At 68.5% G+C, this 54959-nt stretch carries 55 protein-coding genes, 1 tRNA gene and 4 pseudogenes (1 of these 60 running past the window's edge); 41 read left to right on the top strand and 19 right to left on the bottom strand.

The genetic code is table 11. From position 1 onward, the window contains the following. The 3 genes and pseudogenes from ABTX78_RS10250 to ABTX78_RS10240 form a co-directional block, all read right to left on the bottom strand. Window positions 1-68, bottom strand: the 5' portion of a protein-coding gene (locus ABTX78_RS10250; protein WP_352206362.1) for a GNAT family N-acetyltransferase. The gene continues 460 nt to the left of window position 1, outside the view; only the first 68 of its 528 coding nucleotides appear in the window; the start codon lies at window positions 66-68; its stop codon lies beyond the left edge, outside the window. 28 nt (window positions 69-96) lie between these two features. Then, a pseudogene (locus tag ABTX78_RS10245) lies at window positions 97-976 on the bottom strand (IS5 family transposase). A 95-nt stretch (window positions 977-1071) separates the two neighbouring features. Beyond that, on the bottom strand, window positions 1072-1827 hold the full coding sequence (locus ABTX78_RS10240) for a GntR family transcriptional regulator (protein WP_352206361.1): 756 nt from the start codon (window positions 1825-1827) through the stop codon (window positions 1072-1074). Between the two features lie 79 nt (window positions 1828-1906). Here ABTX78_RS10240 and ABTX78_RS10235 point away from each other — a divergent pair, with 79 nt between their 5' ends. The 5 genes from ABTX78_RS10235 (at window position 1907) to ABTX78_RS10215 (ending at window position 4589) form a co-directional block, all read left to right on the top strand. After that, window positions 1907-2185, top strand: coding sequence for a hypothetical protein (locus ABTX78_RS10235; RefSeq protein WP_352206360.1), 279 nt, complete (start codon window positions 1907-1909; stop codon window positions 2183-2185). 505 nt (window positions 2186-2690) lie between these two features. After that, window positions 2691-2954: a hypothetical protein gene (locus ABTX78_RS10230; RefSeq protein WP_352206359.1), complete on the top strand. Its 264-nt coding sequence runs from the start codon at window positions 2691-2693 to the stop codon at window positions 2952-2954. After that, window positions 2911-3654 (top strand): GntR family transcriptional regulator, encoded by a 744-nt coding sequence (locus ABTX78_RS10225; protein ID WP_502993840.1) that lies wholly within the window; start codon window positions 2911-2913, stop codon window positions 3652-3654. The genes ABTX78_RS10230 and ABTX78_RS10225 overlap by 44 nt, the downstream gene beginning before the upstream one ends. Further along, window positions 3651-3998, top strand: coding sequence for a hypothetical protein (locus tag ABTX78_RS10220; protein WP_352206357.1), 348 nt, complete (start codon window positions 3651-3653; stop codon window positions 3996-3998). Before ABTX78_RS10225 ends, ABTX78_RS10220 begins: the two co-directional genes overlap by 4 nt. 354 nt (window positions 3999-4352) lie before the next feature. After that, the gene (locus ABTX78_RS10215; protein WP_352206356.1) at window positions 4353-4589 is read left to right on the top strand and encodes a hypothetical protein; all 237 of its coding nucleotides are present in this window, start codon (window positions 4353-4355) and stop codon (window positions 4587-4589) included. Between the two features lie 855 nt (window positions 4590-5444). Here the strand turns inward: ABTX78_RS10215 and ABTX78_RS10210 are convergent. Together ABTX78_RS10210 and ABTX78_RS10205 are read right to left on the bottom strand one after the other, a co-directional pair. Continuing rightward, the gene (locus tag ABTX78_RS10210; RefSeq protein ID WP_352206355.1) at window positions 5445-5891 is read right to left on the bottom strand and encodes a hypothetical protein; all 447 of its coding nucleotides are present in this window, start codon (window positions 5889-5891) and stop codon (window positions 5445-5447) included. Window positions 5892-6089: 198 nt separating this feature from the next. Next, a complete protein-coding gene (locus ABTX78_RS10205; protein ID WP_352206354.1) occupies window positions 6090-6260 on the bottom strand; it encodes a hypothetical protein in 171 nt (56 codons plus the stop codon). Window positions 6261-6881: 621 nt separating this feature from the next. Here ABTX78_RS10205 and ABTX78_RS10200 point away from each other — a divergent pair. The 3 genes and pseudogenes from ABTX78_RS10200 (at window position 6882) to ABTX78_RS10190 (ending at window position 10895) form a co-directional block, all read left to right on the top strand. Next, window positions 6882-8735, top strand: coding sequence for a DUF262 domain-containing protein (locus tag ABTX78_RS10200; RefSeq protein WP_352206353.1), 1854 nt, complete (start codon window positions 6882-6884; stop codon window positions 8733-8735). Between the two features lie 213 nt (window positions 8736-8948). Further along, a pseudogene (locus tag ABTX78_RS36130) lies at window positions 8949-9276 on the top strand (transposase); the annotation flags it as partial. A 560-nt stretch (window positions 9277-9836) separates the two neighbouring features. Then, on the top strand, window positions 9837-10895 hold the full coding sequence (locus ABTX78_RS10190; RefSeq protein WP_352206351.1) for a hypothetical protein: 1059 nt from the start codon (window positions 9837-9839) through the stop codon (window positions 10893-10895). 883 nt (window positions 10896-11778) lie between these two features. Here ABTX78_RS10190 and ABTX78_RS10185 read toward each other — a convergent pair. Further along, complete coding sequence (locus ABTX78_RS10185; protein WP_352206350.1) at window positions 11779-11970, bottom strand: hypothetical protein; 192 nt, start codon at window positions 11968-11970, stop codon at window positions 11779-11781. 176 nt (window positions 11971-12146) lie between these two features. Further along, complete coding sequence (locus ABTX78_RS10180; RefSeq protein WP_352206349.1) at window positions 12147-12617, bottom strand: NUDIX hydrolase; 471 nt, start codon at window positions 12615-12617, stop codon at window positions 12147-12149. A gap of 18 nt (window positions 12618-12635) precedes the next feature. Here ABTX78_RS10180 and ABTX78_RS10175 point away from each other — a divergent pair, with 18 nt between their 5' ends. The 7 genes from ABTX78_RS10175 to ABTX78_RS10145 all read left to right on the top strand — a co-directional run bounded on the left by ABTX78_RS10175 (window position 12636) and on the right by ABTX78_RS10145 (window position 16548). Then, the gene (locus ABTX78_RS10175; RefSeq protein ID WP_352206348.1) at window positions 12636-13415 is read left to right on the top strand and encodes a GntR family transcriptional regulator; all 780 of its coding nucleotides are present in this window, start codon (window positions 12636-12638) and stop codon (window positions 13413-13415) included. A 138-nt stretch (window positions 13416-13553) separates the two neighbouring features. Then, on the top strand, window positions 13554-13886 hold the full coding sequence (locus tag ABTX78_RS10170) for an SCO3933 family regulatory protein (protein WP_352206347.1): 333 nt from the start codon (window positions 13554-13556) through the stop codon (window positions 13884-13886). A gap of 3 nt (window positions 13887-13889) precedes the next feature. Then, window positions 13890-15236, top strand: a complete 1347-nt coding sequence (locus tag ABTX78_RS10165) for an FtsK/SpoIIIE domain-containing protein (protein WP_352206346.1) — start codon at window positions 13890-13892, stop codon at window positions 15234-15236. Between the two features lie 4 nt (window positions 15237-15240). Beyond that, complete coding sequence (locus ABTX78_RS10160) at window positions 15241-15864, top strand: DUF2637 domain-containing protein (RefSeq protein WP_352206345.1); 624 nt, start codon at window positions 15241-15243, stop codon at window positions 15862-15864. Between the two features lie 14 nt (window positions 15865-15878). Beyond that, window positions 15879-16067, top strand: a complete 189-nt coding sequence (locus tag ABTX78_RS10155) for a mobile element transfer protein (RefSeq protein WP_352206344.1) — start codon at window positions 15879-15881, stop codon at window positions 16065-16067. A gap of 20 nt (window positions 16068-16087) precedes the next feature. Beyond that, window positions 16088-16243, top strand: a complete 156-nt coding sequence (locus ABTX78_RS10150) for a hypothetical protein (RefSeq protein WP_175263675.1) — start codon at window positions 16088-16090, stop codon at window positions 16241-16243. Between the two features lie 23 nt (window positions 16244-16266). Next, window positions 16267-16548 carry a SpdD protein gene (locus tag ABTX78_RS10145; RefSeq protein ID WP_352206343.1) on the top strand — a complete coding sequence of 94 codons (282 nt, stop codon included), beginning with the start codon at window positions 16267-16269 and terminating at the stop codon, window positions 16546-16548. 110 nt (window positions 16549-16658) lie between these two features. Here ABTX78_RS10145 and ABTX78_RS10140 read toward each other — a convergent pair whose 3' ends face one another. Next, window positions 16659-17201, bottom strand: coding sequence for an SMI1/KNR4 family protein (locus ABTX78_RS10140; protein ID WP_352206342.1), 543 nt, complete (start codon window positions 17199-17201; stop codon window positions 16659-16661). A 208-nt stretch (window positions 17202-17409) separates the two neighbouring features. On the opposite strand from ABTX78_RS10140, the gene ABTX78_RS10135 reads away from it, so the two are divergent. The 4 genes from ABTX78_RS10135 to ABTX78_RS10120 are packed head-to-tail and all read left to right on the top strand — an operon-like array spanning window position 17410 to window position 20367. Beyond that, window positions 17410-17604: a hypothetical protein gene (locus ABTX78_RS10135; RefSeq protein WP_352206341.1), complete on the top strand. Its 195-nt coding sequence runs from the start codon at window positions 17410-17412 to the stop codon at window positions 17602-17604. After that, the gene (gene repSA / locus ABTX78_RS10130) at window positions 17601-18992 is read left to right on the top strand and encodes a replication initiator protein RepSA (protein WP_352206340.1); all 1392 of its coding nucleotides are present in this window, start codon (window positions 17601-17603) and stop codon (window positions 18990-18992) included. Before ABTX78_RS10135 ends, repSA begins: the two co-directional genes overlap by 4 nt. Beyond that, window positions 18989-19201: an excisionase family DNA-binding protein gene (locus ABTX78_RS10125; RefSeq protein ID WP_352206339.1), complete on the top strand. Its 213-nt coding sequence runs from the start codon at window positions 18989-18991 to the stop codon at window positions 19199-19201. The genes repSA and ABTX78_RS10125 overlap by 4 nt, the downstream gene beginning before the upstream one ends. Further along, a complete protein-coding gene (locus ABTX78_RS10120; RefSeq protein ID WP_352206338.1) occupies window positions 19201-20367 on the top strand; it encodes a site-specific integrase in 1167 nt (388 codons plus the stop codon). Before ABTX78_RS10125 ends, ABTX78_RS10120 begins: the two co-directional genes overlap by 1 nt. Window positions 20368-20418: 51 nt before the next feature. Here ABTX78_RS10120 and ABTX78_RS10115 read toward each other — a convergent pair. Further along, window positions 20419-20492 (bottom strand) — tRNA-Gly (locus tag ABTX78_RS10115). 521 nt (window positions 20493-21013) lie between these two features. Here ABTX78_RS10115 and dcd point away from each other — a divergent pair. Together dcd and ABTX78_RS10105 are read left to right on the top strand one after the other, a co-directional pair. Beyond that, window positions 21014-21589: a dCTP deaminase gene (gene dcd, locus ABTX78_RS10110; RefSeq protein ID WP_313945125.1), complete on the top strand. Its 576-nt coding sequence runs from the start codon at window positions 21014-21016 to the stop codon at window positions 21587-21589. Between the two features lie 3 nt (window positions 21590-21592). Then, on the top strand, window positions 21593-22090 hold the full coding sequence (locus ABTX78_RS10105) for a phosphoribosyltransferase (protein ID WP_352206337.1): 498 nt from the start codon (window positions 21593-21595) through the stop codon (window positions 22088-22090). A 91-nt stretch (window positions 22091-22181) separates the two neighbouring features. On the opposite strand, the gene ABTX78_RS10100 is transcribed toward ABTX78_RS10105, so the two are convergent. The 3 genes from ABTX78_RS10100 to ABTX78_RS10090 form a co-directional block, all read right to left on the bottom strand. Then, window positions 22182-23066: a Yip1 family protein gene (locus ABTX78_RS10100; protein WP_352206336.1), complete on the bottom strand. Its 885-nt coding sequence runs from the start codon at window positions 23064-23066 to the stop codon at window positions 22182-22184. Window positions 23067-23582: 516 nt separating this feature from the next. Beyond that, window positions 23583-25850 carry a heterodisulfide reductase-related iron-sulfur binding cluster gene (locus ABTX78_RS10095; protein WP_352206335.1) on the bottom strand — a complete coding sequence of 756 codons (2268 nt, stop codon included), beginning with the start codon at window positions 25848-25850 and terminating at the stop codon, window positions 23583-23585. 130 nt (window positions 25851-25980) lie between these two features. Next, complete coding sequence (locus ABTX78_RS10090; RefSeq protein ID WP_352206334.1) at window positions 25981-26508, bottom strand: sugar transferase; 528 nt, start codon at window positions 26506-26508, stop codon at window positions 25981-25983. 308 nt (window positions 26509-26816) lie between these two features. Here ABTX78_RS10090 and dnaK point away from each other — a divergent pair, with 308 nt between their 5' ends. From dnaK to ABTX78_RS10070, 4 genes are read left to right on the top strand one after another with little or no spacing between them, the layout of a single operon-like run. Continuing rightward, on the top strand, window positions 26817-28688 hold the full coding sequence (gene dnaK, locus ABTX78_RS10085) for a molecular chaperone DnaK (RefSeq protein WP_352206333.1): 1872 nt from the start codon (window positions 26817-26819) through the stop codon (window positions 28686-28688). Next, window positions 28685-29335: a nucleotide exchange factor GrpE gene (gene grpE / locus ABTX78_RS10080; RefSeq protein WP_352206332.1), complete on the top strand. Its 651-nt coding sequence runs from the start codon at window positions 28685-28687 to the stop codon at window positions 29333-29335. Before dnaK ends, grpE begins: the two co-directional genes overlap by 4 nt. A gap of 30 nt (window positions 29336-29365) precedes the next feature. Further along, window positions 29366-30556, top strand: coding sequence for a molecular chaperone DnaJ (dnaJ, locus tag ABTX78_RS10075; protein WP_352206331.1), 1191 nt, complete (start codon window positions 29366-29368; stop codon window positions 30554-30556). A 1-nt stretch (window position 30557) separates the two neighbouring features. Beyond that, complete coding sequence (locus ABTX78_RS10070; protein ID WP_313945117.1) at window positions 30558-31013, top strand: heat shock protein transcriptional repressor HspR; 456 nt, start codon at window positions 30558-30560, stop codon at window positions 31011-31013. A 233-nt stretch (window positions 31014-31246) separates the two neighbouring features. Here ABTX78_RS10070 and ABTX78_RS10065 read toward each other — a convergent pair whose 3' ends face one another. Then, window positions 31247-31765 carry a hypothetical protein gene (locus ABTX78_RS10065; RefSeq protein ID WP_352206330.1) on the bottom strand — a complete coding sequence of 173 codons (519 nt, stop codon included), beginning with the start codon at window positions 31763-31765 and terminating at the stop codon, window positions 31247-31249. A gap of 65 nt (window positions 31766-31830) precedes the next feature. Further along, window positions 31831-32229, bottom strand: coding sequence for an ATP-binding cassette domain-containing protein (locus ABTX78_RS10060; RefSeq protein ID WP_352206329.1), 399 nt, complete (start codon window positions 32227-32229; stop codon window positions 31831-31833). A gap of 44 nt (window positions 32230-32273) precedes the next feature. Between ABTX78_RS10060 and lxmJ the strand changes: the two are divergent. Next, window positions 32274-33084 (top strand): annotated as a pseudogene (lxmJ, locus tag ABTX78_RS10055) (F420-dependent peptide dehydroalanine reductase LxmJ); the annotation flags it as partial. A 287-nt stretch (window positions 33085-33371) separates the two neighbouring features. Here the strand turns inward: lxmJ and ABTX78_RS10050 are convergent. Then, window positions 33372-34376 carry a helix-turn-helix transcriptional regulator gene (locus ABTX78_RS10050; RefSeq protein ID WP_352206328.1) on the bottom strand — a complete coding sequence of 335 codons (1005 nt, stop codon included), beginning with the start codon at window positions 34374-34376 and terminating at the stop codon, window positions 33372-33374. 380 nt (window positions 34377-34756) lie between these two features. Between ABTX78_RS10050 and ABTX78_RS10045 the strand changes: the two genes are divergently transcribed. Further along, window positions 34757-35077 carry a Rieske (2Fe-2S) protein gene (locus ABTX78_RS10045; RefSeq protein ID WP_190120959.1) on the top strand — a complete coding sequence of 107 codons (321 nt, stop codon included), beginning with the start codon at window positions 34757-34759 and terminating at the stop codon, window positions 35075-35077. A 215-nt stretch (window positions 35078-35292) separates the two neighbouring features. Here ABTX78_RS10045 and ABTX78_RS10040 read toward each other — a convergent pair whose 3' ends face one another. Next, window positions 35293-35733, bottom strand: coding sequence for a pyridoxamine 5'-phosphate oxidase family protein (locus tag ABTX78_RS10040; protein WP_352206327.1), 441 nt, complete (start codon window positions 35731-35733; stop codon window positions 35293-35295). A gap of 154 nt (window positions 35734-35887) precedes the next feature. On the opposite strand from ABTX78_RS10040, the gene clpB reads away from it, so the two are divergent. Then, a complete protein-coding gene (gene clpB, locus ABTX78_RS10035) occupies window positions 35888-38485 on the top strand; it encodes an ATP-dependent chaperone ClpB (RefSeq protein ID WP_352206326.1) in 2598 nt (865 codons plus the stop codon). 127 nt (window positions 38486-38612) lie between these two features. Beyond that, entirely contained in the window at window positions 38613-39143 is a 531-nt protein-coding gene (locus ABTX78_RS10030; protein WP_313945099.1) for a type III secretion system chaperone family protein, read from the top strand. Between the two features lie 28 nt (window positions 39144-39171). On the opposite strand, the gene ABTX78_RS10025 is transcribed toward ABTX78_RS10030, so the two are convergent. Beyond that, window positions 39172-40377, bottom strand: a complete 1206-nt coding sequence (locus tag ABTX78_RS10025) for a glycosyltransferase family 39 protein (protein ID WP_352206325.1) — start codon at window positions 40375-40377, stop codon at window positions 39172-39174. 119 nt (window positions 40378-40496) lie between these two features. Continuing rightward, window positions 40497-41687, bottom strand: coding sequence for a pyridoxal phosphate-dependent aminotransferase (locus ABTX78_RS10020; RefSeq protein ID WP_352206324.1), 1191 nt, complete (start codon window positions 41685-41687; stop codon window positions 40497-40499). A 937-nt stretch (window positions 41688-42624) separates the two neighbouring features. Between ABTX78_RS10020 and ABTX78_RS10015 the strand changes: the two are divergent. From ABTX78_RS10015 to ABTX78_RS09980, 8 genes and pseudogenes are all read left to right on the top strand, one after another. Then, window positions 42625-43134: pseudogene (locus tag ABTX78_RS10015) on the top strand (DUF2617 family protein); the annotation flags it as partial. Between the two features lie 114 nt (window positions 43135-43248). Then, window positions 43249-44847: a polyamine aminopropyltransferase gene (locus tag ABTX78_RS10010; protein WP_352206323.1), complete on the top strand. Its 1599-nt coding sequence runs from the start codon at window positions 43249-43251 to the stop codon at window positions 44845-44847. A gap of 41 nt (window positions 44848-44888) precedes the next feature. Then, complete coding sequence (locus ABTX78_RS10005; RefSeq protein WP_352206322.1) at window positions 44889-45872, top strand: SRPBCC domain-containing protein; 984 nt, start codon at window positions 44889-44891, stop codon at window positions 45870-45872. Between the two features lie 115 nt (window positions 45873-45987). Then, window positions 45988-46782 carry an aldose epimerase family protein gene (locus ABTX78_RS10000; protein ID WP_352206321.1) on the top strand — a complete coding sequence of 265 codons (795 nt, stop codon included), beginning with the start codon at window positions 45988-45990 and terminating at the stop codon, window positions 46780-46782. Between the two features lie 29 nt (window positions 46783-46811). Beyond that, the gene (gene pyrE, locus ABTX78_RS09995) at window positions 46812-47360 is read left to right on the top strand and encodes an orotate phosphoribosyltransferase (RefSeq protein ID WP_352206320.1); all 549 of its coding nucleotides are present in this window, start codon (window positions 46812-46814) and stop codon (window positions 47358-47360) included. 194 nt (window positions 47361-47554) lie between these two features. Beyond that, complete coding sequence (gene fbaA / locus ABTX78_RS09990; protein ID WP_352206319.1) at window positions 47555-48577, top strand: class II fructose-bisphosphate aldolase; 1023 nt, start codon at window positions 47555-47557, stop codon at window positions 48575-48577. Window positions 48578-48667: 90 nt separating this feature from the next. Beyond that, window positions 48668-49828, top strand: a complete 1161-nt coding sequence (locus tag ABTX78_RS09985) for a MalY/PatB family protein (protein ID WP_352206318.1) — start codon at window positions 48668-48670, stop codon at window positions 49826-49828. 27 nt (window positions 49829-49855) lie between these two features. Beyond that, a complete protein-coding gene (locus ABTX78_RS09980; protein WP_352206317.1) occupies window positions 49856-51352 on the top strand; it encodes an MFS transporter in 1497 nt (498 codons plus the stop codon). Between the two features lie 22 nt (window positions 51353-51374). Here ABTX78_RS09980 and ABTX78_RS09975 read toward each other — a convergent pair whose 3' ends face one another. After that, window positions 51375-51647 (bottom strand): hypothetical protein, encoded by a 273-nt coding sequence (locus ABTX78_RS09975; protein WP_352206316.1) that lies wholly within the window; start codon window positions 51645-51647, stop codon window positions 51375-51377. 289 nt (window positions 51648-51936) lie between these two features. Here ABTX78_RS09975 and ABTX78_RS09970 point away from each other — a divergent pair, with 289 nt between their 5' ends. The 4 genes from ABTX78_RS09970 to kynU all read left to right on the top strand — a co-directional run bounded on the left by ABTX78_RS09970 (window position 51937) and on the right by kynU (window position 54865). Beyond that, window positions 51937-52230 (top strand): hypothetical protein, encoded by a 294-nt coding sequence (locus ABTX78_RS09970; RefSeq protein ID WP_352206315.1) that lies wholly within the window; start codon window positions 51937-51939, stop codon window positions 52228-52230. A gap of 11 nt (window positions 52231-52241) precedes the next feature. After that, window positions 52242-52655 carry a DUF3151 domain-containing protein gene (locus tag ABTX78_RS09965; protein ID WP_352206314.1) on the top strand — a complete coding sequence of 138 codons (414 nt, stop codon included), beginning with the start codon at window positions 52242-52244 and terminating at the stop codon, window positions 52653-52655. 193 nt (window positions 52656-52848) lie between these two features. After that, entirely contained in the window at window positions 52849-53679 is an 831-nt protein-coding gene (locus ABTX78_RS09960; RefSeq protein WP_352206313.1) for a tryptophan 2,3-dioxygenase family protein, read from the top strand. Then, window positions 53672-54865, top strand: a complete 1194-nt coding sequence (kynU, locus tag ABTX78_RS09955) for a kynureninase (protein ID WP_352206312.1) — start codon at window positions 53672-53674, stop codon at window positions 54863-54865. Before ABTX78_RS09960 ends, kynU begins: the two co-directional genes overlap by 8 nt. The last annotated feature ends 94 nt before the right edge of the window (window positions 54866-54959 follow it).

Below are 54959 nucleotides of genomic sequence, written 5' to 3'. Positions count from 1 at the left end.
ATGTCCAGAATGACTGGTGCGTCGGCCAGGCTGCCTGGTCTGATCCGTATGCCATGGGTGTCGTTCACGGCGGAAGCTTACGACCTGTCTTGCGGGTCACGAGCGGAGCCATAGTCGGATCGCTGCCACGGTAACGGTGCCGTGGAAAACGTAGGCCCGCTTGTCGAACCTCGACGCGACGGCCCGGAAGTTCTTGAGCGCGTTGATCGTCCGCTCGACTTCGTTCCTCCTTTTGTAGATCGTCTTGTCAAAGCCGGTGGGCCGACCGCCCTTACTGCCTCGCCGTTGTCGGTTGGCCCGCTGGCTTTTCGGCTCGGGGATGGTGTGCTTGATCTGGCGTCTGCGCAGGTAGCGGCGGTTACGGCGGGAGCTGTAGGCCTTGTCGCCGCCGAGGTGGCCGGGGCGGGTGCGGGGCCGACCGCCATCGACTCGGCCCACCCGGATCCGTTCCATGACGGGGACGAACTGCGGGGCATCTCCCCACTGGCCCGGCGTGATCAGAAACGCGAGCGGACGGCGCCCACCCTCCCCGGCAAGGTGGATCTTGCAGGTGAGGCCGCCCCGGGAGCGTCCGAGCCCTTCGTCGGGGCGGTGCTGCCGGGGCGTCGTTCTTTTCCCGGAATCCGCGGGCGTCTCTTGCGGGCTCCGGCGGCGTGCTGGTGGCCCGGCAGGAGGTGGAGTCCACGCTCACCATCGACCAGTCGATGCGGCCCTCGGCGTCGGCATCGGCCAGGACCGCCGCGAAGAGCCTGTCCCACGTGCCGTCCGCCGACCAGCGTCTGTGTCGCTCGTACGCGGTCTTCCACTTCCCGAAACGCGCAGGCAGATCCCGCCACGGCGCTCCCGTGCGATTCCGGTACAGAATCCCGTTAATGATCCTGCGGTGACTCGCCCAACGACCGCCCCGCTTACCGGACTTCGGCAGATGTGGCTTCAGCCGGGCCCATTCCTCGTTCGTGAGATCTCCCCGCCCCATGGACATGCCAACGAGACGAGAGCGAGGAAGTCACATGATCCGCCGGACAGGCCCTAGCTCGGCATTGCTCCCTGTCGGTTCGGGCATCGCTCCCGCTATCGGCTGAGGGGGATCTCGTAGACGATCTCGCACAGGGCAGCGGGCACGACAATGTCCGCTGTCTCAACGGGCTGTCCCTCGTCGCTGTAGTAGGTCCGTCTGATGTGTGTGACCAGGGCGGCCTTCTGGATGCCGAGGAGTGATGCCTCCTCGGCATCGGCTTGCCGCGGCTCCGGCTGTTCCACAGCGTGACTGACCCTGATGCCGATTTCGGCCATCCGTTCCACAACACCTGCCCCGGCGAGCGGCCCTCCTTCGGGGAGGACGACGAGCGTGCCGGCAGTAAGGTCGTACGGCTCCCAGCTCGTCGACAACTGCACTGGCCTGCCGTCGGCGAGGAACTCGTAGACGGTGCGGACGCAGTTATCCCCCTCGGCGATACCGAGGCGCGCCGCGATCTCCGCCGGCGCCGGGACCTTGGCCTCCGTCCGGCTTTCCCAATCCCCCTGCTTGCCCGCGGACTTCATGTCCGCGCGGAACGGGGAACCGCCGCGCTGCTCGCGCGCCGTAGAGCGGACCACTCGTACCCGCCGACGAGGTTCGGCGACGTACGTGCCGGAACCTGCGCGGCCTTCCAGTACTCCCTGGGAGATCAGTAGCTCCTGTGCCCTGCGGACCACGTTCTCACCGACGCCGCATTCCTGAGCGATCTGGGCACGCGAGGGGAGGCGATCTCCCGGCGTCCACTCGTGCTCCGCGATCCGCCGCCGCAGTACGTCGGCGATGCGGAGATAGGGCGGCTGCTCAGACATATGGAAAATCTAGTCCACTAGCTCTAATCTAGTTAACTAGCTTCACGCAAAGTGATCGCCTGGCGACGGAGGCTCCCCTGTGTCCGATTCGGAAGTAAGGGCCGAGTCCATCGCCGCCCGGTTATCCGCCGTCGGCCTCGCCGTTCGCGTGGAAGCGCACGCCCGGCACACATCGATCGAGGCGGAGGTGCCGGAAACGCTCGCCGCAGAGACATGGCGGGAGGTCTTGGAAGTCGTGGCGGGGGCCGATCGATTCGGGCTCCTCGCCAGCAGTTTGAACGGCCGCACCCTATGGGCCGCCATACACGAAGCGGTCCCCGCGACGGGCGATGTCCGGGGACCTGGCCATCAGCGATAGGAGCTGATCAGCGTGCTCAACCGTATCCGCCGTGCCGTCTCGCGAACCAGAGTGCGGTACTTCCCGGAGGGCCGGCACCGCCGCCCCTTAACTCCCACCCAACCGACCGCCGTTCACCTCGTGCTCTCCAATCGGCCGACACTCCTCATGGGCCAGCGCCGAGACCGTGAGGACGTCCTTGCAGGCGAGGAGACCGCACTCGTCCGCCCGTACGTGCTGGCCAGCGAGGAGGAAGCCAGGCGGCGCTCGACGGCACCTCACGATCGCTTCGCCCACGCATGCTTCGTGCCAGCGGGGGCTCTCTGATGCCCCCTCGTCAGCGGACTGGCTTGACGCATGGGTCGGCCGTCCCCTACCGGTCGAGCTCGTGCCGGATCGGTACGCACCGCGAGTGCGCACAGTCCTCCCCCGCCACGGCACCGGTCGGGGTCCCCGTCGTCTACGAAGCCTGCGATTGCTCATGCCATACGGCAGTCGACCGGGGCGCACCCACGGAGGTGACTCCGTGAGGGGATGGGCACCCAGCGGCGCGCTGGCCGCCAACGTCGAGATCACCTCGGCCAGCGTGCAGCGTGGCGACGTTCTCCAGATCGGTGGCCAGCCGTGCCGCGTGGCCGATCTCTTCCAACTGCCCGGCGGGGCAAAGCGGCTTCGATTCGAGTCGGGTGAACTCCTGACCATGCACTCCCGAACCCGCCTCGTTGCCCTGCGGATGCTGAGAGGCGGTGATTCCATCCGTGCCTTCTCGCCGCCACGTCATCGCCGATGACCTTCGCAAGCAGATCTCGACCGGCCGGATCAAGGCCGGCGAACGTCTCCCTTCCGAAGCGCAGCTCGCCTCCCAGTACATGGTCAGCACGCCGACGCTGCGAAGCGCTCTCGCCGTCCTTCAGGGCGAAGGGCTCGTCGAGAAGATTCACGGCAAGGGCAACTTCGTCCGCCACGCCCTCCGCAGAATCACCTACGTCGGCAGTGGTCGAATGCTAGACGCGCAGACGACGGCCGATGCGGCTCTGCGCGTCAGCGTCCGCACCACCAATGTCCGAGCACGCGGGCATCTGCCTGCTCTGCTGAGGGTGCCAGCAAGCAGCCCCCTGACCGAATTCCTCTGCCTCAGTCACGAGGGGAAGTCGCCGCACAGCCTCGCCCGCATCTACGTCCCACGCGACCTGGCGCCGGCCGGCATGCTCGGCGAGTCGCCCTGGTACGAAGGGGTTGAGGCAAGGCTGGCAGAGCTCCGCCCGCCGCTGGCCGAGATACAGGAGACGGTGAGCGCTCGCCTCCCGACACCCGAGGAAGCGGCGACCCTTCGGATCAGCTCGACCCTGGCCGTTCTCGCGATCACACGCGTAGCGGCCAACACCACTGGGCGCGTGGTCGAGGCGGCGTTCCTGGTGCTCCCCGGCGACCGCGCCGACGCGGTCTTCACCATCCACCACACGATCGAAGAGAGGGGGACGGAAGGATGACGGCCCACAATGAGCTGAGGCTCCTCCCGTGGTCGGGGCCGGAGGGCAAGCCCTGTTTCCTGAGCACCGACGACAGCGGCGGTCACATGTCCCGCCTGGCTGACAACACCGAAGCGGTGCAACTCGGCCTGGCGGCCGGGCTGCTGGAGCACGCCTCGGCAGTACTCGTCGACGAGGAGGCGGGGGCGGATGAGCTGCGGCTCCTGACGACTGACCTGGCCAGAGTGCTGAGGGACGCGCTCCGCGTGGCGGAGAGCCGCGGTCGCCGCCTGCCGGTCCCGGACCGCTCCACTGGAGGAGGAGACGACGAGGGCCCTCGGCTGCCAGCGGCGGCCTTCAGCTAGGAGTCGCTCAACGAGCACCACAGAAGCCCCGGGCCCAGTCCGGGGCTTCTGTGCTCGGATCGGGCTCAGCCTGTGGGCGTTGGAGCGCACGCTTTCCAACTGTGGTGGTGGGGGCTGGGGCGTCGATCGAGGGCATTCGCCTGGATTCATGAGCGGTTCGGTGTCACCGGGGGAGGGGCTTGTGTCTCGCCTGAACGACAGTGAACGGGCCTGAATGAGACGGAAACCGAGACGCACGGAAGCAAGGTGCCCCGACTGGGTGACGCTCAGCCGGTTCGACCTCGGTGACCAGCTGGGCTCCCCTATGGTGCGTCTCGCCCTTGCATACTTCAATCACCGAGGAGTCGACGCAGCATGGCGACACCGCAGGATCAGCAGCCCGCCCAGGCGTACGGACAGCCGCCGACGATCATCATCAACAACAGCAGTTCCGCGGCGGCGTCTGCCGCGGGGGTAATCGGCGGGGTGGGGCTGAGGCGTCGGCGTCAGTCGCTGTGGGTCCACTTCTGGCTGCTCATGTTCACTGCCGGCATCGGCAACGTCTTCTACGCGATGCACTTGAGTCGCTGGAACCGAGACCGAGGTCTCTGACGACCAATAGAGGGGCCCTCCCCGCGGGACACCTCCGGGAAGGACCTCTGTCATGCCTCCACACACACCTGGCCGGCGAAGCGACTAGGTGCCGGCTTCCGGAGGAATCAGCTTGGGAATCGCAGGCAATGCTATACCTGCTCGCCATCTGACCAGCAGCGATATACCCGTTGGACTGCCCGGGGACTGTTGCGAGCGCCGCCGTTGCCCGCTGTTGGCGATGCCAACTGATGCGCATCTGATGCGAGCCTTCGGTGGTTACCGAACCGCGGGGCGGGTGTCATCGTGCCGTGATCGACCGACTCGGTTCTATTGGAGCGGTGTTGAGGGCACCGACAATCACTCTCGTGAGAGCAGAGAGCTTCCCGTGTGGCTGGGACAGGCGCTTAGAAGGCGCTAGGTTCTTCCCCACGCTCACCAGCCTGAGCTGCCAGAATACCCAGCGGTGAGTGGCTGATCGGGGAACTTCGACAGGCATTCGGCATGCAGCAGAAACTGCACGTGCCGTAAACGACTGCCCTCGGCGGTCGCAACCTGATAGCCACGTACCACCTGTTGGCGTCGGTCTACGCGAGCTTCGACTGCCCCCGCCCTCAGGTCATTCCCGCCGTCCTGATTCAGGCGGGCACGGCCCAGTGGATCGGGGGCCGCTCCGGCGGGAGGCCCGGCACATGCCACTCGGGAGTCAGGGCTGACTCACTCGCACCGTGTCAAGAATTTCGATTCCTCCACCGAGAGTTGGCGGGGCAGGTGTGCTGCTGGGGCAGCGGCGGGTCAGGGTTGGTGGTATGCATGTCGATGCCCAGCTCCCGAAGGGCCTGATGGCGCCGTACTGAGGTGGAGGCGAACGCCGCTTCAAGGGACGCGCGTCACCCGCAAGGTGTCCAACACAATGGACCCGGAGGGAAGGGCTTTCAGGCCCTCGTTCTTGACCTTGCGGAACTCGACGTCGATCACGTGGTCCTTGATCTGCGCTGCACCCTCGGCATCGACCAGCACGGCGTGCAAGTCAGATTGCTTGTCCAGGGTGTCCTTGGTCCCGACTCGAAGTTGGGCGCAGTCCCACTTGTCGTCCTGCAGGTTGCAGGGACTGTACTTGGGGTAGAAGAGGCCTCCATTCACGTCTCTGACAAAGGCCCACACTGCGTACCCCGCCGGCCGGTGCAGAACGTGACCGGAGAACTCGACGCGCTCACCAACGGCAGGATTCCGAGGTTGCTCAATGGAACCAGTCGGCTTCTTCGTTGGTGCTTCCTCGTTCTGAAGCCATGGCCCTGCGAAGAAGGCTGCTGTCAACACCATGAGTGCCGTCACCAGGTTGCTGACGGCGATGACGAGGCCATTGTGTCTCTCCGCCCATGAGGGGCTGACAGGTGAGGCTGGCGCCCCAGCCGGGGGAGCCGCAGAGGCGGCCGATGGCGACGGAACGGGTGGTGGCAGGGGCGGCTGAACGGACATGAATCACCCGATTCGACGTACGAGATTGGTCGCCGCCAGTATCTACCTTGTCACCTGACGTGGTTGGCTGTTTGGTCGGATCACGAAGTCCGCCTCGCCATACACCTCGAGCGCCCTCAGTTCCTCCTGGTCGACGGGGGCGCTCCAGCGGAGCTTGGTGCCGACCCACTCGCCGATGTACCGGTAGTGCTGGTCGGATGCGGGTGGATTCACTCAACGGGGTCCTGGTCGGCCTTGCTGCGGTTGGCGCGCGCGGTCACGGCTCCGGAGGGCCCGTGTGCTGCTGACATCGATGCTGGTCGAGGCGCTGCGCGTGGCGGGAGCAGCTGCCCCGGTCCACAGATAGTCCACGCCTCCCCTCATGCGCCGGTGCGCGCAGTCATGCGGCGCAGGCGTGTTCTCACAGCGGCCGCTGGTTGCCATGCGAGGTGGCCCGCACTCAACGGGCAACCGCTACTTGACCGGCCAGTCGCCAAGGGGGATGCAGCGCACCATCATGGCCAAGCGCGCGGTCGCCGTCCCGCATGACCTGATCACCACCGTTCCGCGGGGCTTACGCCAACTCCCATACCGGCACGACGTTCTCGGCGGCCGCCGCGCTGGTACCGGACTGATGCCCGCCACCATGACGACATCACGCATTGAACGTCAGTAGCAGTCTCCGCATGCCCTCGGTCTCTAACCGGCGTTGGGCACGCGCCGTGCCAGCGACAGCTGGACGATGACCTTCGGCAAGGTGTCACGCAAGGATTGTGTCGAACGCCCGCGACAACAACAGCAGCGTGTGGCAGTGTTGATCACCTAATCGCCTTTAACTCGGAGATAGGGCAAGCTGTGGCGTTCGGAGCTTCGTCTGTAACCCCCCGGAGCGTTGCTGTCGGTACACTCCTCGAAGAGCATCACCCGTTCTTCATCCCCCGATACCAGCGGTCATACGCCTGGGATAGTCAGGTGGCTGCATTCACCGACGATGTTAGCGACCTCGCCAATGCTGACCCCCAAGAAGTAAGCCACTTCCTAGGGGGTATTGTCTGCATTGAGGAAACTGATCATGCGCAAAGTCGGCCTCACAAGTATGAGATCGTTGACGGCCAACAGCGTATGGCCACAGTTGTTCTGGCGCTTGCGGAGATCGAGCGTGCGGCAAACGATATCGCGACGCGCTCGACAAAATCTGGCGACCACGCTGCTGCAGCCTCCGCTGAAACCCTGGCTTCGGATACGCATGACAGGTTTCTTTTCTGGCGCAACGCAATTGTGAGCGAAGGGCGAAAAGAAACTCTCCCGCGGCTGGTTCTCTCGGATGCCGATAACCAGTTCTTTCGCGACTTGATTGACGACGATGGGGCCAAGCCGGAAAGGGAAAGTCACCAACTTCTAGCTGCCGCGCAGGCGCAGATTCGAACTGCTTTGATTAAGCCGGCTGTCAATAAGGTCGGCCATCAGGAGGCAATCGCCCACTTGGATCGGCTGCGGACGGCGATCATTTCCCAGTGTCACGTAATCCAAATCGTTTCGGTTGACCGCGAGCGAGCCTACCAGCTCTTTAGTGTGCTCAATGATCGCGGGCGGTCCTTGGAGGACGCTGATCTGCTCCGAAGCTATACGCTCGAAGTCGTTCAAAAATTTCCGGAGCAGCAGGAGAAGATCGCCAAACTGTGGGACGAGATTCTAAAGGCCCCCGCCAAGGAGGTTAGTGACTTTTTTAGGGCCTACTATCCGTCAACGACAGGGGTCCGAGCGACCCTACCGCTCTTCAAAAAGCTGAGAGAAGAGTACTTCCCTCTCTCTTCGGCCACCACGATCGAAGAGGCAAACACTGTTCTGAGACAAGTGAATACTTTTCGAGATGAGCAGAATGTATTCTCGAAAATCCAAGAGGGAAACTGGCCGTACCCTGCGGCTTCGGAAGCCGGCAAGGGTCCGGCGGTGACGGATTGGCAGAAGGATCGCCTGAAGAGGTTGGTGCTATCCCTCAAGCACGAGCTCGCAATGCCCTTGCTCTTGGCTACAGCGAGCACGTCAGATGAGAAGAAGTTCTTTAGTCTAGTGCAAATGATTGAGCTTTTTGCATTCCGCTACAAGAACGTCTGTGGTGGTCACGCAACCGCACCCGGGAAAGTTTACTATGCGATGGCCAAGGAAATCCGGAAGCTTGCTTCTGAAGGGAAGCCGATCGACTGGAATTCGTTGCGCTCGTCTCTTCGAGAGCTAATCGCCAAGGTTGCTCCCGATGACCAGTTCCGAAACAGCCTAGAGAACCGACTTCGGTATGACTTTGGGGCTGCACAGCGAGTAAATATCTGTGAGCTCCTAACAACAATTGAAGATCACGCAGCTTGGTTGGGCAAGGGGGGAGCTGGAATCCCGAAGCCTAACATGGTCAAGGTGATTGATCTTGGTCAGGTTACCCTTGAGCATATCTACCCCCAAAACCCGGAGTCTTCTGATGTAGACGACGAATTGTATGAGGTTCGCGATCGAATTGGGAACCTGACATTCTTCGGTCCGGGTGAGAACTCCAAAGCTGGCAATAAGCCCTTCAGCGTCAAGCGCCAAGGCTGCTACCCTGAGAGTACTGTCCGGATGACGCAAAAGCTGGCGGAACTGCAGAATTGGGATCTCGCGGCCTATATTGCCCGCCGTGATCAGTTGCTTGATGACGCTTGCAAGGTGTTCAAAATCTGATTTTCGGGGTACTTGAGAAGTTTCCATCCTCACCTAGTAATCCAGCAGCAGTACGATGTTTTTCCCTGCTCAGGGGCGGTCTGGGTGAGTGAGTGGGCTGGTTGCCGGCACTAGCCCTCTTTCCTCATGCCACCCCTCGATCGTGGGCAGCCGCGCTGACGGCGGCAGCAGTCCGGGCAGACTCCGGGCGTGATTGACGAGCATGCAGTTGAGATCTGGAATGACCAGCTTGAGCAGTTGTTCTTGCGTATCGGCCACCGCTTCAGGCGTTTCGAGCCGTGTCGCAGGATGCGTGACTACATCCATGGAGTGCTGAGCCCGACCGGTCGCAAGAACGCCTGGCAACTGGCCGAATACGTCTGACACCGCAGGCGCGACTGCCTACAGCAGCTCCCTCGGCGCCCGCTGGGACGCGCACGAGCTCTGAGGCGACCTGCAAACCTACGTAGTCGAACGCCCGGAGAACCCGACGGAATCCTCATCCTCGATCACACCGGCTTCCTCAAGAAGGGCACCAGCTCGACCCGGCGTGCAGCGCCAGTAGGCCGGCGGTGCCGGAACCATGAGCCACATGGGCCGGCTGCTGCGAAAGGTAGATGTCAAAGGGCCCGGACCACGATCGGGTCCGGGGCCTTTGCGCTGGTGCCCCGGCAGGATTCAAACCTGCGACACCCGCCTTAGGAGCGAGGTTGGGCGACTTGGGGGCTGACCTGCAGAAGAAGCATTCCGGCGGACGTGGGGTACAGGCCCTGCCAGTGCCTGCCGTTCCCCGTGGCTCCCTGCTTGTTCTGGCACGGTTGTGGCACGGGGAACATCTGATATCCGTAGCCCTATGTGGATCAGCCGTCAGCGGTCGTACAGGCCCCGCTACGCCCTGTCGAGGGCTTTGAGCGACGGATGTGGTTGCTGCGCTTCGCTGCTGTACCGCGTCTAGGACTTGGGCTGGATCGTGGTCACCTTCGGCGTCGCGATCTCGGCGAGCATCTGCTTCAGGTGGACGCTCGGTGCCACCATGTCGGCGAGCATCCGGTTCAGGTTCACCTACGCCGCACAAGATCGCTTATGCCGACTGCACTCATGCAGTGATCGCCATTCACGATCTTGAAGGATTCACCGCCGCAGTGCTTGAACGTCGCGGCCTTTACGGCCTGGCTCGCTTCTGCCAAAATATTCCTACTTTTCGGCGTGGAAGCGGGGGCATGGATGGGTTTGTCTGAACTGATAAACGACGGTTACTCGTTCTACAAAAGGACCTCATTCGAGCAATACGAGAGTAATGAGCTGCGGGATCTTGAGAACCATCTCTGGTATATGGCGCAGATGGTCACCGATCTCAATTGTGCCGCGTTAGGCTACTTCATCCCTAGCAGTGCAGGGCGGCCTGACGTAGATCGCATAATCCAATGGCTGGAGATGGCGGCATCGTTGCGGATGGCGCATATTGACATGTCCGATCATGCGCCGGGGCCTTACCTGTGCAAGGGGATGTCGGAGTACTACGCGTCGGACAGTGAGATTACGTCCGCCTATGCGACCGAGTACACCCGTCTTCTGTATACGTGGTGTGCGGTCGAGCGTTTACTAGACGTGCTACAACTCCCGCCAATGCCGACGTTTGATGGATGGAAGAAGGTGAAGAGGGACAGTTGGAACAATGCCACTTATCACCTTCTGAGGACCCCTGTGGTGGATCACTATGATTGCACTGCAAGGCATCTACGGCAGCATGTGCAGAAGGACCCGGGCCTTGCTGGTGCGCCTCAACTGTTGCAGGCATTTGAGGTGACACCATGGCGCTCTGTGTCCGGATCGCTTCTCCTTGCGGGCAATCGGTTGCGAAATATGCCCGCGCATGGCGACCTGTCCATACCGACACCGGTCGTAGGGGATGAACGAATCAAGATAAAGCAGCACCTTGCTCTGCATGCGCCCCGGTTGGCGGCCCGTGGTTTACTGATGAGCATGCAGATGCTTTTAACCTCTCTCGAAACCCCGGATGATTACTGGAATGGGAATATCGGTCCGGAAGATGGGTGGTGGATGCGTGACGATGAAGGAGTGTGGAAAGGGTCCGATGATGGCATGCATCCGAAATACTCCATTGCCGTTGCTCACCTCCGCCCCGTAGATGCATACGGTGTTGCGTATGACGACTACTGAGCGAGGTAAGTCGAGTCATCAACCCACTAACCTCCCCCGCTTCCATCCCGTCCGCCGTCGACCCACACACCGTGGAGCGGGCGTGGTTCATGGCGTCCAGGTGGAGCGCGCCACTGTACGAACGACCTGGACGCCATGGGCCGCGTCTGCTCGGCTCTGCCTGGGTCGACGGTGGACGGGATGGGAGCCCACCACGCACGCCATCCACGGGCCCGCAGTCGGGAACGGTGCCCCCTCCATCCCGGTGTCGGCTGATCCCCCGCCGGAGGCATCGTTCTGACCGTGGCGCTTGCGCTGGGTCGAGGTCGGGTGTTGGTGCTCTACGTCTGTATGGCCGCGTCCCCGTCCGGCCAGCGTCTTGGTGCGGTATCGGCGGGCCGTTCGGACGCCCGCGTATCTGGCAGCGTCGGACCGTATGCCGCCGCCACCACGATCCGGCCTCTTTCGGTAACACAAAGCGTCTTTGACCTGCACCGTTGGGGATCATCGTTCGCCCCCGTGCCCGTGTTGGTATTTGGCCGCTGCGTGCGGCGACGGACGGGCGGCGACGTGCGGCCGGTGGCGAAGACATGGAGGCGGCGCGGCGGCGACCGGCCGGCGCCGCCGCGCTTGGCGCGGCCCTCGGTTTGATCCGACCTACTTCTGTAGGCAACCGGGTGGAAAGGGGCGCGTGGTGGCCCCGGATGAGGGGTGTTTGGGGTCTAGCTTCTGTTGGTCTTTTCCATCCTTGAGGCCGGATCGTGGTGGCGGTGGTGTGCGGGCCAGAGTGGCCGTTGATGCGCTTGGGCGGAGCCTGCGGCCCGAAGATCGACAAGCGCCGTCCGGCCGCCGGTCGAGCGAGCGCAGCGAGCCTTGATCTAGTAGAGAAAGTTCTACCGCGGGCCTACTTGGCGGCAGCATCGCGTTCGGCGCGGAACTCGTCCAAGAGATCGAAGAACATAGCCAGGGCTGAGACACCTGCCGCTTCGGCCGCTCGCTCGATCTCGACGGCCCAGCCCACCGGGCTGGAGTACTGCATGTTGAGCCGAGGCCACAGCCACTCGCTGAACGCACCGCGGTGATCGAAGTCCGTCATCTCCGGAGCTCCGTGGATCTCGCAAGCGACCCTGTATCCGAACAAGATCGATTGAAGATGCAGGAGCGATGAGCCTCGCACGTACATGCTCGGCCGTAGGCGCACGTCGTCGAGGAAATCGTGCACTGTGTCCAGCTCGTATAGAGGTCTGGGCTTGGGGATACCTGAATTCATGGTCACGCGGACGCCGCAAGGAGACGCTTGCCGTCATGGCTCCGCACGTGAGGGCCTGCCTCGTCCAGGGCGTCCAGCAGTCGTACCGAGTAGACCTCGGACATCCGCTCGGCGACTTCCTCGGGCGTGAGCCAGGCCACTGCCGTCGACTCGTCGGAGGTGCGCTCGGTGCCGGCGGAGGGCTTGCAGCGGAAGACCAGGGCGACGATGCCGCGGGCCGTGTTCTTGTAGACGCCGGAGAGGTCGCCCACCTCGACCTGGATGCCCGTCTCCTCCAGGACCTCGCGCTTGACTCCTGCTTCGGGTGACTCGGAGAGTTCCAGGACACCGCCCGGAAGTTCCCAAGTCCCGTTGTCCGCTCGGCGGATCGCCAGGAGTCGGCCGTCCTCGCGCATGACAGCCCCGGCCACCGACACGGAGTGCAGTGGCGTTGACTGGCCTTCGCCGGCGCTGTTACTCATGTACAGGAGCATAGGAGAGTGAGAAGGGCGATGGGAACAGTAGTAGGAGGTGGGAGAGCCGTACCTCGGTACGTGCAGATCGCCGACGAGATCGTTCAGCAGATCCGGGCGGGTGTCCTCAAGCCTGGTGACATGGTGCCGAGTGAGTCCGAGCTCGTCGAGCGTTATGGCGTGGCCGGCGGCACGATTCGCAAGGCCATGGTGGAGGTCCGGGCCAGTGGGCTCGTCGAGACCCGCCATGGCAAGGGCTCGATCGTGAAGGACCGTCCGCCCGTGCGGCTACGGTCGTCGGATCGGTTCCGGGCATCGCATCGGCGGGGCGGCAAGGCCGCGTACCTGGCCGAGTCCGAGCAGTCTGGTGCCACCGCCAAGGTGAGCGTTCTCTATATCGGCCCGATGGAGGCCCCGGAGGACATCGCGGAGCGGCTCGGCGTCGAGGCCGGCGCCCAGGTGCTCGCCCGTCGGCGGCTCTACTTCCGCAACGGGACGCCCGTGGAGACGGCGACTTCGTACCTGCCATGGGACGTGGTCAAGGACATCCCCGAGCTGTTCGCCGAGAACCCCGGCCCCGGTGGCATCTACGCCCGGCTGGAGGGTGACGGCCACGTCTTCGCCGAGTTCGTCGAGACGCTGCAAGCGCGTCCGGCCGCGAAGGCGGAAGCCTCCGAACTCGCCCTGAGCCCCGGTGCTCCGGTCGTTCATCTCATCCGCGAGGCGGTGACCGAAGAGGGCCGCGTGGTCGAGGTTTGCGACACCCTCATGGCCGCTGACCAGTTCGTTTTCAGCTACCGCATCCCCGCGGCCGACTGACGCTCGCTCAACTCCCCACAGCCCGCCGCGACTTCTTCGTCTCGGCGGGTTGACTCATGTATAGGAGTCATGCACTCTTCTTCATGTCACTCATATACATGAGTGAAGGAGCTAGATACTTCTAGAGGAGTGATCTCTGTGCGTGTGATCCCTGTGGACATGACCGGCGTGACCGTGATGGTCGCTCAGCCGCCGCAGCAGAAGATGAAGGACAAGCAGAACGGTGTGATCGCCGTCGACACCGAGACGAAGAAGCCGCTCATGACGGTGGACGTGCTCTTCGTCGGGAACGGCAACGCCGAGGTCGTGACGGTCACGGTGATCGAGGACGACATCTCCGGCGAGCTGGCCATGGGTACGCCGGTGGCGCTGACCGGTCTGATGGCGCGGCCGTGGGAGAACGAGTTCAACGGCCAGAAGCGGCACGGCATTTCGTTCCGCGCCGCTGCCGTCACCTCGCTGGCGGGCTGAGCGATGACCGATGGACAGATCACCGCGCTCGTCGGCCTGGTGCTGATAGTCGCCGGACTGCTGGTCCTGCGTCGGACCCGGCCCGTCTGGTACTGGGTCGCTTTCGGAGCTCCGGTGAAGCTGATCCGGATCGCCGGCACGTACCGCTCGGTCATGGAGGCGTGTGGGCTCACCGAGCCTCCGTCCCGGCTCCGGCTCGCCGTCGCGGCGGCCACCAAGCGGACTCCGTCCCGGATGGTCCCGCGCCTGACCAGGGCCCGGATCACCGCCAGCGGCCTTGTGCTCCGGATCAGGATGCAGCCGGGCCAAGAGGTCCACGACTTCGAGACGGCGACCGAGCGTCTGCGGCACTCCTGGCGGGCGTACGCCGTGCACGTCACCGCGCTCGCCCCGGGGTGGCTGCAAGTCCGGGTCATCGGATACGACGTGCTGCGCCGGGTCGTCATGCCTCGCACCGCACAACAGAAGCTGCTGAGCGTGCCGGTGGCCCTGCGTTCCGACGGTGCCGTCCATACGCGGGACTTCCGGGCGATCGCTCATGAGCTCGTGATGGGCGCGACGGAGTCGGGGAAATCGGTCTACCTGCGCGGTCTGCTGGCGGGCCTCGCTCCTCAGCCGGTCGCCCTCGTCGGAATCGACTGCAAATGGGGCGTGGAACTGGCTCCCTTCTCATCGCGGTTGTCGGCCCTGGCCTGCACGCCCGAGGAAGCCGCCGACCTGCTGGATGCCCTGGTCAGGGAGATGACCGAGCGATACGAACTGATCCGGGCAGCCCAGCGGCTCGCACCCGGCACGTCTTCGGAGTCGATCAGCTCGGACATCTGGGGCCTGCCCGAGGACATGCGGCCGGTGCCGGTCGTGGTCGTCGTCGACGAGGTGGCGGAACTCTTCCTTACGGCCACCAGCGCCGACGAGAAGCGACGGGACCAGATGGTCACCCAGCTTGTCCGGCTCGCCCAGCTCGGCCGCGCTGCCGGCATCTATCTGGAGGTCTGCGGGCAGCGCTTCGGCGCCGAACTCGGCAAGGGCGCAACCGCCTTGCGTGCCCAGCTCACCGGCCGCATCTCGCACCGCGTCAACGACGAGACCACAGCCAAGATGGCGCTCGGGGACATCAGCCCCGTCGCCGTGCTCGCCGCCACGACCATCGGTCCTGACCAACGCGGTGTGGCCGTGGCCGGCGACTCCTCGGGCGGCTGGTCCCTCGTCCGCAGCCCGTTCACGAGCCTGCCCGACGCGGTCGCGGCATGCGCCCAGCACGCCGCCATGACGCCCTCCGTACCGAGCCTCGACCCGTTCCGACCCTCAGCACCGTCCCGGGCCTTCGCCCTGGTCGCGGACAAGGACTGACGCCATGAGGTCATCGCTCCGACTGGACGCCGTACTCGTACAGGCCGTGATCGCGGGTGCGCTGTCCTTCTCCCACCTGCACGACCTCGCCGAGGCCGCCGGTCAGAGCGGTTGGAAGGCATGGGCCTACCCGGTCTCCGTGGATCTGCTGCTCGTCGCCGCCTGGCGTCGACTTCGGACCCTGCGGGACTCCGACGCCCCCAGGCGTGGGGCATGGACCTGGTTCGCGGTGGCGCTCGCTGCCTCCCTCGGCGCGAACGTCGCCACGGCCGGACTGCTCGACCTGAACGACGTGCCCGACTGGCTGCGCATCCTCGTGGCCGGATGGCCGGCCCTCGCCTTCCTCGGCGGGACGCTGCTCGTGCACACCCCCGGGCCTGAGCCGGAGGAAACTGCCCGGCCCGAACGGGCAGAGCCCGACACCGAGGTCGTACGCGAGCAGACCGCCATGGCCGCCCCCGCCTTGCCCGCGACTCTCTCCGTACCGCCCGCCCTCATCACCCACGCGCGGAAGCTCGCCGACGCCCACCACTCGGCAACCGGCCGTGCCATCGACCCCGACACCCTGCGCGCCCGCCTCGGTGTCCCGGCCCCGATGGCGGAGGCCATCGCCGCCCAGCTCGCCTGAGAGGAGGTGAAGTCATGCCCCGAAACCGCTTCTGGGACGTCGACCGCATCGGCCCCGTCCAGATCGGCACCCACCACGACCGCCACGGCCGCGACGCCCACGCCGCCGCCTGCACCGCACCCGGCTGCGACTGGTCCGCCGACTACCTCAACCGCGCCGCCGCCGAGCTCGCCGCTCGCACACACCGCTGCAACCCGCGCTGACCGTCGAGGAGATGACCGCCATGAACGTTCCGCTCTGGCTCGCCCTGATCGTCGTCGGCTGGCTCGGCATCAAGCTCGTCCGCCCGCCCATTTGGCTCGTCGCCGTCCTGCTCCTGGGTGGCTACCTCCTTGCGGACAGCCTCCTCGCCCCGGTCATCGACCCGCTCGCCAAGTAGCCCGCCCCGGAAGGAGAACGGCCATGCTCAAGCCCAAGTACCCGACGCCCGATACCTACGTCCCGACCACCCACACCCACGCCCCGGCCGAACGGTCCGCCCCGCCGGCACCCGAGCCCGTCCGCTCCGGCGTCGCCGACCTGGTTCGCAGCAACCCGGCTGCCGTTGTGGCGGGTGTCGTCGTCACCGGCGTGGTGCTCACGTCGATGCTCCTGGCGGTCGCCATCACCGGACTCGCCCTGTCCATCAGCGGCGTCGCGCTCCTGGTCCTCGTCCGGATGCTCCGCCAGGAATTCCGCCGCTGACCGGCCTTCGGGCAGTGCCACAAGCCGCCAAGCATCGCCGCTGCCCGGACGGCCCACGTACTCCCTTCCAACCGCAACGAAGGACAACCGTGGAGACCCAAGCGCTCGCCCTATTCCTGCCGCTTCTGAGTTGGCGGGAGATCGCCGCCGGGGCCCTCGTCGAAGACGGTGCTGGAGGTGAGATTTTCGACGAACGAGCGCAGGTCGTCAGCGAGGACCAGTTCGGTGTCGAAGTCGTTGTCGAACCAGGTGACCGACGGCTCGCCCTCCGGCCCACAGACCCTGTAGTCGAGCCCTGTCCAGCAGTGCCCGTCGCCGGAGATGAGCACGATCGGCGAGGGCATCTGCCACTCCTGGATGAGGTACGGAGTGTCGAGCAGCGACATCATGCCCTCACGTCTCCCGATACCCATGAGCTCCGCGAAGGGGACATGGTCTTCGCTCCACGACGTCGGCCGACTCGTAGCGAATGCATCCCACTCAGCGGCTACTTGGCCGCCGTTCTGAACTCGCAGAAGGTCAAGCAGGGCAGAAGGAAGCCGCACAGCGAGCTCACGCTCGGCTTGCCTGATCGCTTCCTCAGTGAGTGGCAGCTGGACGCCGTAGTCGCTGTCGTCCCAGAACGTCGCCTTGACGTCTTCGAATCGCGCCATGACCTGCACCCTACGGCTCGGCCGCGTCCACCAGGGCAGCAACAGCCCTCACGCCATGAGGCAGCAAGGCCGGCCGCCGTGGCACCCGCACTCTCTCGCGCTGAGCACTGACGCACTGACCGGCCTCCGGGCGACGCACAAGCCGCCAAGCATCGCCGCCGCCCGGACGGTCCGGCCCCTTCCAACCGCAATCGAAAGGACCACCATCATGGCCCAGCTCCGCCCTGCCCGAACGCGTATCTGCCCCGACTGCGACGGCTTCCCCGTGGTCGCCATCGACACCGGTTCGCTCCTGCCGGACGGCACCCGCGCCACGCTCAACGTGGTCTGCCGCCGCTGCCGTGGCACCGGTATGGCCTGCATCTCCGCTCCCGTCGTCATCGTCGTGAGGGAGGGTGCGTGACCGACACCGCGACTGTCGCGGGCCTGGACCCGTCCATCCTCGGCGACATGCTGCGGGTGGCCGGGTCCTCCGGCTTCGACCGCTGGCGCGACCAGGTCCGCCGCACCGGCGGATGTGTCAACCCCATCCACCTGACCGGCTGGACCCTCACCAAGGACAAGACGTCCGGCGAGACCCTGCACCGCTACTCCACGGAGACCGAGCCCGATGGACGGCTCCGCCTCGCCTGCGGCAACCGCCGGGCCTCCCGCTGCCCGGCCTGCGCCTGGACGTACGCAGCCGACACCTACCACCTGATCCGCGCCGGACTCGCGGGCGACCAGGACAAGGACGTCCCGGCCACCGTCCGCGACCACCCCCGCGTCTTCACCACGCTCACCGCGCCGTCGTTCGGCCCGGTCCACAACCGCCCGGACTCCGGCCGCTGCCGCTGTGGTCGCACCCACGGGCCCGACGACGACGCGCTCGGCACACCGCTCGACCCGGCGACGTACGACTACGCCGCCGCCGTCCTCTTCAACAATCACGCGGGCCAGCTGTGGCAGCGCTTCACCAACCGGCTCCGCCGCGAGATCGCTGCCCGTGCCGGACTCTCCCAACGCGAACTCAAGGAAACCGCCCGGGTCTCCTACGGCAAGGTCGCCGAGTTCCAGAAGCGCGGGGCGGTGCACTTCCACGCCGTCGTGCGCTTGGACGGACCGGACGGTCCCGAAGACCCGCCGCCCTCCTGGGCCAGCGTGCAGTTGCTCACTGAAGCCCTACGCGCCGCGGCCCATCACACCTACACGACCATCACTGTCCCGGCCGCCGCCGACCAGCCCACCCGCCCCCTGCGCTGGGGCAAGCAACTCGACATCCGACCCATCCGCGCCTTCGGGGCCGGCACCGACATCACAGAACAGAAGGTCGCTGCCTACGTCGCCAAGTACGCCACCAAGGCGGCCGAGACGACCGGCACCGTGGACCGCCGCGTCGGGAACCGCGAGGTCCTGGACCTCCTCGAGGTACCCGACCACCCGCGCCGCCTCATCGAAGCCTGCTTCGACCTCGACGCCCTGTACCCCGATCGCCGACTCCGCGCCTGGGCCCACATGCTCGGCTTCCGCGGCCACTTCTCCTCCAAGTCCCGCCACTACTCGACGACCCTCGGCGCCCTCCGCCAGGTCCGCGCCGACTACCGCGCCGCCCAGCAACGCGAAGCCCTCGACCTGCCCGACCCCGACCAGGACCCCACCGTCCTCGTCCTCGCCTCCTGGCAGTTCGCCGGTCAGGGCCACTCGCCCGGTGAGTCGTTGCTCGCCGCCTCCATCGCCAGAGACCTCCAGCTCAACCGCCAAACCGCCCGCGAAGCCCTGCACGACCTCGCCTTGGAAGGAGTCCGGTCATGAGCGACGTGCTGCTGACCGTGGAGCAAGCCGCCGAACGCCTCGGCACCACCGAACGCTTTCCTCGGCGGCTGATCGCCGAACGACGCATCGCCTTCGTCAAGGTCGGCCGCCACGTGCGGATCGCAGAGAGCGTGCTGACGGCGTACATCGAGGGCAACACCGTGCAGCCGATCCGCCGTCGTCGCTCGCGCTACGGGAGGGCTGCCTGATGGCTGCCAAGAAAAAGCGGCGGTTCGGGCGCATCCGCAAGCTGCCGTCCGGCCGCTACCAGGCTCGCTATCAGGGTCCCGACGGCGTCGACCGGCCGGCACCGCAGACCTTCGAGTCAGCCCGAGACGCTGACGACTGGCTCGCGGAACAGCAGACCGAGATCCGGCGAGGGGACTGGGCGGACCCCGACGCCGGTGCGGTCAACTTCGAGGAGTACGCCCTCCAGTGGGTCAAGGAGCGTCGTCTCTCACCCACCACGGACGAGCTCTATCGGCGGCTGCTCCGTCTGCACGTCCTGCCCACATTCCGCGGCATGGATCTGGACGAGATCACCCCGCCCCGCGTCCGTTCCTGGCGTTCGGAACGGCTCGACACAACCGGGGCTCACACCACGATCGCCAAGGCCTACCGACTCCTGAAAGCCGTCATGCAGACGGCTGCGGACGACGAGTTGATCCGGCGCAATCCCTGCCGCATCCGCGGTGCGGGCAAGGAAATCGCTGAGGAGCGCCCCACCGCCACCGTCGCCCAGGTCGACGCGCTCGCCGACGCGATGGGACCCCGCTGGCGACTGATGGTCTACGTCGCCGCGTACGGCCCGGCCCGTCCTGAGGAACAGGCAGCTATGCGGCGCCGGGATGTCGACCTGGAGCACGTCGGCATCTGGGTGCGTGCGGCTGAGCCGGAACTCACCACGGGCCGGCGGGCACCTGGGGACACCAAGTCGGACGCGGGCAGGCGATTCCTGGTCCTGCCGGCCTTCATGGAGAAGGACCTGAAGCGGCACCTGGCCTGGTACGCGGAGAAGGCTCCGGACGGACTGCTGTTCGTGGGGGAGAAGGGTGCACCGTTCCGGCGGTCGTCCTTTGGACGGAAATGGCGGCAGGCTCGTGCCAAGGTCGGGCTCCCGGACAACTTCCGGTTCTACGATCTACGTCACACCGGCCACACGCTCTCGACGCAGTCGGGCGCCACTCTCAAGGACACGATGGTGCGAGCCGGGCAGTCCTCGGAGCGGGCCGCGCTGATCTATCAGCACTCGAACCTGGAGCGGCAGAGGGAAGTGGCCGACGGGATCGACGCCCGCGTCCAGGCCGAGCGGGAGAAGGCCGGCCCCGTGCCCGACGATCGGGCATCGGGCACGCTACGGGCACGAGACGCCTAGCGTGGTCCAGACAACAACAAAGGCCCGGGTCGATGACCTGGGCCTTTTCTCTGGAGCGGGTGACGGGAATCGAACCCGCGCTCTGAGCTTGGGAAGCTCATGTTCTACCATTAAACTACACCCGCCTCGCGGACCGTGATCGGATCCGCAGCGTCGCTCACTCTACCTCATCGCAGGCCCCCGGCGAATGACGCCGTGGGGCCCGCGTCGCTTTCGGCGGGCGGGCGTGGGCCCGGATGCGGGTGCGGGGCGCGGGAGTTGAGGCGTACCGTGGGAGCCGCCTTCCGGTCGGAGTGCCGCCTGCAGCTTCGTCCCGTACATCCCCTAATGTGGTCGTTCGTCCGCAGTCGTTGGGGAAGGGATCCGATGGACTTGATGGAGCGCACCGTCGTCCGCTGTGCCGAAGGGCATGTCTTCAGTACCTCTTCGTTCCCGATGCAGCAGCTCGGGAACACCCGGATCGGGCCCGGGCGGCTCATCCGTTGTCCGCGGTGTGCGCGGCTGCGGAGCGTCGTGCCCGTGGAGTCTGTCGAGCGGTAGGCCGCAGACAGGAGGAAGGCTGAGGACAGCCGAGGACTGCTGGGGACAGCAGAGCGCGCGGGCTGCCGGGTGCGGCTGGGTCGCGCGCTCTGCGTATCCTCGGGGAGTGCTTCTCTCAGACAAGGACATCCGGGCCGAGATCGACGCCGGGCGGGTCCGCCTCGATCCGTTCGACGAATCCATGGTGCAGCCCTCGAGCATCGATGTGCGGCTCGACCGCTACTTCCGGGTGTTCGAGAACCACCGCTACCCCCACATTGACCCCGCCGTCGAGCAGGCCGATCTGACGCGCCTGGTCGAACCGGACGGGGACGAGGCGTTCATCCTGCACCCCGGGGAGTTCGTACTGGCCTCCACATACGAGGTCATCTCGCTGCCCGACGATCTGGCCTCGCGGCTGGAGGGCAAGAGTTCCCTCGGGCGGCTCGGGCTGGTCACCCACTCGACCGCCGGGTTCATCGACCCCGGGTTCTCCGGGCACGTCACGCTGGAGCTGTCGAACCTCGCGACGCTGCCGATCAAGCTGTGGCCCGGTATGAAGATCGGCCAGCTGTGCCTGTTCCGGCTCAGCTCGTCGGCCGAATTCCCCTACGGGAGCGAGCGGTACGGCTCGCGCTACCAGGGACAGCGCGGTCCCACCGCCTCCCGGTCGTTCCAGAATTTCCATCGGACACAGGTGTGACGCATGAGTGACGTACGAGAGAACCTGACGTACGAGAAGTTCGGCGGCGCGATCCGGGAGCTGGCGCAGACGGTCGCGGACGACGGGTACGAGCCCGACGTCGTGCTGTCCATCGCCCGCGGTGGCGTCTTCGTCGCCGGCGGACTCGCGTACGCGCTCGACTGCAAGAACATCCACCTGGTCAACGTGGAGTTCTACACCGGGGTGGGCACCACCCTGGAGATGCCGGTGATGCTCGCCCCGGTGCCCAACGTGATCGACTTCTCGGACAAGAAGGTCCTGATCGCCGACGACGTCGCCGACACCGGCAAGACGCTGAAGCTGGTCCGCGATTTCTGCGTCGACCACGTTGCCGAGGTGCGCAGCGCCGTCATCTACGAGAAGTCCCACTCCCTCGTGAAGTGCGAGTACGTGTGGAAGCGGACCGATGACTGGATCAACTTCCCCTGGAGCGTCGAGAAGCCCGTCGTCCGCCGGGCCGGTCAGGTCCTCGACGCCTGAGCGGCCGACGGCACGACGACCGCCCCGACCGCCACGGAAGGAAGGGCCCCCGCCGATGCCGGCAGGGGCCCTTCCACGTGTTCTCAGCGGGTCAGATCGTGCCCAGCTTGATGATCGAGAGCAGCGCGATCAGCTGGATCGCCGACGCCCCCAGTGCCTTCGGCCAGGGCAGATCGTGCGACTTGCTCACCATCGTGGTGAACAGGGCGGCCGCCGCGAGCCAGGTCGCCCAGCCGACGATCTGGACCAGGGAGTTCTCGCCGCCGAGGAAGAGGGCGAAGACCAGGCGCGGGGCGTCCGTGATGGACATGATCAGCATGGAGAGCCCGACCGTCGGCTGCCAGGCTCCGTCGCCGCCGAGCTGGCGGGCGAGGGTGTGGGTCACCGCGCCGAGGATCAGGCCACCGATCACGAACGCGACGGCCGTGGTCAGGACGTACGGGATCGCCGTGGAGATCGTCGCGTTGATCGTCTCTTCGCGGGCCTTGTCGAAGCCGAAGATCGCGAGCATGCCGTAGAGGAACGTGACGACGATCGCCGGGCCCCAGACCGCGTAGTCGCGCATCTGGAAGAACGTCGGGCCCGGGCGCAGCACGATGCCGCTCAGCAGCTGCTTCCAGTGCAGGCGCGGACCCGCGGGGGCGGCGGGAGTGTTGCCCGCCTGGTAGGTCGCGCCGTGGCCGTACGGGTCCTCGTTGACGCTGAACGCCTGGGTGTGACCAGGGTTGTTGGCGTACGGGTCACCCTGCGGGCCGCCCTGGTGCGGGTGCTGCTGGTACGGGTCGCCGAAGTACTCCGGCTCGCCGTACGGTCCCTGGTGCTGCTGCCCGCCGCCCGCATGGGGCCACTGCGGCCGCTGCTGCTGTGCGTACGGCGGCGCCCCACGGCCTCCTCCGCCGCCGTAGGGCGGTGGTGCCTGCGGGGGTTGCTGCTGCGTGCGGTTGTCCCGGCCGCGTCCGATCCTGAATCCAGCCACGTATTCGAACGTACCCGGTCCGGCGGCGCTGGGTGGAGCGGAGCGGGATCGGGTGGGCCTTTGCTGCTGAGCTGTGACATCCCTTAAGGGAACCCCGGGGGGTCAGCCGGAAGGGCCTCGCGGGCCCGCCGAGGCGGGGCGCAGGGCGCTGCGGCGGCTGCCGTGGCGGAGCCCCGGCGTACCGCGTCCCTGTCACCAGGTCGGGGCGCTGGTCGCCGTCGCAGTCCTCCGTCCGGTCCGCCTCGCGCGGCAGCTCCGTGATTGTGGCGTCGGCGCACGGGGTGAGGAGGTGAGCGTACGGCGTTGGCAAGGGCGCGGGCCGGCGGAGCCGATGCCCGCGTCGTCGCCGGGGCCGCGCCGCCGCCGTCATTGCCACTGGTCCGGCCCCGCCCCGGCGCCCGTGGAACACCCACGAACACGAAGAAGCGGCCGGTTCTGCCCCCGAGGCAGATCCGGCCGCTTCCTTCATCCGTAGGCGCCACCAGGCACCCGTCGCGTGCCTGTCGCGTGTGCCTGTTACTTCACCGGTTCCGGCTCCGGCGCGTCCTCCGCCTCCTCGGACGCCGCCGGGTCGGCCGGGGTCCTGACCGAGTCGAGGAGGAGCTGCGCGACGTCGACGACCTGGAGGTTTTCCTTGGCCTTGCCGTCGTTCTTCTTGCCGTTAACGGAGTCGGTGAGCATGACGAGGCAGAAGGGGCAGGCGGTGGAGACGATGTCCGGGTTGAGGGACAGGGCCTCGTCGACGCGTTCGGTGTTGATGCGCTTGCCGATCCGCTCCTCCATCCACATCCGCGCGCCACCGGCGCCGCAGCAGAAGCCGCGTTCCTTGTGGCGGTGCATCTCCTGCTGGCGCAGGCCCGGGACGGCGGACATGATCTCGCGCGGCGGTGTGTAGACCTTGTTGTGGCGGCCCAGGTAGCACGGGTCGTGGTAGGTGATCAGGCCGTCGACCGGGGTCACCGGGATCAGCTTGCCCTCGTCGATGAGGTGCTGGAGCAGCTGGGTGTGGTGGATGACCTCGAACTCGCCGCCCAGCTGCGGGTACTCGTTCGCGATCGTGTTGAAGCAGTGCGGGCAGGTCGCGACGATCTTCTTGGAGGCCTTGGGCTTCTTCGTCGACGCGTCCTCGTCGTCCTCGCCGAACGCCATGTTCAGCATCGCGACGTTCTCCTGGCCGAGCTGCTGGAACAGCGGCTCGTTGCCGAGGCGGCGGGCCGAGTCACCGGTGCACTTCTCGTCGCCGCCCATGATCGCGAACGTGACGCCCGCCATGTGCAGCAGTTCCGCGAAGGCCTTGGTGGTCTTCTTGGCCCGGTCCTCCAGGGCACCGGCGCAGCCGACCCAGTACAGGTACTCGACCTCGGTGAGGTCCTCGACGTCCTGTCCGACGATCGGGACCTCGAAGTCGACCTCCTTGGTCCACTCGACGCGCTGCTTCTTGGCCAGCCCCCAGGGGTTGCCCTTCTTCTCCAGGTTCTTGAGCATCGTGCCCGCCTCGGACGGGAACGCGGACTCGATCATCACCTGGTAGCGGCGCATGTCGACGATGTGGTCGATGTGCTCGATGTCGACCGGGCACTGCTCCACGCACGCGCCGCAGGTGGTGCAGGACCACAGCACGTCCGGGTCGATGACGCCGTTCTCCTCGAGCGTGCCGATCAGCGGCCGCTCGGCCTCCGCGAGGGCGGCCGCGGGAACGTCCTTCAGCTGCTCCTCGGAGGCCTTCTCCTCGCCCTCCATCGTCTTGCCGCCGCCGGCCAGCAGGTAGGGCGCCTTGGCGTGCGCGTGGTCGCGCAGCGACATGATGAGCAGCTTCGGGGAGAGCGGCTTTCCGGTGTTCCAGGCGGGGCACTGGGACTGGCAGCGGCCGCACTCGGTGCAGGTGGAGAAGTCGAGGATGCCCTTCCAGGAGAACTGCTCGACCTGGGAGACGCCGAAGACGTCGTCCTCGCCCGGGTCCTCGAAGTCGATCTCCTTGCCGCCGCTCGTCATCGGCTGGAGCGCGCCGAGGGCGGTGGAGCCGTCGGCGTTCCGCTTGAACCAGATGTTCGGGAAGCCGAGGAAGCGGTGCCAGGCGACACCCATGTTGGTGTTGAGCGAGACCGTGATCATCCAGATCAGCGAGGTGCCGATCTTGATCATCGCGGTGAAGTAGATCAGCGTCTGGAGCGTGGAGACGCTCAGCCCCTCGAAGGCCACGACCAGCGGATACGAGACGAAGTACGCGGCCTCGTAGTGCTCCACGTGGTGGATCGCGCCCTCCAGTCCCCGCAGGACGAGGATGGCGAGACCGATGGTGAGGATGACGTACTCGACGAAGTAGGCCTGCCAGGCCTTCGAGCCGGCGAAGCGGGACTTGCGGCCCGCCCGGGAGGGCAGGTTGAGCAGCCGGATCGCCATCAGGACGACGATGCCGACGACCGTCATCAGACCGATGAACTCGATGTACATCTCGAACGGCAGGAAGCCGCCCAGGATCGGCAGGACCCAGTCGGCCTCGAAGAGCTGCCCGTACGCCTGCGCCAGCGTGGGCGGCAGGGTGAGGAAGCCGATGGCGACGAACCAGTGGGCGAAGCCCACGATCCCCCACCGGTTCATACGGGTATGGCCGAGGAACTCCTTGACCAGGGTGATCGTGCGCTGCTTGGGGTCGTCGGTCCGGCTGCCCGCAGGCACGGGCTGGCCGAGCTTCACGAACCGGTAGATCTGCGCGACGGCTCGGGCGATGAGCGCAACGCCGACCACGGTCAGAACCAACGACACGATGATCGCGGCGAGTTGCATGAGGGGGCTCCTCGGGCCTGCGAGGGTGGGAAACTATCCAGCACTACTAAGCGGTAACTTATCCAGTCCGTGCTGAGAGTACCCACTTATTCCGCCGCACTGTAGCTGGGCGGTCGGTGATCTGTGTCGCTCAGGCATGCCTCACCGGGACGCGCGGGCGGCGTCCGACGAGGGCGGCGGGCAGGGTACGGACCATGATCGCCAGGTCGAGTCCCAGCCAGTGCTGTTCGACGTAGTGGAGGTCGAGTACGGCCTTCTCCTCCCAGGGCATCTCCGAGCGGCCGCTGACCTGCCAGAGGCCGGTGAGGCCGGGGCGCACCCCGAGGCGGGTGCGGAGTCCGCCGATGGCGGAGTCCGCGTCCTCGGGGCGCAGTGGACGGGGGCCCACCAGCGACATCTCTCCCCGGACGACATTGATCAGCTGCGGCAGCTCGTCGAGGAAGTGGCGGCGCAGCACGCGACCGGTGCGGGTGCCCGGGGAGGCGCGGAAGGCGAGTATGCCGAAGGAGCGGCCGGCCAGGCCGATGCGCCGGCGCCGGACGAGGGCCGCCCGCCGTGAGGTGAGGGCGACCGCGACGGCGATGACGACCATCAGCGGGGTCAGAAGAACGAGCAGCAGCAGGCCGCCCGTCATGTCCATCAGGCGTTTGGCGGACACACGCCTGACAGGCGTCGACCGCTCGACCGACATCATGGGCGCACACCCTTCCTTCGCTGTTGACTGGCCTTGACCGTATTTTTGCGCGTTTGGCGGTATTGCGGCTACGACTCTGGCAGACGAACGCCCTTCGGTCGCTGCGCCACGCGTGTGAGGCCGTCCGGCCGGGCATGCGGCACTGGTCGCGGCGAAGTATGCATATAAGAGCCGGATAAAAGTTGAGTGGGGTCGACTCAGGTCTGTTGACTACGGAGACCGGGTCATGCATCCTTGAGCCAGATCTACTCAAGTCTGCTGGAGGAATTGACATGGCACGTGCGGTCGGCATCGACCTGGGCACGACTAACTCCGTCGTCAGCGTTCTGGAGGGCGGCGAGCCCACCGTCATCACCAACGCCGAGGGTGCCAGGACCACGCCGTCCGTCGTCGCCTTCGCGAAGAACGGTGAGGTGCTGGTCGGCGAGGTGGCCAAGCGCCAGGCGGTCACCAACGTCGACAGGACCATCCGGTCGGTCAAGCGCCACATGGGCACCGACTGGAAGATCGAGCTCGACGGGAAGAACTTCAACCCGCAGCAGATGAGCGCCTTCATCCTGCAGAAGCTGAAGCGCGACGCGGAGTCCTACCTCGGCGAGAAGGTCACCGACGCGGTGATCACCGTCCCGGCGTACTTCAACGACTCCGAGCGCCAGGCGACGAAGGAGGCCGGCGAGATCGCCGGTCTGAACGTGCTGCGCATCGTCAACGAGCCCACCGCGGCCGCCCTGGCGTACGGCCTCGACAAGGACGACCAGACCATCCTGGTCTTCGACCTCGGTGGCGGCACCTTCGACGTCTCGCTGCTGGAGATCGGCGACGGTGTCGTCGAGGTGAAGGCGACCAACGGTGACAACCACCTCGGTGGTGACGACTGGGACCAGCGCGTCGTCGACTATCTGGTGAAGCAGTTCGCCAACGGTCACGGCGTGGACCTCGGCAAGGACAAGATGGCTCTCCAGCGTCTCCGCGAGGCCGCGGAGAAGGCGAAGATCGAGCTGTCGTCCTCGACCGAGACGACGATCAACCTCCCCTACATCACGGCGTCGGCCGAGGGCCCGCTGCACCTGGACGAGAAGCTGACGCGCGCTCAGTTCCAGCAGCTGACCGCCGACCTGCTGGAGCGCTGCAAGACGCCGTTCCACAACGTCATCAAGGACGCGGGCATCCAGCTCTCCGAGATCGACCACGTCGTTCTCGTCGGTGGCTCGACCCGTATGCCCGCCGTCGCCGAGCTCGTCAAGGAGCTCACCGGCGGCAAGGACGCCAACAAGGGCGTGAACCCGGACGAGGTCGTCGCCATCGGCGCCGCGCTCCAGGCCGGTGTCCTCAAGGGTGAGGTCAAGGACGTCCTGCTCCTCGACGTGACCCCGCTGTCCCTCGGTATCGAGACCAAGGGCGGCATCATGACCAAGCTCATCGAGCGCAACACCACGATCCCGACCAAGCGGTCCGAGATCTTCACGACGGCCGAGGACAACCAGCCGTCGGTGCAGATCCAGGTCTACCAGGGCGAGCGCGAGATCGCGGCGTACAACAAGAAGCTCGGGATGTTCGAGCTGACCGGTCTGCCGCCGGCCCCGCGCGGGGTCCCGCAGATCGAGGTCGCCTTCGACATCGACGCCAACGGCATCATGCACGTGACCGCGAAGGACCTGGGCACGGGCAAGGAGCAGAAGATGACCGTCACCGGCGGCTCCTCGCTGCCGAAGGACGAGGTCGACCGGATGCGCCAGGAGGCCGAGCAGTACGCGGACGAGGACCACCGTCGCCGTGAGGCCGCCGAGTCCCGCAACCAGGGCGAGCAGCTCGTCTACCAGACCGAGAAGTTCCTCAAGGACAACGAGGACAAGGTCCCGGGCGATGTGAAGACCGAGGTCGAGGAAGCGCTCGGCGAGCTGAAGGAGAAGCTCAAGGGCGAGGACACGGCCGAGATCCGCACCGCGACCGAGAAGGTCGCCGCCGTCTCGCAGAAGCTGGGCCAGGCCATGTACGCCGACGCCCAGGCCGGCCAGGCCGCCGGTGGCGACGAGGGCGCGCAGGCCGGCGGCGCGGGTCAGTCCGCCGACGCCGCCGATGACGTCGTGGACGCCGAGATCGTCGACGACGAGAAGGACTCCGGTCGTCAGGGTGGTGCCGCGTGACGGAGGAGACTCCGGGGTTCGACGAGCACGAGGAGAACCCCTCCGTCCCCTCCGGCGCGACACCTGACGACGCCGCCGAGCCCGCCGAGCCCTCCGAGAAGGAGGGCCCGGCGGCCCCGGCAGGGGACGCAGCAAAGATTGCCGCCCTGACGGCTCAGCTGGACCAGGTCCGTACGGCCGCCAACGAGCGCACGGCCGACCTCCAGCGGCTCCAGGCCGAGTACCAGAACTACCGCCGTCGTGTGGAGCGCGACCGGATCACGGTCAAGGAGATCGCTACGGCGACTCTCCTGACCGAGCTCCTGCCCGTGCTCGACGACATCGGCCGCGCCCGTGAACACGGGGAACTCGTGGGCGGGTTCAAGTCGGTCGCCGAGTCTCTCGAGACGGCGGCCGCCAAGATGGGCCTGCAGCAGTTCGGCAAGGAGGGCGAGCCCTTCGACCCGACGATCCACGAGGCGCTGATGCACAGTTACGCACCGGACGTCACCGAGACCACGTGCGTCGCGGTGCTGCAGCCGGGGTATCGCATCGGCGAGCGGACCATCCGCCCCGCGCGGGTCGCGGTGGCCGAGCCCCAGCCGGGCGCGGCCCCGAAGGAAGAGACGGCGAACGACGAGGAGAGCGGTGGCCCGGACGAGGGCTGACGCAATGATCGTCCGAGAGGAGGGACGTCGATGAGCACGAAGGACTTCGTCGAGAAGGACTACTACAAGGTTCTCGGCGTCCCCAAGGACGCCACCGAGGCCGAGATCAAGAAGGCGTACCGGAAGCTCGCCCGCGAGTTCCACCCGGACGCCAACAAGGGCGACGCCAAGGCGGAGGAGCGCTTCAAGGAGATCTCCGAGGCCAACGACGTGCTCGGCGACCCCAAGCGGCGCAAGGAGTACGACGAGGCGCGCGCCCTCTTCGGCAACGGCGGCTTCAGGGCCGGGCCTGGTGCCGCCGGCGGCAGTTTCAACTTCGACCTGGGCGACCTCTTCGGGGGCGCCCAGGGCGGGCCGCAGGGCGGCGGTGCCGGTGGCTTCGGCGGCGGGCTCGGCGATGTCTTCGGCGGGCTGTTCAACCGCGGCGCCGGCACCGGCGCGGGTACGCGGACGCAGCCCCGCCGCGGCCAGGACATCGAGTCCGAGGTGACGCTCAGCTTCACCGAGGCGGTGGACGGGGCCACGGTCCCGCTGCGGATGTCCAGTTCGGCGGCGTGCAAGGCGTGTGCGGGCACCGGCGACAAGAACGGAACACCCCGGGTGTGCCCGACCTGCGTCGGCACCGGACAGGTCTCGCGCGGCGGCAGCGGCTCGTTCTCGCTGACCGACCCGTGCGTGGACTGCAAGGGCCGGGGGCTCATCGCCCAGGACCCCTGCGAGGTCTGCAAGGGCAGCGGGCGCGCCCGCTCCTCGCGCACCATGCAGGTCAGGATCCCCGCGGGCGTCTCCGACAGCCAGCGGATCCGGCTGCGCGGCAAGGGCGCCCCGGGTGAACGGGGCGGCCCCGCAGGCGACTTGTACGTGGTCGTGCACGTCGACGCCCATCCCGTCTTCGGCCGCAAGGGCGACAACCTCACGGTCACCGTGCCCGTCACCTACACGGAGGCGGCGCTCGGCGGCGAGGTGAAGGTGCCGACCCTGGGCGGCCCGCCGGTCACGCTGAAACTGCCCGCGGGGACCCCCAACGGCCGTACGATGCGGGCCCGTGGCAAGGGAGCCGTCCGCAAGGACGGCACCCGCGGTGATCTGCTGGTCACCGTCGAGGTCGCGGTCCCCAAGGAGTTGAGCGACAAGGCGAAGGAAGCGCTGGAGGCCTACCGCGAAGCCACCGCGGAAGAGGACCCGCGGGCCGAGCTGTTCCAGGCCGCGAAGGGAGCATGAGATGGATGGCCGGAGCGGACGCAGCCGGAACCCTTATCAGCTGACCGACGAGTCACCGGTATACGTGATCTCGGTGGCGGCCCAGCTGTCCGGCCTGCACCCTCAGACCCTGCGTCAGTACGACCGTCTCGGTCTGGTCTCTCCCGACAGAACCCCCGGCCGGGGCAGGCGTTACTCGGCACGCGACATCGAACTGCTGCGCACCGTCCAGCAGTTGTCGCAGGACGAGGGCATCAATCTGGCCGGTATCAAGCGCATCATCGAACTGGAGAACCAGGTCGCGGCGCTCCAGTCCCGCGTCGCCGAGCTGGCTTCGGCGGTCGAGGGCGCGGCAGCGGCCATGCAGCAGCGTGAGGCCCAGGTGCACGCCTCGTACCGGCGCGATCTCGTGCCGTACCAGGATGTGCAGCAGGCGAGCGCACTGGTGGTGTGGCGGCCCAAGCGGACCTCCGAGTAGGGCCGTTCGGCCCAGGCTTTCAGCAGGACACCCGGCGGGGCCGGAGAGCGACATGCTCTCCGGCCCCGCCGTCGTGCTGTCCCCTGGCAGATAGCTGACTCCCCGGTGCAGCAAGCCGACAGCGATCTCGGTGGAGGACGTCCGGACCCGCTGGCAGGCTGGAACTCGCCGGTCGCCGGAGCACCCAGACAGCCGCGCTCGGGAACATCTCCGGAGCGCCCCGAACTCCCCTGCTAAGGAAGGGCCGTGGCCACCGCGTCGATCGCCATCATCCACATCGGCTGCGCGCCCGTGCCGAAGGCCGCCGCCAGGGCGTAGCCCACCGCCGCGTCCAGCGGCTCGATCTCCGCGTCCTCGCGCCACTCCGCTATTACGCGGCCGCCGCCGTCCGAGGAGAAGTCGCCGATGTGCCGGCCGTCGCGGACGAGACGGCTGCTCGGGACGGAGTCCGGGACCAGACGGTACGACGTACCCGCGTGGTCGACGTCCACGGCGTACGAGCGCCGGGTCAGGCGCCCCTTCGACGGGGTCATTTTCGCCGGGGTCCCGTCGATGCGCAGGGCCAGCTGCTCCGGATCGCGGGTGCCGATCGCGATGTGGTCGTCCTTCTCCGAGTCCGGCGCGCGGTCGAGGGTGATCCGGGGGATCCCGTCGCCCTCGACGAGCAGGGACTCCTGGCCCTCCAGCCGGATGCGCAGCTCTCCGAAGCGGTCGTCCTGGACCGGGGCGGGTGTGGGGGCGGTGTCGTTCATGGGGGTCTTCCGGTCCTTCAGTGTGGTCAGAACTGACGGTGCACAACGGTGTGTTGTGGTGGCGCTCAGTGGGATGCGGCCGGCTGGGTCGCGGTGAGGTCCCGGTTGAGATCATTCCTTGCCGGCAGGTCCTGGTGCAGCCCGTGGTCGCGAACCCGGCCGCCCTCGAAGGGGATCAGCTGGTCGGCGGAGGTCACGGTGGACAGCCGGTGTGCGATGAGCAGCACCGCGCAGTTCTCCGTAGCCTGTTCGACGGTCTTGCGCAGGGCCGTCCCGCTCAGGCCGTCCGGATGCGCGGTGACCTCGTCGAGGAGAAGCACCTGGGGCAGGCGCAGCAACGCGCGGGCAATGGCGAGGCGTTGGCGTTCGCCGCCCGACAGGGCGAGGCCCCGGGAGCCGATGGTGGTGTCGAGCCCGTCGGGCAGGCCCGCGACGAATCCGTCCAGGAGCGTCTTGCGCAGCACGTCCGCGGTGTCCCTCTCGCTCGCGTCGGGCGCGGAGTACAGGAGCGCTCGGCACCTCCGTGCTGCCGCTGCGGCATCCGTACGAGGCCGCGTTGCAGGCCCGTTCCCTCGCCCTGCTCACCGGCGAACCGGTGGTGGCGGGATACGGGATCGGCAATCCGGGCTTCGTGGCCGGGCTCACCGGCAGCCCGTACGCCAGTCCCCGCACGGCGGTGCACGACTATCTGACCTCGGTGCGGGCCCTGCTCGACGGCGACCGGGTCGAGCACGACGGGCCCTATCACCGGCTCCACGGCGAACTGTTGCCGCTCGGCCGTGCCCGCGTGGAGATCGGTGCCGGAGTGCTGCGGCCGGGCATGGCACGTACCGCCGGTGCCGTGGCCGATGTGGCCATCACCTGGATGACCCCTCCGCGCTACATCGAGGGAGTGCCGGCCCCCGCGCTGACCGAGGGTGCCACAGCCCGCCAGGGAGCCGCTGAGGGGCCCGTACGGCCCCGGATCGCGACCGCCGTCCATGTGGCCGTGGCCCGCCCCGGCCCGGACCCCGCCGGATCCCGCTCGCCGCGGTCGGCGAACACCTCAGGGCGCCGCACTACGCCGCGATGTTGAGCCGCGCGGGCGTCGCCGTCGACCCGCACGACCCGGCGGCGAGCGCGGCCGCGCTCCTGGACCACCAAGTCGTCGTCACCGGCAGCCCGCGGAGATCGCCGAGGCGCTCGCCGGTTACCGGGCCGCCGGGGTGGACGAGGTGATGCTCAACCCGGCGGGTGTGCTGCTGACCGAGGGAGTGCCCGCGGCCGTCGCCGATCTGGAGGAGATCGTCACCGCCTGCCGCGAGCACGTACCCGCCTGACCTGTCGGCCGCGGCCTGCCGCGAGCACGTACCCGCCTGACCTGTCGGCCGCGGCCTGCCGCGAGCACGTACCCGCCTGACCTGTCGGCCGCGGCCTGCCGCCAGCACGCACCCGTCTGGCGCGTCGGCCGCCGCCCGGCGCCCCGCGCCCGCCGCCCGGCGCGAGCTCGTACCCGCCCGACACACGTCGCCGCCGCGCGCGGCCATGCACACATCCGGCACACCGTGCGTCGCCCCGGGCCCCGGGGCGACGGATTCCGGTCGTCTGTGCGCCGCCCCCGAACGCGTCAGCGGCTGACGGGAATCGCCTCCGCGTCCTGCTCCAGAATCCCCGACCGGGCGATGAGATAGCCCAGTTGAGCGCGGCTGCCGCTGCCGAGCGACGAGCCCAGCTTGGCGATATGGGCCCGGCAGGTCCGCACGTTCATCCCGAGACGCCGCGCGATCGCCTCGTCCACATGGCCTTCGACCAGCAGTTTCGCGATGGAACGCTGTACGCCGGTGATGCCGTCGACGACGGGTCCGTACGAGATCGGCTCCTCCCACGGGATGCCGTGCAGCCAGAACTGCTCGAAGACACCGACGAGATACTCGACGATCCCCTTGTGCCGCAGCTCCAGCGCGGACAGCCGGTCGCTGCTCGCGGGGATGAACGCGACTTTGCGGTCGATGATGATCAACCGCTCGATGATCTCCTCCAGGGTCCGCACCTCCACGCCGGCCGGCGCGACCGCCTCCATGTAGGCGAGCGTGGCGGGGTGGTGGCGGGCGGTGTGCTGGTAGAGCGTGCGCATCCGTACGCCCCGCTCGATCAGCGGTTCCACCCTGCGCAGGGCCTTCTCCAGGACATGCGGTTGCCGCCCGCTGCCGGGCTGGACCGTGAGAAGCTCCTCGGTGCAGTCTGCGGTGACTTGGTCGAGGGTTGTGTTGATCCGGTTGAGGCCTTCGAGGACCGTGATCCCCTGTGGGACGGTGGAGTTCTGAGCGGTGAACGCCATGAATGGCTCAAGAGCATCGGTCAGAGCGACAGTTCGGCGTCTGCGCTCTTGGATCTCCCGCTCGATGGGGTGTATCAGCTGTGTCAGCGCAGTGGTCGGCGGAACCGGCCGGAGCCACTGGGCGTCGTCGGGATCCGGGTGCAGCAGGGCGAGATCGTAGAGGCACGGTGTGGCCGCTGCCTCTGACCGGGCTATACGCCCGGTACGCAGAGCGGTGATGTACAGACTTTTCCCCGCTTCGCACAGCTCACCGTCTGCGTGAGAGTGTCCGGGTTCGCCCTCGTTTGCTGTCATACGCACCCCCTCAGGCTCCTGCAATACAGGAACATGATGCCTGCCGTCGCTGGTGCAAGCGTTCGGAGTGAGACATCGTCTTATTCGCGGGGGAGGAGGAATGATCAAAAGAGGTGGAGATCACCCATGTCTAGGACGCTACGTGCTCTTTGTGCTTTTGCCCTAGCGGCGGCCGCGCTAGGCGCGGTGGCTTCCGGCGAGACCTCCTGGAGCGGCACTTCCCCCGACACGGTGGCGACGGCGCAGGCCGCCTCCGTGCCCACGGGTCAAGTGGCGGGCATTCCGCCAGAGCCGTCCTGGGGTGCCTCGGCGCCCGCGAAGGTCGCAGGCGACCTTGGCGAGCCTTCCTGGGGAGTCGTCCCTCCGACCAGCACAGAAGCATGACGGTTCCCCCGGACGACCGGGTCTTCCGGCGCGAGATGGCCACGGCCTATCGATCGGGGTGGCATTTCATCGATCTCGTCACGGCAATCCCCCACCGTGGCGACTCGTTGATGGTCACCCTGTTCGGAGAGCCGATCGTCGTGGCGCGCGAGGAGGACGAGGACGTCCGTGCCTACCGGTGCCTTCGCCGGCCCCGTGGAGCGCCGCAGCCCGTTCGCTGCGCCATCCGCTACGGCATGATTTTTGTCAATCTCGACCAGCGAGACCATCAGATGGTCGAGCCCGACACCACCACTGCCACCCCCCGCAGTGCCTGAGCGATTCCCCCGTCGTTGTAGATCGCTCGGGTGCTTCCCCCACACAGCGGCGCCATCGTGGACCTGAAACACGATGGCGCCGCTGTGCATTTCCCGTACTGCTCCGCGGCGTTCCCCCCACGCCTGCGCGCCGCGGCCTTCCCCCCGCCCTTGCGCATCGCGGCGTTTCCCCCGCTCCTGCGCGCCGCGGCGCCTCCGGCCGGCCGGCGCTCCGGTCAGGCTTTGCCGAGTGCCCGCTCCACGGCGATCTCGATGAGCACCCGGTCCGGGTTGGGCTTCGGCATCCGCCCGTAGCGCTCCGCGTAGCGCCGCACCGCGTCCTCGACCGCGTCGGGCTCCGTGCGCACCCTCGCCCTGCCCTCCAGCGTCGCCCACCGCCTGCGGTCGACCTGGCAGACGGCCACCCGGGCGCCCCGCCCCTCCGCGAGCTCCGCCTCTCCGTCTGCGTCTGCGTCTGCGGACGCCAGCACGTGGGCCACCTTGCGCGTGTGCCGGTTGGCGATCACCCGGGCGGTCCCCGTCCGCGGGTCGAAGGTCACCCCCACCGGCACGACGTGCGGGCTGCCGTCCGGCCGCAGGGTCGTGAGGGTGCAGAGATGGTGTTCACGCCAGAACGCGAGGTACTCGGCACTGAGATGGGATACGTCTGTGGCCATGGCCCCAGGCTAGGTGGACGGCCCGAGGCCGGGGTGGGCCGGAGGCGCTGCCGCGGTGACGCGTGACTGGTTGAGTGGAATAGACTCAACTTTGTGCAAGTTCGCTGAGTCAGTGTTGAGGGACACCCCCACCCGCAAGGAGGAGAGAGCGCACGTGGACGCCGAGCTGACCAACAAGAGCCGGGATGCCATCAACGCCGCCACCAGTCAGGCGGTGACCGCGGGCCATCCCGATCTCACCCCCGCACACCTGCTGCTGGCACTCCTCGCCGGTGAGGACAACGCCAACATCATCGATCTGCTGGCCGCCGTGGAGGCGGACCAGGCCGCCGTGCGGTCCGGGGTGGAGCGGCTGCTGGCCGCGCAGCCCAGTGTCACGGGGTCCACCGTCGCTCCGCCGCAGCCCAACCGCGAGCTGCTCGCCGTCGTCGCCGACGCGGGACAGCGGGCCAAGGAGCTCGGGGACGACTATCTCTCCACCGAGCACCTGCTGATCGGCCTGGCGGCCAAGGGCGGGGCCACCGGTGAAGTGCTGGCGCAGCAGGGCGCGTCGGCGAAGAAACTGCTGGACGCGTTCGAGACGGCAAGGGGAGGACGACGGGTGACCACCCCGGATCCCGAGGGTCAGTACAAGGCGCTGGAGAAGTTCGGTACGGACTTCACGGCCGCGGCCCGCGAGGGCAAGCTCGACCCGGTCATCGGCCGGGACCATGAGATCCGCCGGGTCGTCCAGGTGCTGTCCCGGCGCACCAAGAACAACCCGGTGCTCATCGGTGAGCCCGGCGTCGGCAAGACCGCCGTCGTCGAAGGACTCGCCCAGCGGATCGTGAAGGGGGACGTGCCCGAGTCGCTCAAGAACAAGCGGCTGGTGGCCCTCGACCTCGGCGCGATGGTGGCAGGTGCGAAGTACCGCGGTGAGTTCGAGGAGCGGCTCAAGACCGTGCTCTCCGAGATCAAGGCGAGCGACGGACAGATCATCACGTTCATCGACGAGCTGCACACGGTCGTCGGCGCGGGCGCCGGCGGCGACTCCGCGATGGACGCGGGCAACATGCTCAAGCCGATGCTCGCCCGCGGTGAGCTGCGCATGGTCGGCGCGACGACCCTCGACGAGTACCGCGAGCGGATCGAGAAGGACCCGGCGCTGGAGCGGCGTTTCCAGCAGGTGCTGGTCGCCGAGCCGACCGTCGAGGACACGATCGCGATCCTGCGCGGTCTCAAGGGGCGCTACGAGGCGCACCACAAGGTCCAGATCGCCGACTCCGCGCTGGTCGCGGCGGCCACGCTGTCCGACCGGTACATCACCTCGCGCTTCCTGCCCGACAAGGCGATCGACCTGGTGGACGAGGCCGCGTCCCGGCTGCGGATGGAGATCGACTCCTCGCCGCTGGAGATCGACGAACTCCAGCGCGCCGTCGACCGGCTGCGGATGGAGGAGCTGGCGCTCAAGAACGAGTCCGACGCCGCCTCCAAGCAGCGCCTGGAGAAGCTGCGCCGCGACCTCGCCGACAAGGAGGAGGAGCTGCGCGGCCTCAACGCCCGCTGGGAGAAGGAGAAGGAGGGTCTCAACCGCGTCGGTGAGCTGAAGGAGAAGCTCGACGAGTTGCGCGGCCAGGCCGAACGCGCCCAGCGCGACGGTGACTTCGACTCCGCCTCGAAGCTGCTGTACGGCGAGATCCCTTCCGTGGAGCGGGAGTTGGAGGAGGCCTCCGCGGCGGAGGCCGAGGTCCGCCACGACACGATGGTCAAGGAGGAGGTCGGCCCCGACGACATCGCGGACGTGGTCGGCTCCTGGACCGGCATCCCGGCGGGACGCCTGATGGAGGGCGAGACGCAGAAGCTGCTGCGGATGGAGGCCGAGCTGGGTCGCCGGCTCATCGGCCAGTCCGAGGCGGTGCAGGCGGTGTCCGACGCGGTACGGCGCACCCGCGCCGGTATCGCCGACCCGGACCGTCCGACGGGCTCGTTCCTCTTCCTCGGCCCCACGGGCGTGGGCAAGACCGAGCTGGCCAAGGCGCTCGCGGACTTCCTCTTCGACGACGAGCGGGCGATGGTCCGTATCGACATGTCGGAGTACGGCGAGAAGCACACCGTCGCCCGCCTGGTGGGCGCGCCCCCCGGCTACATCGGCTACGAGGAGGGCGGCCAGCTCACCGAGGCGGTGCGCCGGCGCCCGTACAGCGTCGTGCTGCTGGACGAGGTGGAGAAGGCCCATCCCGAGGTCTTCGACATCCTGCTCCAGGTGCTCGACGACGGCCGCCTCACGGACGGGCAGGGCCGCACGGTCGACTTCCGCAACACGATCCTGGTCCTCACCTCCAACCTGGGCAGCCAGTACCTGGTGGAGCCGCTCACCAGCGAGGAGGAGAAGAAGGAACAGGTCCTGGAGGTCGTGAGGTCCTCTTTCAAGCCGGAGTTCCTCAACCGCCTCGACGACCTCGTGGTCTTCTCGGCCCTCTCGAAGGACGAGCTGGCCCGTATCGCGAAACTCCAGATCGAGCGGCTCGCCAAGCGCCTGGCGGAGCGCCGCCTCACGCTGGACATCACCCCGGCGGCCCTGGAGTGGCTCGCCGACGAGGGCAACGACCCCGCGTACGGCGCCCGGCCGCTGCGCCGTCTGGTCCAGACGGCGATCGGCGACCGGCTCGCGAAGGAGATCCTGGCGGGCGAGGTCGCCGAGGGCGACACGGTCCGGGTGGACCGTGTCGGAGACGGTCTGATCGTCGGCCCGGCCACCGGCAAGACGCTCTGAGGGCCCCCTCTCCCCGCTCCGCGCTTTGACCCGGAGCGGGGAGATCGCGCCGCGTCACCGGTAGGGGTTGCCAGCCCCCGCGTCGCATGGTGGAGGATGGCCACATCCGTACGAAGGGAAATCCACGGTGACCATCGATCCGTCCTCGATTCCGAATTTCGGGGGCCAGAACCAGCCTCAGGCCGCAGGACCGGCGGGCCCCGTCGTTCCCGACCAGGACCTGGTCAAGCAGCTCCTCGACCAGATGGAGCTGAAGTACGTCGTCGACGACGAGGGTGACCTCGCCGCCCCGTGGGAGGAATTCCGCACGTACTTCATGTTCCGTGGCGAGGACGACCAGCAGGTCTTCTCGGTGCGGACCTTCTACGACCGGCCGCTGCCCGTCGAGGACAAGCAGAAGATCCTCGACGTGATCGACGACTGGAACCGCCGCACCCTGTGGCCCAAGGTCTACACACACCTCCACGACGAGGAGGAGACCCCCGCCACCATCCGTCTCATCGGCGAGGCGCAGATGCTGACCGGTACGGGCGTCAGCCTGGAGCACTTCGTGTCCTCCACCGTCAGCTGGGTGCGCGCCGCCATCGAGTTCGACAAGTGGCTCGTCGAGCAGCTCGGCCTGGAGCCGGCCGAGGAGAAGCCCGCCGACGACGCCTAGGCCGTGACTGCGACGCTGCCTCTCCCCGCTACAGCGCGATGGGGGACAGCGTCAGCAGATACGTCCCGTAGGCGAACGAGAGCCCGGCCAGGGCGACGGTCATCACGACCGCCGTCCCGGGCCGGGCTCTTGTCAGCGCGCGGGCGAGCGGCAGCAGCAGCGGGAAGGCAGGCAGCAGGAAGCGCGGCTTGGACTCGAAGAAGCCCGAGCCGCCGAGCGTGATCAGCAGCAGCACGGCCGTGTAGACGACGATCGCGGCCGGCGGCCGGTCCAGGACGAGCAGCGCGAACAGCAGCACCGCGGCCGCGACCACCATCAGCGCGACCATCAGCGAGAACAGCGTCGGCCTCAGCACGATGTCCCGCACCACCTTCAGTGCCCCGACCCCGAAGTCGAACTTCGAGGTCCAGCCGCGCTGTACGGCGAAGTACCCGCCCAGCACATCGCCCTTGCGGAAGCCGACCGAGAGCACATAGCCGAACCAGCCGAGCGGTGCCACGGCCGCGCCCGCCCAGACGCGCCACCCGGCCCGCTCGCCCCCGCGGGCCGCCCGCACCAGTGCGTACGCCGCCACCGCGACGACCGCCGCCGCCACCGCGATCCCGTTGGGCCGCGACAGACCGGCGAGCGTCGCGAGCGTCCCCGCCCACAGCCAGCGGCGGGTGAGCACCGCGTACAAGGACCAGGCGGCGAAGGCCGTCAGCACCGGCTCCGTGTACGCCATGGACAGCACGATCGAGTGGGGCAGCAGCCCCCACAGCACCACCGTCACGGTCGCGGTGCGCCGTCCGTGCAGCCGTTCCACGACGGCGTAGACGCCCCAGGCCGCGGCGCCCGCCGCGGTCCAGGAGATCAGCAGCCCGGCGGTCCCGCTGGTCACCGGCAGGACGGTGGTCACCGCCCGGATCAGCGCCGGATAGAGCGGGAAGAAGGCGAGGTCGCTCTGGACCGCGCCGTCCGGCCAGTACAGGGTGCGCCCGTAGCCGTGCTCGGCGATCAGCATGTACCAGTCGGAGTCCCAGGCGCGGGCGATGATCGCGCGCGGCGATCGCCCGATGTGCCAGGCCCAGCCGGCCATCACCAGCAGTCCGGTCAGCCGCGCCGCGGCGAACAGCCCCAGCGCCGGTGCCGCCCGCAGCAGAGCGGCGCGCCAGCGGGGTACGGGCCGTGCGCCCGCCGCCGCTGCTCGGTCGAAGGTCTCGGCGGACAGGGTGCACCTCCGGGGCGCGCACATGGGTCGGACAATCCGACCATGAGCGGCCGCGGCCGCACTCGCACGCGCTGACCGGCTGACGGGGCCGGTTCCTACCCGGTCGGTCGAAGGGACGCGTGTCGGCCGTGACAGCCGCGGCCTCAGCCGCTAGCGAGCCCCTTGAGACGGGTCACGGCCTCCTGGAGCACGCTCTCCCGCTTGCAGAAGGCGAACCTGACGAAGGGTGCTCCCTGGTCGCGGTGGTCGTAGAACACCGCGTTGGGGATGGCGACCACCCCGCACCGCTCGGGCAGTGCCCGGCAGAACGCGAAGCCGTCGTCCTCGCCCAGCGGCCGGATGTCGGTGGTGACGAAGTACGTCCCGGCCGGCCGGTAGACCGCGAAGCCGGCGTCGGCGAGCCCGGCGCTCAGCAGGTCCCGCTTCGCCCGCAGGTCGTCGCGGAGCCCGTCGAAGTACGTCTGCGGCAGCCGCAGGGCCTCGGCCACCGCGTACTGGAACGGTCCGGCGGACACATACGTCAGGAACTGCTTGGCCGAGCGCACGGCGGCCACGAGCTCCGGCGCGGCCGTCACCCAGCCGACCTTCCAGCCGGTGAACGAGAAGGTCTTGCCCGCCGACCCGATGGTGACCGTGCGCTCCCGCATCCCCGGGAAGGTGGCGATGGGCGTGTGCTCGCCGTCGAACACCAGGTGCTCGTACACCTCGTCCGTGACGACCAGCAGATCCCGCTCGACGGCGATCTCGGCGATCTCGGCCAGTTCCTCGCGGCTGAGCACGGTGCCGGTCGGGTTGTGCGGGGTGTTCAGCAGGATGAGCCGGGTCCGGTCGGTGACGGCGTCGCGCAGCTCGTCGAGATACAGGTGGTACGCGCCGTCCCGCGGCCTGAGCGTCACCGGCACGCGGCGGCCGCCGGCCATCGCGATGCAGGCGGCGTACGAGTCGTAGTACGGCTCCAGCGCGACGACCTCGTCACCGGGTTCGACGAGCGCGAGGAGACAGGCCGCGATGGCCTCGGTCGCCCCCGCGGTGACCAGCACCTCCGTGTCGGGGTCGTGGACGAGGCCGTACCGGCTGCGCTGGTGGTCGGCGACCGCGGTGCGCAGCTCGGGCACACCGGGGCCCGGCGGGTACTGGTTGCCGCGCCCGTCGCGCAGCGCCCGTACCGCGGCTTCCCTGATCTCGTCGGGTCCGTCGGTGTCGGGGAACCCCTGGCCGAGGTTGATCGATCCGGTCCGCAGGGCCAGCGCCGACATCTCCGCGAAGATCGTCGTGCCGAACTCCGCGAGACGGCGGTTGAGCAGGGGCCGGGACTCGGGCGCGCGTGCGTTCATGACCGCCATCCTGTGCGCAAGCTCTGGAGTTCCTCAAGTCTGCTTTGGGCCCGAGACGCCGAGGGCATCTCCCTCCCACGCAAGAAGCGGTCACGCGAAGACGCGGGGGTCTCGCTTCGGGGGAACGAGAGGACGGTGAGAGCGATGCCGGCTTTCTTCGGCATTCTGCTGGGCATTTTCGTGCTGGGCGTGATCGTCGCGGTGATCAGGGGCGGCGGCGGCAGCACGCGGCGCACGCGTACGGCCCGGAGCAGCGGCGGGGCGGGCGCCGGCGGCAGCTGGTGGGCCGGTGGTGACAGCGGGGGCGGCAGCTCGTGCGGCGGCGGCTCATCCTCGTCCTGCGGCGGCGGGTCGTCGTGCGGCGGAGGCGGAGGCGGCGGTTGCGGAGGCGGAGGCAGCTGACACGGGGCAGCTGGTCCGCGCACGTCGACAGGGCACCCGGTGGGGAACCATCGCCGGGTGCCCTGTTGTGTCGGCCGACTCGGCGCTTCGGCCGTGCCGCGGTTCGGGGTCGTCTGGGTTGTCGGTGTTCTCGGGTTCTCGGGTTCTCGGGTTCGCGGGTTCTCGGGTTCGCGGGTTCCCGGGTTCGCGGGTTCCCGGGGGTTTTCGAGGTGGCCGGCGTGCGCAGCAGGAGTGGCGCCCGGCCCCGGTACCGCGCGGAGGCCACCGGCGTCACGTCGACCCGTCCGGAGCAACTTGTTGAACAGTTGAACTGTAAGGCCCCCGAGGGGATGGAAACCCCTCGAACTTGGGTAAAAACGCGGTGAGCGCCACTTACTTCGTGATTCCCTCGCTGTTGGAACCTGTTGGAACCATCAAGCCCTTGGACCAGCTCGGACCCGAGCGGAACGGTCCCCGGATCCTCTTGAACTCCCTGTCAGGGGCGCCCCAGGTCCACGTGTCCACCCCCGCCGAAGCATGCTTGCGGAGCCGACCCATGCTTACGACCCTTCAGACTGCCTACACCGACACCCGTGCCGCCGACCTCGCCTGGGCCCTGGGCCGGGAGCCACTTCCCGCCCTGGCCGTTCTCGACCTTGAACTGGACCGAGCGAAACTGCAGTTGAGGCTGCTGGGCGCCTCCCATCAGGTGCTGCTCCAGGAAGACGGCGGCAGCTGTTCCGAGACCGTCGCCTGTATGCCCGGCAGCAGTACGCCGCTGCCGCTGGGTGTCGCCAAGAGACTCGGCGACTGGGAGTACGAATTCGCCGCCCGCGTCGAGACGCTGTCGCAGGGCTCGTTCGCGGGCCGGGCGCAGGAACTGCTCGCTCTTGTCGCCGATCATCCCCACTCGCTGGCCGGGACGTTTCCCGGCTCGCCGCACGCCTTCACCGCGATGATGGCGCAGCGGTCCGAAGGCCAGGTGCGCTGGCGCACCTGGCACGCCTATCCCCAGGAGGGCCATCTCGTCGTCACCCGCACCCGCGTGGGCGCTCTTTCGCCCGCCCGGCGCACATCCCCGTCCCTCCTCGAGCCCGCGTCCCTCCAGTCGGCACCGTCCGGGGTAGTTGCACCCTTGTGGGTGACAGGGTGCGCGAGTGCCGTGACGTAGCGTTACGGCATGATCGACCGGCCGCAGCAGTTGTCACCGCCCCAGAGAGCGGTGTCCCTGCCCGTGCGCCCCGACGCGGGCCGGTTCCTCGTCCTGGCGGCGGTCTTCGTCTGCGCTGCCTGTGGACTGGTGTACGAGCTCGAACTGGTCGCGCTCGCCTCGTATTTGATCGGCGACTCGGTCACCCAGGCCTCCGTGGTCCTGTCCGTGATGGTCTTCGCCATGGGCATCGGCTCGCTGCTGGCCAAGCGGCTGCGCTGCCGCGCCGCGGTCGGGTTCGGACTGCTGGAGCTGGCGCTCGCGCTCGTCGGCGGCTGCTCGGCGATGGTGCTGTACGCGGCGTTCGCGTGGATCGGCGAGTCCCGGGTGGTGCTGGTGGCGTTCTCGCTCGCCATCGGGGTGCTCATCGGCGCGGAGATCCCGCTGTTGATGTCCCTCATCCAGCGCATCTCCCGGCGGGACGCGGAGGGCACGGTCGCGGACCTGTTCGCCGCCGACTACGTGGGCGCCCTCGTCGGTGGGCTCGCCTTCCCCTTTCTGCTGCTGCCCTGGCTCGGCCAGCTCACCGGCGGACTGCTCACCGGCGCCGTCAACGCGATCGCCGGCGGTTCGCTCGTTCTCTGGCTCTTCCGCCGGGATCTGACCCCCCGTTCGCGCGGCTGGCTCCTCGTCGCGAACGTGCTGGTGCTGGCCGTCCTCGCCACCGCGACCGTGCTGGTCGACGACTTCGAGCGGGCCGCACGCCGCGCGGTCTACGGCGACCGGGTGCGCGTCGCCGTGCACACCGACATCCAGGAAGTGGTGCTGACCGGCCGCCCGTCGGGGCCGCCCGATCTCTTCCTCGACGGCCGGCTGCGGGTCAGCGGCCGTGACGAGTACCGCTTCCACGAGGCGCTGGTGCATCCCGCCATGCGGGGCCCGCACACCCGGGTGCTGGTCCTCGGGGGCGGGGACGGGCTCGCCGCGCGGGAGGTGCTGCGCTACCGCGACGTCACCTCGGTGACGGTCGTCGAGCTGGACCCGGGCGTCGTCCGGCTGGCCCGCACCGACCCCGCCCTGACCGAGCTGAACGACCGTGCCTACCGCGATCCGCGGACACGGGTGGTCACCGAGGACGCCTTCCGCTGGCTCCGCTCGGCGCGCGGGGGATACGACGTGGTCATCGCCGATCTGCCCGACCCCGGCATCACCGCCAGCACCAAGCTCTACTCCCAGGAGTTCTACGGACTGGTCGCGCGGGTGCTCGCGGACCGGGGCCGGCTCGCCGTGCACGCGGGACCCGTGACCTCACGCCCGCACACCTACTGGACGGTCGACGCGACCCTGCGGGCGGCGGGATTCGGCACCAGCCCCTATCGCGCCACCGCGCCGTCCTCCGGGTTCGCCGCCGGACCCGACCGGGCCACCGGCCGGGCCTTTGAGCCGTACGACTGGGGTCTGCTGCTGGCCGCGCCGGGACGCACCCCGGAACTCGGCCTCGATCCCCGCGCGCCGCGCCTGCGTTCGCTCAGCCGGGCCGTGCTGGCCGCCGACGCCTGGGGCGCCGAGCGCACGAGACGCCGGGACCTGCCGCCTTCGACGCTGATCCATCCGCGATACACGGAGTGAATCGCAGACGTGAGCGGTCGCTCTGGGTACGCTCGACTTCCATGGACCATGAGGTGTTCGTTCCGGTTCCGGCAGAGACCGTCCGACAGGCGCTGAGGGACCCTGCCCGGGTCGCTCGCTGTGTCACGGGCCTCCAACAGGACGCCGACGAGTCCGCGGGCCCGCTCTCCGGTCGGCTCAAGGTCCGCATCGCCAATCACTCGATCACCTATCGCGGTGCCCTGCGCATCGTCGAACGGGACGATGTGTTCACGGTCGAGGGCGACGGTGTGGAGTCCCGCGGGACGGGCTCGGTGCAGGTGTCGCTCACGATCCGCCCCACCGAGGCGGAGGGCGGCACGACGATCGGCTTCACAGGCACGTCCACGGCGAAGGGCAGACTCTCCGAGCTGTCCGAGCAGTCCGCTGAACAGGCGGCCCACCGCATGCTCGACCGGTTCGCGGAGCGTCTGGCGACCGTCGCGATCGAGCCGGCCGCGGGAGCCGGCGGCGGCGAGAGCCCCGGGCCCGTGAGCTCGGACGACGCCGAGCGCCTCGGACTCGTGGACGACGAGGACGCGTCGCCGGCCGATGGCACACCCGCCGGTACGCAGAGCGCGACCGCGGAGACGGACGACATCGCCCCCGATCCCCTCGACGAGGAGGAGCCCGGGGAGGAGGAGACGCCCTCGACGGAGGAGACGGTCCTCGACGCCCCGGTGCCGCCGCCCTCGCTCGGACCGCTGGCCGACGACGAGTTCGACACGGATCTTCCCGGCGCGGCCGACGAGCTGGAGGAGAACGATCTGGACGATCTCCCCGGCCCCTCCGACGAGCCGATGGCGGAAGCCGCGCACGCCCGGCGGACCATGATCGGACGCAGCGCCGAAGAGGTCGACCACGCGCCGCCGCGCGGCCGGTACGCGCCCATGCCCGCCCCGGACGCCGCCGGTGTGGGTGTGCCGCTGCGCTGGCTCGCACCCGCCGCGGCCCTCGCGGTCGCGTCGGCGGTCGTGGTGGGCCGGGCGCTGCGCCGCCGCAGGTAGGCCGCCGTGCGCGGCCCACGGGACCGCGCGCGTCCCGGCCACCGGACCGCGACAACGGGCCACCGGGACCCGGTAGTCCGCCGTACGGCGGCGCGGCGAACAGTAGTGTCGTCGTGTGAGTAGCAGCGAAGAGAGCGTCCGGCTGGCAGCCGGAGACGTCGAGTTGACCGTGCATCCGCAGAACGGCTGCCGCGTCGCAAGCCTGGTCATCGGAGGCACCGAGGTGCTCCGACAGGGCGAGCGGTACGGCTCCTTCCCGATGGTCCCGTGGTGCGGCCGGGTCGGGGACGGCCGGTTCCGCAACGGCGACGTGGTGCATCAACTGCCGCTCAACTCCCCGCCGCACGCCATCCACGGCATCGGCCGGGACGTCGCCTGGCGCACCGCCCGCGCCGGCAAGGACGAGGCGGCCTTCACCTTCGAACTCGCCGAGCCCTGGCCGTACACCGGGCGCGTCACGCAGACATTCGAACTGACGGAGAACTCGCTGACGCTCACCATGGGCGTCGAGACGTACGACACCTCGTTCCCCGCTCAGGTCGGCTGGCATCCCTGGTTCCTGCGCAACCTCGGGGGCGAGGACGTGCGCGTCGACTTCACCGCCGCCTGGCAGGCGGAGCGCGGTGAGGACCACCTCCCGACCGGCCACCGGATCCCGCCGCAGCCGAGCCCGTGGGACGACTGCTTCGGCATGCCCGACGGCGTTCTCGTCACCCTCACGTGGCCCGAGCAACTGGAGCTGACCGTCACCAGCCGCTCCGAGTGGGTCGTGGTCTACGACGAGCAGGAGGAGGCGGTGTGCGTGGAGCCCCAGTCCGGTCCGCCGAACGGCCTCGACTCCGATCCGCGCTTCGTCACCCCGATCGACCCGCTGGAGATGGCCGCGACCTGGAGCTGGCGCCGACTGTGACCGGCGCGGCAGCACCTAAGCTCGTGGGCATGACTGACGTACGCGATGAGCTGCTCCAGCAGATCAAGGACAAGGCCGTGGTGCACGGCAAGGTGACCCTCTCGTCGGGTCTTGAGGCCGATTACTACGTGGACCTTCGCCGGATCACGCTCGACGGAACCGCCGCTCCGCTCGTCGGTCAGGTCATGTCCGACCTGACCGCCGACCTGGACTTCGACTGCGTCGGCGGGCTCACACTGGGCGCCGACCCGGTGGCGACGTCGATCCTGCACGCCGCCGCCGCGCGCGGGCGGCGCGTGGACGCCTTCGTCGTCCGCAAGGCCGCCAAGGCGCACGGTATGCAGCGGCGCGTCGAGGGCCCGGACATCAAGGGCCGGCGCTGCCTTGTCGTCGAGGACACCTCCACCACCGGCGGTTCGCCGCTCACCGCTGTCGAGGCCGTGCGCGAGGCCGGCGGCGAGGTCGTGGCCGTGGCGACGATCGTGGACCGGGCGACCGGCGCCGGGGAGAAGATCAGCGGCACGGCCGGGGTGCCGTATCTGTCCGCGTACTCGCTGGACGAGCTCGGCCTGGCCTGACCGGCGAGGGCTTCTGACCTGCCAAGACGATGAAGGGCGGGCTGTTTCACGTGAAACGGTCCGTCCTTCTCGCATACGCGCAGCCCGGGCGGGGTGGAGTCCGGTGAAGAGTCTGGAAAGATAGGCGCCGACGATGACGTCGCCCCCAGGTCAGGGCCAGCACTTAACACCCGCACATCCCAAGGAGCGGACAGATGCCCATCGCAACCCCCGAGGTCTACAACGAGATGCTCGACCGGGCGAAGGCAGGCAAGTTCGCCTACCCGGCCATCAACGTGACCTCCTCCCAGACCCTGCACGCTGCACTGCGCGGCTTCGCGGAGGCCGAGAGCGACGGCATCATCCAGATCTCCACCGGCGGTGCCGAGTTCCTGGGTGGCCAGTACAACAAGGACATGGTCACCGGAGCGGTCGCCCTGGCCGAGTTCGCGCACGTCGTCGCCGCGAAGTACGACATCACCGTCGCCCTGCACACCGACCACTGCCCCAAGGACAAGCTGGACGGCTATGTCCGTCCGCTGCTCGCCATCTCCGCCGAGCGCGTCGCCGCGGGCAAGAACCCGCTGTTCCAGAGCCACATGTGGGACGGCTCCGCCGAGACCCTCGCGGACAACCTGGCCATCGCGCAGGAACTGCTCGCGCAGGCCGCCGCCGCCAAGATCATCCTTGAGGTCGAGATCACCCCGACCGGCGGCGAGGAGGACGGTGTCACCCACGAGATCAACGACGAGCTCTACACCACCGTCGACGACGCGATCCGCACCGCCGAGGCGCTCGGCCTCGGGGAGAAGGGCCGCTACCTGCTCGCCGCCTCCTTCGGCAACGTCCACGGCGTCTACAAGCCGGGCAACGTCGTCCTGCGCCCCGAGCTGCTGAAGGACCTCCAGGAGGGCGTCGCCAAGAAGTTCGGCAAGGCCGAGCCCTTCGACTTCGTGTTCCACGGTGGTTCCGGTTCGACGGCCGAGGAGATCGCGACCGCCCTGGAGAACGGCGTCGTCAAGATGAACCTCGACACCGACACCCAGTACGCCTTCACCCGGCCCGTCGCGGACCACATGTTCAAGAACTACGACGGTGTGCTGAAGGTCGACGGCGAGGTCGGCTCCAAGAAGACCTACGACCCGCGCACCTGGGGCAAGGCCGCCGAGGCCGGCATGGCCAAGCGTGTCTCCGAGGCCTGCGCCGCCCTGCGCTCCACGGGCACCAAGCTCAAGTAGGCACCGTCCGCACCGCAGCCTCACGCCCGCCGGGCCCGGCATCCCTTCCCGGGGTGCCGGGCCCGCGGCATGCCGTCAGGAGATCTCACGATGACGTACGACTTCGACACCGTCGTCGACCGCCGCGGCACCTGGTGCATCCAGTGGGACGGGGTCGCCGACCGCTTCGGGGTGGACGGGCTGCTGCCGTTCACCATCTCGGACATGGACTTCACCTCCCCGCCGGAAGTGCTGGACGCGCTCCAGCAGCGCGTCGCCCACGGTGTCTTCGGCTACACCGACTGGCGGCACGACGACTTCCTGTCCGCGGTCGGCCACTGGTTCAGCAGCCGCTACGACACCGCGATAGACACCGACCGGCTGGTCTACGGGCCCTCGGTGCTCAACCAGCTCTCACAGCTGCTGCGTATGTGGAGCGAGCCCGATGACGGGATCGTCGTCCACACCCCCACCTACGACGGTTTCCTGAAGGCGATATCCGGGCTCGGACGGGAGCTGCGCGGGGTGCCCGCCGGTGACATGGCGGCATTGGAGCGGCAGCTCGCCCGGCCCGACAGCACCGTGCTGGTGCTCTGCTCGCCCCACAACCCGACCGGGCGGGTGTGGACGGAGGCCGAGCTGACGGAGACGGCACGGCTGGCGGCCGCGTACGGAGTCGCCGTCGTCAGCGACGAGATCCACGCCGACTTCGTCCACCGCGACTTCGTGGCCCCAGGTCAGCGGCATCTGCCCTGGAACCGGTTCGGCACGGGCCGCTGGGCCCTGATCACCTCCGCCACCAAGGCCTTCAACTTCCCCGCGCTGAGCGGTTCGTACGGCATCATCGGCGACCCCGACGACCATGCGGCGTTTCTGCGCCGGATGCAGACCGGGGAGGGACTCGCCTCGCCCGCCGTGCTGTCGCTGACCGCGCACATCGCCGCGTACCGCCGGGGTGGTCCGTGGCTGGACGCGCTCGGCTCGTACGTGGCCGGCAATCTGCGCATGGTCGCCGAGCGGCTCGCCGCCGCGTTTCCGCAACTCGGCTGGGAGCCGCCCCAGGCGGGCTACCTCGCCTGGATCGATCTGCGTGCCCTCGGGATCGATGACGCGGAGCTTCAGCGGGAGCTGATCGAGCGCGAGAAGGTGGCCATCATGCCGGGTACGACATACGGCTGCGAGGGCTTCGTCCGGCTGAACGTCGGCTGTCCCCGCGCCAAGGCCGAGCACGGGGTGGACGCCCTGATTCGCGCCCTCCGCCGACTCGAATGAGACGCCCGCCACTGGGATGATCCCGGTATGGACAACCCCCCGGGCGACATCCGACTCTCCTCGGCCACCGGTCGGTGGGTGATCATGACGACCGTGCTGGGGTCCGCCATGGCCCTGCTGGACTCGACCGTCGTCAATGTGGCCCTGCCGCGCATCGGCGAGGACCTCGACGCGGATCTGGCGGTCCTCCAGTGGACCGTGAACGCGTACACGCTGGCGCTGGCGGGCCTCATCCTGCTGGGCGGGGCACTCGGTGACCGCTTCGGCCGACGCAGGATTTTCGTCATCGGTGTCATCTGGTTCGCGGTCGGGTCGTTGCTGTGCGGCCTGGCGCCCAACGACATCGTCCTGGTGCTCGCCCGCGCCCTGCAGGGCATCGGCGGCGCGCTCCTGACCCCGGGGTCGCTGGCGCTGATCCAGGCCAGTTTCCATCCGGACGACCGGTCCCGCGCGGTCGGACTGTGGTCCGGCTTCGGCGGCATCGGCGCGGCCATCGGCCCGTTCGTCGGCGGCTGGCTGGTCGACGGGCCGGGCTGGCGCTGGGTCTTCCTGCTCAACATCCCGCTCGCGCTGCTGTGTGTTCCGGTGGCGCTGCGCCATGTGCCGGAGTCGCGCGACCCGAAGTCGCACGGCCGGTTCGACATCCTCGGCGCGGTGCTCGGCGCGGCCGCGCTGACCCTGGTGACGTACGCGCTCATCGCCTCGCACGTGTGGGTGGGCATCGCGGGTGTCCTCGTCGGCACCGCCTTCGTCCTGCTGGAGCGGCGACGGCCGAACGCGATGCTGCCGCTGTCGCTCTTCGCGTCGCGGCTGTTCACCGCGGTCAATCTGGTGACCGTGTGCGTGTACGCGGCGTTCGGCGGCTTCTTCTTCCTGGTCGCGCTGCAACTCCAGGTGGTCTCGGGTTACTCGGCGCTCGGCGCGGGTCTCGCGCTGCTGCCGACGACCCTGATGATGCTGTTCTTCTCCGCGAAGTCGGGGGAGTTGGGGGACCGGATCGGCCCGCGCATTCCGCTCACGGTGGGTCCGCTGTTCTGCGCGACGGGCATGATGCTGATGCTGCGCGTCGGCGAGAACGCGTCCTACCTGGCCGACGTCCTGCCGGCGCTGCTGGTCATGGGGCTGGGCATGGTGGCGGTGGTCGCGCCGCTGACGGCGACGGTGCTGGGCTCCGTGGACACGGCCCGTGCCGGTATCGCCAGCGGCATCAACAACGCGGCGGCCCGGGCCGCGGGCCTGCTCGCGGTGGCGGCGCTGCCGTTGCTGACGGGGATGGGCCCGGAGGCGTACCGGTCGGCGGTGGAGTTCGGGGAGACGTTCCGCAAGGCGATGCCGATGTGTGCGGGGGTGCTGGTGCTGGGGGCGCTGATCGCGCTGTGGCGGGTCCGCAAGCCGGAGCACGTGCCGGGGCGGACGCGGCCGGAGTGCAGGGTCCACTGCGGGGTGGGGGCGCCGCCGCTGGAGCCATCGGTGCGCCAGGTGCCCGGACCGAAGGTGGACCCCGCCCGCCCGGACAGGCCCTAGTACCGCTCGGGAACGGGCCGGCTCAGTACTGCGCGGGGTCGATCTGGTTGACGATCCACAGCGCTTCCGGGTCGGTCTGGTGGTGGAAGACCAGCGGCCTCGCGCCCGCCTGCGCGTTCACCCGGCGCAGGAACTCCGCCGCGCCCATCGCTCTGCGCTGCCCCGCCGGGACGAACGGTGTGGTCACCGTGATGTGGGCCTCGGGATTCAGCGGGTACGACACCGTTTCGGGCGTCGAGGTCCAGCTCGGCTCGCCGCGGGCGTCACAGCTGAAGTAGCCCGCCCGGCCCGTCACCCGTGCCGAGGTGCCCGTGCCGGTCGCGGACGTGATCCGGACGTAGGGGCCGTGATCCGAGTCGGCGCAGAGGTCGCCGTCGTACGGAAAGCCGTCCGTGCCGCCCGCGGGGGCGTCCTGGGACGGTGGAGCGGGCGCGACCGGAGGTTCGGGCTGCCCGCCGCCGCTCGTACCGCCACCGCCACCGTCCCCGCTCCCGCCAGCACTGCTGGTTCCGCCCCCGCCCCCGCCCCCGCCCCCGCCCCCGCTCCCGCCTCCGGGCCCGGCGGGAGGCTCGGCCGGCGGGGACATGGAGACCCGCGCGGACGTCCCGGAGGCCGTCGGCGCCGACAGGGTGACGCTCGGTGACGGTGACGCCGATCCGGATGCCGACGCCGACGTGGACGGCGGGATCGACAGTGACGGAGGCGCCGACGGCCCCTCCCACGCCTCGTGTCGCTCACCCTCGTCCGCGGACGCACATCCGGCCATGAGGCACACCGCCGCCAGGACCCCCGCAGTTCTCACCCAGTCCATGACAAAGAGGATCGCCCCCGGCTCCCCGTTGCCGCACCCCTTCCACGGATTCCCCATGGACCTGTGACACTGGAAACCATGGCCATCCATGAAAATCTGCTGGGGGGACCGCCCCCGACCCACCTCCCCGACGACCCAGAGCCGCGCGAGCTGCTTGCCGCCGGGACAGCACCCGCGGACGTCGCCGCCAAGTACCCCACCTCTTCGCTGGCCTGGGCACGGCTCGCCGACGACGCCTTCGAGAACGGCAGTGTCGTGGAGTCGTACGCCTACGCGCGTACCGGCTACCACCGCGGACTCGACTCCCTGCGCCGCAGCGGCTGGAAGGGCCACGGCCCGGTGCCGTGGGAGCACGAGCCGAACCGCGGCTTCCTGCGCGCCCTGCACGCGCTGGCCCGCGCCGCGCAGGCGATCGGGGAGCAGGAGGAGTACGAGCGCTGCTCGACCTTCCTGCGCGACTCCTCCGAGACGGCCGCGGACACCCTCGGATGAACCGGAGGCCCGCATCCCCGTCTGCACAGGGGGTGCGGGCCTTCCGGCCGGGACGTGTCCCACCGGCCCGGAGATCAGCTGATCACCCGCCCGGTGATCGATTGACCTTCCGCTTATGATGCCGGTGGGGACCGGGGCTCCCACACCAAGAGGAAGGGGCGGACCGCTACCCGGACACGTCGAGGAGACAGCGATGTCACATGACGCGACCCCGAATCTCGATTTCGCGGGTACCACTCCGTACGAGGACTACGTCCAGGCGGACGTCCTGACCCATCTCCAGCACCCGCTCTCGGAGGACCCGGGAGAGATGGTCTTCCTGGTCACCACCCAGGTCATGGAGCTGTGGTTCACCGTCATCGTCCACGAGTGGGAGACCGCGACCCGCGCTCTGCGCGAGGACCGGGTGCAGGTGGCGAGGGACGCGCTGAAGCGGTCCGTGCGTGAGCTGGAGGCGCTGAACGCCTCGTGGAGGCCGCTCGCCCAGCTGACACCCGCACAGTTCAACTCCTACCGCAGCGCCCTCGGTGAGGGCTCCGGCTTCCAGTCCGCGATGTACCGGCGGATGGAGTTCCTGCTCGGCGACAAGTCGGCGTCGATGCTGGTGCCGCACCGCGGCGCGCCGCGTGTGCACGCCGAGTTGGAGAAGGCGCTGCACGAGCCGAGCCTGTACGACGAGGTGCTGCGGCTGCTCGCCCGGCGCGGGTTGCCGGTCCCGGAGGCGGTGCTGGAGCGCGATCTGTCGCAGAAGTACGAGCCGTCCCCCGAGATCGAGAAGGTCTGGGCGACGGTCTACGCAGGACAGGACGTCGGCGAGCCCGACTCCGAACTGGTGCTGCTCGGCGAGGCGTTGACGGACGTCGGCGAGCTCGTCTGGCGCTGGCGCAACGACCACCTGGTGGCGACGCGCCGCGCGATGGGCTCCAAGACGGGCACGGGTGGTTCCGCCGGTGTGGCCTGGCTGGAGAAGCGGGCCCGCAAGAACGTCTTCCCCGAGCTGTGGACGGCGCGCAGCCATGTCTGAGTCCCTGGCCCGCGAGGCCGCGGCGCTCGACGCCGCAGACGAACTGGCCGGTCTGCGCAAGCTGTTCGCGCTGGACGACGGCGTCTATCTGGACGGCAACTCGCTGGGCGCGCTGCCGGGCCATGTGCCGGCGCGCGTCGCCGACGTCGTGCAGCGGCAGTGGGGCGAATTGCGCATCCGCTCCTGGGGCGAGAGCGGCTGGTGGACCGCGCCGGAACGCATCGGCGACCGCATAGCACCGCTCGTCGGCGCCGCACCGGGCCAGATCGTGGTCGGCGACTCCACCAGCGTCAACGTCTTCAAGGCGGTGGTGGGCGCGGTCCGGCTGTGCGACGACCCCGCCCGTACGGACATCGTCGTCGACGCCACGAGCTTCCCCACCGACGGCTACATCGCTGAGTCGGCCGCCCGGATGACGGGCCGAAAGCTGGTGGCCGTCGATGTGGCGGACCTGCCGTCGGCGCTCGGCCCCACCACGGCCGCCGTCCTGGTCAACCACGTCGACTACCGCACCGGCCGCCTCCACGACCTGCCCGCGCTGACCGCGGCGGTGCACGAGGCGGGCGCGCTGGTGGTCTGGGACCTGTGCCACAGCGCGGGCGCGCTGCCCGTCGGGCTCGACGCGAACGGTGTGGACCTCGCGGTCGGCTGCACCTACAAGTACCTGAACGGGGGGCCGGGTTCACCCGCGTACCTCTATGTCGCCGAGCGTCATCAGCCGGCCTTCGACTCGCCCCTGCCGGGCTGGACCTCGCACGCGGACCCGTTCGCGATGACCCGCGAGTTCACGGCGGCGGACGGCGCTCTCCGCGGCCGGGTCGGGACGCCCGACATCCTGTCCATGCTGGCGCTGGAAGCGGCGCTGGAGGTTTGGGACGGGGTCGGGATCGACGCCGTACGGGCCAAGAGCCTGGCGCTCACGGACTTCTTCCTGAAGTGCGTCGCCGGATATGTCCCGGCGGGCAGGGTCACGTCGCTGACTCCGGAGGACCACGCGGCGCGAGGCAGTCAGGTCGCGCTGCGGTGCGAGGACGCGCCGGCCGTGATGGAGAAGCTGATCGCGCGCGGAGTGGTGGGTGACCTGCGCAGGCCGGACGTGCTGCGGTTCGGGTTCACACCGCTGTACGTCGGGTTCGGGGACGCGGAGAGGGCGGCGGCGACGCTGGCGGAGATCCTCGCGGCCTGAGGCTGCTGTTTTACGGGGCCGGGGGACAGGTCCGGGGGGGGGGCGGGGGGGCGACCCGGCCGGCCCCCCCCGCGCCGGGGGGCCGCCCCCCGGG

Source organism: Streptomyces sp. NPDC096193 (genome assembly GCF_040302905.1).
GTDB lineage: Bacteria > Actinomycetota > Actinomycetes > Streptomycetales > Streptomycetaceae > Streptomyces.
The sequence above is the reverse complement of the archived record's forward strand: the minus strand, read 5'-3'. Positions and strand labels throughout refer to the sequence as shown.

Bases quoted from the DNA above. Each gene is read 5' to 3' on its own strand.
- ABTX78_RS10215 (WP_352206356.1), top strand. From the start codon at position 4,353: ATGGCGACACCGCAGGATCAGCAGCCCGCCCAGGCGTACGGACAGCCG.
- ABTX78_RS10220 (WP_352206357.1), top strand. From the start codon at position 3,651: ATGACGGCCCACAATGAGCTGAGGCTCCTCCCGTGGTCGGGGCCGGAG.
- ABTX78_RS10065 (WP_352206330.1), bottom strand. From the start codon at position 31,765: ATGAACGACACCGCCCCCACACCCGCCCCGGTCCAGGACGACCGCTTC.
- ABTX78_RS10155 (WP_352206344.1), top strand. From the start codon at position 15,879: ATGCCCCGAAACCGCTTCTGGGACGTCGACCGCATCGGCCCCGTCCAG.
- ABTX78_RS10165 (WP_352206346.1), top strand. From the start codon at position 13,890: ATGACCGATGGACAGATCACCGCGCTCGTCGGCCTGGTGCTGATAGTC.
- ABTX78_RS10210 (WP_352206355.1), bottom strand. From the start codon at position 5,891: ATGGTGTTGACAGCAGCCTTCTTCGCAGGGCCATGGCTTCAGAACGAG.
- ABTX78_RS10120 (WP_352206338.1), top strand. From the start codon at position 19,201: ATGGCTGCCAAGAAAAAGCGGCGGTTCGGGCGCATCCGCAAGCTGCCG.
- ABTX78_RS10045 (WP_190120959.1), top strand. From the start codon at position 34,757: ATGACGGTTCCCCCGGACGACCGGGTCTTCCGGCGCGAGATGGCCACG.
- ABTX78_RS10180 (WP_352206349.1), bottom strand. From the start codon at position 12,617: ATGCTCCTGTACATGAGTAACAGCGCCGGCGAAGGCCAGTCAACGCCA.
- ABTX78_RS10185 (WP_352206350.1), bottom strand. From the start codon at position 11,970: ATGACGGACTTCGATCACCGCGGTGCGTTCAGCGAGTGGCTGTGGCCT.
- ABTX78_RS10175 (WP_352206348.1), top strand. From the start codon at position 12,636: ATGGGAACAGTAGTAGGAGGTGGGAGAGCCGTACCTCGGTACGTGCAG.
- ABTX78_RS09965 (WP_352206314.1), top strand. From the start codon at position 52,242: ATGGCCATCCATGAAAATCTGCTGGGGGGACCGCCCCCGACCCACCTC.
- ABTX78_RS10160 (WP_352206345.1), top strand. From the start codon at position 15,241: ATGAGGTCATCGCTCCGACTGGACGCCGTACTCGTACAGGCCGTGATC.
- ABTX78_RS10135 (WP_352206341.1), top strand. From the start codon at position 17,410: ATGGCCCAGCTCCGCCCTGCCCGAACGCGTATCTGCCCCGACTGCGAC.
- ABTX78_RS10020 (WP_352206324.1), bottom strand. From the start codon at position 41,687: ATGAACGCACGCGCGCCCGAGTCCCGGCCCCTGCTCAACCGCCGTCTC.
- ABTX78_RS10070 (WP_313945117.1), top strand. From the start codon at position 30,558: ATGGATGGCCGGAGCGGACGCAGCCGGAACCCTTATCAGCTGACCGAC.
- ABTX78_RS10005 (WP_352206322.1), top strand. From the start codon at position 44,889: ATGGACCATGAGGTGTTCGTTCCGGTTCCGGCAGAGACCGTCCGACAG.
- ABTX78_RS10125 (WP_352206339.1), top strand. From the start codon at position 18,989: ATGAGCGACGTGCTGCTGACCGTGGAGCAAGCCGCCGAACGCCTCGGC.
- ABTX78_RS10095 (WP_352206335.1), bottom strand. From the start codon at position 25,850: ATGCAACTCGCCGCGATCATCGTGTCGTTGGTTCTGACCGTGGTCGGC.
- ABTX78_RS10050 (WP_352206328.1), bottom strand. From the start codon at position 34,376: ATGACAGCAAACGAGGGCGAACCCGGACACTCTCACGCAGACGGTGAG.
- kynU (WP_352206312.1), top strand. From the start codon at position 53,672: ATGTCTGAGTCCCTGGCCCGCGAGGCCGCGGCGCTCGACGCCGCAGAC.
- dnaK (WP_352206333.1), top strand. From the start codon at position 26,817: ATGGCACGTGCGGTCGGCATCGACCTGGGCACGACTAACTCCGTCGTC.
- ABTX78_RS10240 (WP_352206361.1), bottom strand. From the start codon at position 1,827: ATGTCTGAGCAGCCGCCCTATCTCCGCATCGCCGACGTACTGCGGCGG.
- ABTX78_RS09960 (WP_352206313.1), top strand. From the start codon at position 52,849: ATGTCACATGACGCGACCCCGAATCTCGATTTCGCGGGTACCACTCCG.
- dnaJ (WP_352206331.1), top strand. From the start codon at position 29,366: ATGAGCACGAAGGACTTCGTCGAGAAGGACTACTACAAGGTTCTCGGC.
- ABTX78_RS09985 (WP_352206318.1), top strand. From the start codon at position 48,668: ATGACGTACGACTTCGACACCGTCGTCGACCGCCGCGGCACCTGGTGC.
- ABTX78_RS10105 (WP_352206337.1), top strand. From the start codon at position 21,593: ATGAGTGACGTACGAGAGAACCTGACGTACGAGAAGTTCGGCGGCGCG.
- ABTX78_RS10150 (WP_175263675.1), top strand. From the start codon at position 16,088: ATGAACGTTCCGCTCTGGCTCGCCCTGATCGTCGTCGGCTGGCTCGGC.
- ABTX78_RS10010 (WP_352206323.1), top strand. From the start codon at position 43,249: ATGATCGACCGGCCGCAGCAGTTGTCACCGCCCCAGAGAGCGGTGTCC.
- fbaA (WP_352206319.1), top strand. From the start codon at position 47,555: ATGCCCATCGCAACCCCCGAGGTCTACAACGAGATGCTCGACCGGGCG.
- ABTX78_RS10145 (WP_352206343.1), top strand. From the start codon at position 16,267: ATGCTCAAGCCCAAGTACCCGACGCCCGATACCTACGTCCCGACCACC.
- ABTX78_RS09980 (WP_352206317.1), top strand. From the start codon at position 49,856: ATGGACAACCCCCCGGGCGACATCCGACTCTCCTCGGCCACCGGTCGG.
- ABTX78_RS10025 (WP_352206325.1), bottom strand. From the start codon at position 40,377: ATGTGCGCGCCCCGGAGGTGCACCCTGTCCGCCGAGACCTTCGACCGA.
- ABTX78_RS10040 (WP_352206327.1), bottom strand. From the start codon at position 35,733: ATGGCCACAGACGTATCCCATCTCAGTGCCGAGTACCTCGCGTTCTGG.
- ABTX78_RS10140 (WP_352206342.1), bottom strand. From the start codon at position 17,201: ATGGCGCGATTCGAAGACGTCAAGGCGACGTTCTGGGACGACAGCGAC.
- ABTX78_RS09970 (WP_352206315.1), top strand. From the start codon at position 51,937: ATGGAGACCCGCGCGGACGTCCCGGAGGCCGTCGGCGCCGACAGGGTG.
- pyrE (WP_352206320.1), top strand. From the start codon at position 46,812: ATGACTGACGTACGCGATGAGCTGCTCCAGCAGATCAAGGACAAGGCC.